The sequence below is a fragment of the Sinomonas mesophila genome, from assembly GCF_001999765.1.
Classification (GTDB): domain Bacteria; phylum Actinomycetota; class Actinomycetes; order Actinomycetales; family Micrococcaceae; genus Sinomonas; species Sinomonas mesophila.
On sequence record NZ_KV908327.1, the window covers coordinates 111777 to 167739 of the forward strand.

The window sequence follows — 55963 nt, forward strand, 5'->3', positions numbered from 1 at the left end:
GATGTCGCGCCCGCGGTGCCCGCGGTCGCGTTCGCTGTCATGCTCGCCGCCGTGGCTGTGACGGTCGCGACGGGCGTGGATTACGTGGTCAAGGCGCTGCGGCTGCGCGCCGCGTCGCGGCAGGCTGGCTGAGATGGCCGACGGCGCGGGCGTGGGCCCGGCGGAGGTCGTCGCGGAGTTCGTGGCGCGCGGGCTGACGGCGGGGACGGCCGAGTCGCTGACCGCGGGCCAGGTGGCGGCCGCCCTCGCGGACGTGCCCGGGGCCTCGGCGATGCTGCGCGGCGGGATCGTCAGCTACGCGAGCGAAGTCAAGGCCAGCCTGCTCGGGGTGCCCGAGAGCCTCCTCGCGGAGGCGGGCTCGGTGGAGCCGGAGGTCGCGCGCGCGATGGCCGTCGGGGCCCGGGACGCGCTCGGGGCCGACTACGCGGTGGCGACGACGGGGGCCGCGGGCCCCGAGCCGCACGACGGCAAGCCCGTCGGGACCGTGTTCGTGGCCGTCGCGGGGCCGGCCGGATCGGTGGTTGCCGCACACCTCTTCGCGGGCGGGCGGGCGGAGATCAGGGCCGCCGCGACCCGCGCGGCGCTCGCCGCGCTCCTCAGTGCCGTCCGCGCCGACGCGGGCTGACGGCGTCGGACGGAACGTTCGACGGGGCACCGACAGGCGGCGAAACGACGGGCCCGAAGCTGGGAGAGTCCTGTGAATCGGTTGCCGTCGGAACAGACCGGGGAACAAAGATTTCATCACATCAGTTGTGGTTAGTGTCGTCATCCGGAGGCGGCGTCACTAAGATGAATCAGACCGGAGGCCCGCATGCGGGGCACCCACGATGAGGAGCGCGTCGATACACATGGTTAAGCAGCCCGTGTCCGTCAATGGAGTAGTCCGCTGGCGCGATGCGGGCGTGGCTGGCAGCACGAAGCTGGAACAGAAGGAGCGCACGATGGTTGTTCTGCGTCATGAGATTGGAGACGTCCTGCGGGACGTCCGCCAGCGCCAGGGCCGCACGCTCCGTGAAGTCTCGCACAACGCCCGTGTGTCCCTGGGCTACCTGAGCGAAGTGGAGCGGGGCCAGAAGGAAGCATCATCCGAGCTTCTGTCCTCGATCTGCGCCGCGCTGGACGTGCCCCTGTCGGTCATGCTGCGCGAGGTCAGCGATCGCGTCGCAGTGGCCGAAGGAATCACGATCCCCGACACCGTCCCGCAGGAGTTCGCCCAGCGGTACGGCCGGGGCCTTCCCAACGACTTGGACGCCCAGCTGAGCACCCTCAGCTGAGCACCCCGAACGACGGCGGGGCCGGGCACGCGCAGTGCCCGGCCCCGCCGTCGTCTATGCGTCCGGCGGCCCGCCGGGGCCGTGCCGGTCCGCCGGACGTTCGGCGAGGGCATCGTTGAGCCGGAACAGGTAGCGGGCGAGGGCGTCGACGTCGTCCGGCTCCCAGGTCCCGAGGGCCTCGCGGAAGAAGGCGTGCCGGCGTTGGCGGAACGTATCCACGTGCTCCCTGCCGGCCTCGGTCAGCGAGACGATGGAGGCGCGCCCGTCGTGCGGGTCGGGCTCCTTGCCCACGAGTCCCAGCTCCTCGAGGAGGGCCACCTGCCGGCTCACTGTGGGCTTGCCGACGCCGACGGCCGCCGCCAGGTCGGTCACGCGCAGGGGTCCCTCGCGGTGCAGGATCGCGAGCAGCCCATACCCCGCGGGGTCGAGTTCGGGGTGCAGCGTGCGCGCGAGGGAGAGCGATGCGGCCCTGCCGCGACGCCAGAGGAGGCCGAGCTGCTGCTCGATCTCCTGGAGGGCGGCGTCGAGCTGGTCGGGGGAGGGCATGGCTCCCATCATAGGCGCGGCGGCGGGGCCACAGCGGCGGCCGCGAGGCCCGGGTCCGTCGCCGGCGCCGGTCGTCGGTACGGGGCAACCGGCGGGGACTCCGCCGCCGCGGGGGATCTGCCCTGCGTGGAAGAATGGGACGGTGCGGAACAGCGACTTCTGGCGGCTCATGGAGGACGAGTTCGGGCCCGGCTATGCCCACGTCCTGGCGTCCTCTGCCGTCCTCTCCGCAGTCGGCGGACGGACCGCACAGGAGGCGCTGCGCGCCGGGGTGCACCCCCGCGAAGTATGGCTCGCGGTGTGCGACCTCCAGGATGTCCCCGCCGAGCGGCGCCTCGGGCGTGACCGCCCGATCCGCGACTGAGGCTGCAGCGGCGGCAGGCGGCGGGGGACGATCCGGGGCGATTCCGCGACACGCCGAGGCGGGATTCGAAGATGTGTTCGGGGGCGCGGTATTGTCCTCCACAGAGCTTCTTTTCCGCGCAATCCGCCGTGGGCACGGGAGGGTTGTCCACAGGCGGGAGTCCAACGCGACGGCTGTCGGTGGGCGCCGGTAGCGTAGCGGCGTGGAGGACATGGCGGGCCGGACAGGTGCCCCGCCGACGACAATCGGATCCCGGAGGTGGACCATGGCAGTTTCGCCGGAGCGCGAGAAGGCCCTCGAGGCGGCGCTCGCCCAGATCGACAAGCAGTTCGGCAAGGGCTCGATCATGCGCCTTGGCGACGACACCCGCGCGCCCGTGGAGATCATCCCCACCGGCTCCATCGCGCTGGACGTCGCCCTCGGCATCGGCGGCCTTCCGCGCGGCCGCATCATCGAGATCTATGGTCCCGAGTCCTCCGGTAAGACGACCGTTGCCCTCCACGCGGTGGCCAACGCCCAGCGCAACGGCGGCATCGCGGCGTTCATCGACGCCGAGCACGCACTCGATCCGGACTACGCCGCCAAGCTCGGCGTCGACACCGACGCGCTCCTCGTCTCCCAGCCGGACACGGGCGAGCAGGCCCTCGAGATCATGGACATGCTCGTGGGCTCCGGGTCCCTCGACATCATCGTCATCGACTCCGTGGCGGCGCTCGTGCCCCGCGCCGAGATCGAGGGCGAGATGGGCGACAGCCACGTCGGCCTGCAGGCCCGCCTCATGAGCCAGGCGCTGCGCAAGGTCGCGGGCCGGCTCAACCAGACCAAGACCACCGCGATCTTCATCAACCAGCTGCGCGAGAAGATCGGCGTGTTCTTCGGCTCGCCCGAGACGACGACGGGTGGCAAGGCGCTCAAGTTCTATGCCTCCGTGCGCATCGACATCCGCCGGATCCAGACCCTCAAGGAGGGCGCGGACTCGGTCGGCAACCGGACCAAGGCCAAGATCGTCAAGAACAAGATGGCCCCGCCCTTCAAGCAGGCCGAGTTCGACATCATCTACGGTCACGGCATCTCGCGCGAGGGCGGGATCATCGACATGGGCGTCGAGCACGGCATCATCAAGAAGTCCGGATCCTGGTTCACGTACGACGGCGACCAGCTCGGCCAGGGCATGGAGAACTCGCGCCGCTTCCTGCGCGACAACCCTGAGCTGGCGGACGAGCTCGAGCGCCTCATCAAGGAGAAGCTCGGCGTGGGGGTCAAGGCCGCGGCCGAGGAGCAGCCGCGCCTGAAGGCCGTTGACGGCGACTGACCGGCAGCCCCCGCCGCCCGAGCAGGATCCGGAGGCCGACCCCGAATCGGTGGCGCGGGCGATCCTCCTGCGCCAGCTCACCCTCGGCCCGAGGACTCGCCTGCAGCTCGAGCGGAAGCTCCGCGACCGCAACGTCCCGCAGGGGCTCGCCGTCGCTCTCCTGGACCGCTTCGAGGAGGCCGGGCTCGTCGACGACGCCGAGTTCGCGCGCCATTGGGTGCTGAGCCGGGGACCGGGGAAGTCCCTGGCCAGGTCCGCCCTGCGGCGCGAGCTCGGCGAGAAGGGAATCCGCGGGGAGACGGCGGAGGCCGCCCTCGCGGAGCTGGGCCAGGACGCCGAGGAGGAGGCCGCGCGCCGTCTGCTCGAGCGGCGGGTTCGGCACGTCGATCCCGACGACCCGGCCGCGCGGGACAGGGAGCTGCGCCGCCTCGTCGGGGTGCTCGCCCGCAAGGGGCACTCCCCGGGCAGCGCCTTCCGCCTCGCGGCGGAAGTCCTCGAGGCGGCGACCGGCCAGAGCACCGAGCATGTCGCGGACTTCTCCGACGAGGACTGACGGCCCTGGCTGGGGATTGGCGAGCGGGGCTGATGTGGCCTGTGGGGTAGACGGGGCAGGAGTGCTGCATCGATACTCCTGATCATGTGCGCCCACCGAGCCTCCTGCCCGCCTCGGGCGCGGGGGATGGCCCCCTTGCTCGGCGCAGTTCTGGGCTGGTCGCTTGCCCTGGGCATGCTTGTGCCGGCCGCCTCCGCCGAGGATGCGCCGCCTTCGGGCTTCCCCACGTGGGCCGAGGTCGAGGCGGCGAAGGGCAGCGCCGACGCGACGCGCGCCCAGGTCGAGCGGATCACGGGCCTCCTCCGCTCTGTCGAGACGGCCGCGGCGGAGGCCTCGCAGGCTGCCGTGGGCGCGGCTGCCGCCCACGCGAAGGCCGAGCAGGCCGTGCGCGAGCAGCAGGCCATCGTCGAACCGCTAGCCCGGGAGCGCGAGCAGCGCGTCGGCGAGCGGGAGGCGGGCCGCCGGGCCGCCGGCCGTATCGCGTCGACGGCCTACAAGGGGGGCTCGACGGCGGGCGCCCTCGATGCCCTCGCCGTCCTCGGAGACCCTGACGGGCTCAGCCGGCTCGGCACCCTCGAGATCCTGGGCAACAGGGCGGCTCACACCCTGGCCGCCTACCACGCGGCGGCCAACACTGCCTCGGCGGCCGAGGGCCAGTCCCGCGCGGCCGAGGAGGAGCTCTCACGCCTCTCCGCGGAGGCCAGCGAACGGCTCGCGGCGGCCCAGTCCGCCCAGCGGAACGCCCAGGACGCCGTGGCCAGGACCGAGGGCCAGGCGGCCACGCTCCGAGCGCAGCTCGCCGAGCTCGACGCGACGGCGGCTGCCGTCGAGGCCGGACACCGGGAGGGGCAGGACGCGCTGGCTGCCTATGCCGCCGTGCAGGAGGCGAAGCGCCGCGCCGCCGAGGAGGCAGCCGCCAGGGCGGCCGCCGAGGCCCAGACCGGGTCCGCCGCGCCGCCCGCACACGGAACCCCGGGCGCTGCTGGCGCTGGGCCCGCTCCCGGCGCGCCGGCCCAGGCACCGCCGGTTCAGGCCCCAGAACCCAACGTTCCGGCACCGCAGGAGCCGGCACCTGCGCCAACACCGCCGCCAGTCCCGGCCCCGCCGCCCCTGCCGCCGCCGGCGGCGAGCCCCGGCGTCGGCGGCGTCGTGAACGACCCCGCCGGGGCGAAGGCGTACGCCGCCGCCCAGCTTCCCGCCTATGGCTGGGGCGGGGGAGAGTACGCATGCCTCGTCTCCCTCTGGACCCGTGAGTCGAAGTGGCTCACGGACGCGACCAACCCGTACAGCGGCGCCTACGGCATCCCGCAGGCCCTCCCGCCCTCGAAGTACGCGACGGCCGGTCCCGACTGGCTCACGAACTACCGGACACAGATCACCTGGGGCCTCGGCTACATCAGGAGCCGCTACGGCAGCCCGTGCGCGGCGTGGGCCCATTCCGAGAGCCGCGGCTGGTATTGACTCCCGGGTACCCTTGATGGGTGAGTTCCACGATCGACGAGAGCACCGCCCGCGCCCTGGGCGGCACCCCGGCCCAGCCGCGCAGCTACGAGGTACGCACGTTCGGCTGCCAGATGAATGTCCACGACTCCGAGCGCATGTCCGGCCTGCTCGAGGAGGCCGGCTACGTGCGCGCCGAGGGCGGGGCTGAGCCGGACGTCGTCGTCTTCAACACGTGTGCCGTCCGCGAGAACGCGGACAACCGCCTGTACGGCCACCTCGGCCAGCTGCGCCCGGTCAAGGAGCGCCACCCGGGGATGCAGATCGCCGTCGGAGGCTGCCTCGCCCAGAAGGACCGCGACACGATCCTCGCCAAGGCCCCGTGGGTCGACGCGGTGTTCGGCACGCACAACGTCGGCGCCCTCCCGGCGCTCCTCGAGCGGGCCCGGCACAACGAGGCCGCCCAGCTCGAGATCCTCGAGTCCCTCGAGGTCTTCCCGTCGACCCTCCCGACCAAGCGGGACTCCGCCTACAGCGGCTGGGTGTCCATCTCGGTCGGCTGCAACAACACGTGCACGTTCTGCATCGTCCCGAGCCTGCGCGGCAAGGAGCGGGACCGCCGGCCCGGGGACATCCTCGCCGAAGTGCAGGCCCTCGTGGACGACGGCGCGATCGAGGTCACGCTCCTCGGCCAGAACGTCAACTCCTACGGCGTCGAATTCGGCGATCGCCTCGCCTTCGGCAAGCTCCTGCGCGCGTGCGGCGCGATCGAAGGCCTCGAGCGCGTGCGCTTCACGAGCCCCCACCCGGCGGCCTTCACCGACGACGTCATCGAGGCCATGGCCGAGACGCCCAACGTCATGCCCCAGCTGCACATGCCGCTCCAGTCGGGCTCGGACCGGATCCTGCGCGAGATGCGCCGCTCCTACCGGTCCACCAAGTTCCTCGGGATCCTCGACCGCGTTCGGGCTGCGATCCCGCACGCCGCGATCACGACCGACATCATCGTGGGCTTCCCCGGCGAGACCGAGGAGGACTTCCAGGCGACCCTCGACGTCGTCGAGCGCTCCCGCTTCGCGAGCGCCTTCACCTTCCAGTACTCCAAGCGCCCCGGGACGCCCGCGGCGGACCTGCCGGACCAGCTGCCCAAGGCCGTGGTCCAGGAGCGCTACGAGCGCCTCATCGCGCTCCAGGACCGGATCGCGGCAGAGGAGAACGCCCGTCAGGTCGGCCGCACGATCGAGGTCATGGCCACTGCACAGGCCGGCCGCAAGGCGGGGGAGACCCACCGCCTCTCGGGCCGCGCCCGCGACAACCGCCTCGTCCACTTCAGCGTGCCGGAGGGAGCCGAGGCGCCCCGCCCCGGCGACCTCGTGACCGTGGCCGTGACGGCAGCGGCACCGTTCCACCTCATCGCGGACCCCGCTGGCCGGGACGAGTACGCCCTGCGCCGCTCGCGCGCCGGCGACGCGTGGGACCGCGCTCAGGCCGAGTCGTGCGGCGTGCCCGCGGCGCCGGCTGGCTCCGCCGGGGCCAGCGTCCAGGGCGGCCGCGGCGTGAGCCTCGGCATGCCCACGCTCCCCGTCCGCGCGCGCTAGCCCGTGCCGCACCAGCACACCACGTCCGACGGCGGCGACGGCGACGGCGGCGACGGCGCCCTGGCCACCCCGGCCGCCGGGACCGCGCCCAGGACCGTCCCCGGCGACCCGCGCCCGCCGGTGATCGCCGTCGTCGGGCCCACGGGCTCGGGCAAGTCGGATCTCGCGGTCGGGCTCGCGCTGGCCCTCGGCGGCGAGGTGGTCAACGCCGACGCGCTCCAGTTCTACCGGGGCATGGACATCGGCACGGCCAAGATCACGCCCGAGGAGCGGCACGGCGTGCCGCACCACCTCCTCGACGTCCTCGACGTGCGCGAGGAGGCCAGCGTCTCGGCGTTCCAGGGCTGGGCCCGCGAGGCCATCGCCGACATCCATGCCCGCGGGCGGCGGGCCATCCTCGCTGGCGGCTCGGGCCTCTACGTGCGCGCGGCCCTCGACGTCCTCGAGTTCCCGGGCACCGACCGGGCCGTCCGGGCCCGGCTCGAGGACGAGGCCGAACGGCTCGGGCCCGGGCCGCTGCGAGCACGCCTGCGCGAGGTCGACCCGGTCTCGGCGGAGCGCCTTGGCGATCTGCGACGGGTCATCCGCGCCCTCGAGGTCCACGAGCTCACGGGGCGGCCGTTCAGCTCCTTCATGCCCGAGCGGCAGTACGCCGCCCCGGCGGTCCAGATCGGCCTCGACCTCGACCGGTCCGCCCTGCACGCCCGGCTCGCCGCCCGCGTGCACCGCATGGTCGACGCCGGCCTGGCCGCCGAGGTCGAGCGGCTCGCCGCGGCGGGGCTCCGGGAGGGCAGGACGGCGTCGCGGGCGCTCGGCTACGGCCAGTTCCTGCGCGTCCTCGACGGGGAGTCCACCGCCGAGCAGGCTGCGGAGGAGACGATCGTGGCGACCAGGCAGTTCGCCCGCCGTCAGCTCACGTGGTTCCGCGCCGACCCCCGCGTGCACTGGCTCGACGCCCTGGCGCCGGACACGCTCGGGCGGGCGCTCGCCGTCGTGCGCGCCGCCGACGACGCCCAGCGCGAGGCCGCCCAGCTCCCGTCCGCCCAGCTCCCGTCCGGCCAGCGCGAGGCTCCCGGTAGGCTGGGCGCATGAGCTCTCCCGCCGCGACCTCCTCGCCGTCCACCGCACCCGCACGCCGCGCCGCCGTCCTCGCGCAGCTCGCCGGCCTGCCGTTCGCGAAGGGCCACGGCACCGGGAACGACTTCGTCCTCGTCGCGGACCCCGCGGGCGAGCGCGTCCTCGGCGAGGCCGAGGCGGCCGCCCTGTGCGACCGCCACCTCGGCATCGGGGCCGATGGTCTCATCCGCGCGATCCGCTCCGCGGAGCTCCCCGAGGGCCGCGCGGTCCTCGCCGAGGATCCCGCGGCGGAATGGTTCATGGACTACCGCAACGCGGACGGCTCGTTGTCCGAGATGTGCGGCAACGGTGTGCGGGCGTTCGTCGCGTTCCTGATCGACCGGGGCCTCGTCGAGCTCGCCCCGGGCGAGGTCCTCGCGATCGGCACGCGGGCGGGCGTCAAGCGCATCGAGCGGCGCGACGGCGGCTTCGCGGTGGACATGGGCCCGTGGGAGTTCATCTTCCCCGCCCAGGCAGTGGCCGACGCCGGCGACTCGCTCGTCACGGCCGTGGGCCTCGACGTCCCGCGCCCGGCCCTCAGCGTGAGCATGGGCAACCCGCACACGGTCGTCGCCCTCGCCGCGGACGCGGAGCTGGCCGGGCTCGGCCTGCACACGGCGCCCGCCGTCGACCCCGTGCCCCCGCACGGGACCAACGTCGAGTTCGTCGTCCCCGCCGAGCCGCTCGTCTCCGGCGGCGTCGGGACCATCACGATGCGCGTTCACGAGCGCGGCGTCGGGGAGACCCAGTCGTGCGGGACGGGCGCGTGCGCCGCCGCCGTCGCCATCCGGCACTGGGCGGGCGCGGGCGCGCCCGACCGCTGGGACGTGCACGTTCCGGGCGGGACGGTCGGCGTCGCGTTCGTGCCCGGGCCCGAGGGCCGGGAGCACGTCGAGCTCTCCGGCCCTGCCGTCATCGTCGCCCACGGCACGCTCGGCTGAGTCTCGGCCCAGGGGCCGGGCCCTCAGCCCTCGACGAGCCCGAAGGGGTTCCCGTCCGAGTCCTTCACGCTCGCGACGAGCCGCCCGCCGCCCACGTCGCGCGGCTCGGCCAGGACCTCGGCGCCCGCCGCCACGAGCCCCTCGAGCGCGCTCCGCAGGTCCTCGACCGCCCAGTACGCCACGGGACCCGTGTGACCCGCCCGGTGGCCGCTCGGGTCGAGGCCCACCTCGACGGAGTCCGTCTTGAATCCGACGTAGTACGGCTCGTCCACATACGGCTCGGCGCCCAGCAGGGTCGAGTACAGGGCCTTCGCGGACGCGAGGTCGGAGACGGGGATGGCGATGTTGTTCAGACGCATGGACTGCTCCTTCTCACCTTGGCAATGCTCGGCACGGTTCCCGTCTTAGTACGGATCCCCGTCGAGGGGAAGGAGCGGGCACGGACTCGGGCGCGTCAGCCCCTGCGGGTGACCCGGAGCACGCGGAAGCCCTTCGACGTTGCCGGCCGGTCGACGTCGTACGCGTCGCCGAGCTCCCCGGCGAGCCACCGGGACAGGGAGTCCGCGCCGAGGTTCTTCTGCACGACGAGCCACGCCTCGCCGCCGATCTCGAGCCGCGGCAGCCACAGCAGGAGCAGCTCGTGGAGGGCCTGCTTGCCGATCCGGATGGGCGGGTTCGACCAGATCGTCGCGAACCGCAGGGAGGGGTCGAGGTCCTCGGGCAGGGATGCGCGGACGTTGCCGAGCCCCGCGAGCCGCGCATTCTCCTGGGTCAGTGCGAGGCTGCGCGTGTTGACATCCACGGCGTACACGTGCGCGCCCGGGGAGCGCAGCGCGAGGGTCAGGGCGATCGGGCCCCAGCCGCAGCCGATGTCCAGCAGGTTGCCCTCCGGCGCCGGGTCCGGGGCCTCCGCGAGCAGCACGGCCGTGCCCTTGTCGACGCCGTCGGGGCTGAAGATGCCGGCTGACGTGCGCAGTGTCAGCTCGCGCCCGTCAAGCACGACGGCGAGCGGCCGCCTGACGTCGGGAACGCCCGGCTCGGCGTTGAAGTAGTGCGCTGGCTCCATAGGCATCCAGCGTAGTGCCCACCTCTGGCGCGCCCCGACCGCGGGTCACGCCGGGCGGCCTCCGGGCGTCGGGTATACTCGAACGCATGTTCCTGTTCACCTGACGCCGCTGCGTCCCTCTGCGACGCCGCCGCGTGGCCCGCCGCGCCGCCCTTGAGGCCGCGCCGCCGCCCCAGGTCCCCGCGCTCCGATGCCCCTTCCGGCAGCGCACCAGAACACTCTCCCAGGAGCATTCGCGTGACACCGCATCCCACTGACGGGGTCTCTCCACAGACCCCTTCGTCTGACCATGCCGGCGCCGGGCGCCCGCACTATTCTGGAACTGTATCCGCCGCTAAGGAGACCATGACCGACAACCAGCACGACCCGCGCGTCCCGTCCGACGGCAGCGCCGCCCAGGACCTCAGCCCGGCCGACATCCAGGCCGTCATCGACCGCATCCTCGCCAAGGAGGAGGCCGCGGCGGCGAAGGGGGCCGGGCGGCCCGACCGCAATGTGTCCCCGGACGACGGCTCGTCCTCGGACGACGGCACAGCCGCCGGGAGCGCCCGCCGGGGAGGCGTCGGCGGCCGCGCCCTCGCGATCTCCGACCTCGAGACCGAGCACGGCGAGTACGACGGCGAGCAGCGGGACCTCGACGAGCGGCGCGCCCTGCGCCGTGTCGCCGGCCTCTCGACCGAGCTCGAGGACGTCACCGAGGTCGAGTACCGGCAGCTGCGCCTCGAGCGCGTCGTGCTCGCGGGACTGTGGACCGAGGGCACCCTCGAGGACTCCGAGAACTCGCTGCGGGAGCTCGCCGCGCTCGCCGAGACCGCGGGCTCGGAGGTGCTCGACGGCGTCGTGCAGCGGCGCCTCAAGCCGGACCCGGGCACGTTCGTCGGCTCGGGCAAGGCGCTTGAGCTGCGGGACATCGTCGCCGCCACCGGCGCCGACACCGTGATCGTGGACTCCGAGCTCGCCCCGTCGCAGCGCCGCGGCCTCGAGGACATCGTCAAGGTCAAGGTCATCGACCGGACCGCGCTCATCCTCGACATCTTCGCCCAGCACGCCAAGAGCCGCGAGGGCAAAGCACAGGTCGAGCTCGCCCAGCTCGAGTACCTGCTCCCGCGCCTGCGCGGCTGGGGCGAGTCGATGTCCCGCCAGGCCGGCGGCCGGGTCGGCGCCGCAGGCGGCGGCATCGGCTCCCGCGGCCCCGGCGAGACCAAGATCGAGCTCGACCGGCGCCGGATCCGCACGCGCATGGCCAAGCTGCGGCGCGAGATCGCGGGGATGAAGCCCGCACGCGAGACGAAGCGGGCGAACCGCAAGCGCAACGAGGTGCCCTCGGTAGCGATCGCCGGGTACACGAACGCCGGCAAGTCCTCGCTCCTGAACCGGCTCACGGATGCGGGCGTGCTCGTCGAGAACGCCCTCTTCGCGACCCTCGACCCGACCGTGCGCCGGGCCGAGACGCCGGATGGGCTCCCGTACACGCTCGCCGACACGGTCGGGTTCGTCCGCTCGCTGCCCACGCAGCTCGTCGAGGCGTTCCGGTCCACGCTCGAGGAGGTCGCCGACGCGGACCTCATCCTGCACGTCGTCGACGTCTCTCACCCGGACCCCGAGGGGCAGATCGCGGCCGTGCGCAAGGTGTTCGCCGAGGTCGACGCGCGCAAGGTGCCCGAGATCATCGTGCTGAACAAGGCCGACGCCGCCGACCCGTTCGTGCTCGAGCGGCTGCGGCAGCGCGAGCGGAACCATGTCGTGGTCTCGGCCCGCACCGGCGCCGGGATCGCGCAGCTGCGGCAGGCGATCAGCGCGGCGATCCCGCGCCCCGACGTCGTCCTGACCCTCCTCGTGCCCTACAGCCGCGGCGACGTGCTCAACCGGCTGCACGAGTCGAGCGCCGAGATCCGCTCGATCGAGCACGCCGAGGACGGAACGCGCGTCGAGGCCGTGGTCCGCGAGGAGATGGCCGCCGAGCTCGCGCCGTTCACCGTCGATGGCTGAGGCCGCCGCGGGGTCGGACGACGCGTCGGCCGACGCCGTGACGCCGGCCGACGCCGAAGATCTCGCCGTGCGCCTCCTGGACGCCGCCGTCGCGGCCATGGGAGGCGCGCAGCGCGAGGGCCAGCACGAGATGGCGCGGCAGGTCGCGCACGCGATCGAGGAGGGCGAGCACCTGCTCGTCCAGGCGGGAACGGGCACCGGCAAGTCGCTCGCCTACCTCGTCCCGCTCATCGCGCATGCCCAGCACAGCGACCGCCCCGCCGTCGTCGCGACGGCGACGCTCGCGCTCCAGGCCCAGATCGTCGGCCGGGACCTCCCGCGGCTCCTCGAGGCGATCACGCCGCAGCTCGACCGGCCGCTCGACGTCGCCCTCGTCAAGGGCCGCTCCAACTATCTGTGCCAGCACAAGCTCGAGGGCGGCTTCCCCACTGACGACCCGGCGGACGGCGCCCTGTTCAGCCTCGGAGAGGAGGCCGGCGTCGTGCACCCCGCGGCCGCGCCGACCTCGCAGCTGGGCCGCGAGGTCAAGCGGCTGCGGGAGTGGGCCGAGGAGACCGAGACGGGGGACCGGGACGAGCTCGTCCCCGGCGTGTCGGACCGGGCCTGGCGGCAGGTATCCGTCTCGGCGCTCGAGTGCCTCGGCGCGCAGCGCTGTCCCTTCGCCGCCGAGTGCTTCAGCGAGCTCGCGCGCCAGCGCGGGTCCGAGGCGGACATCGTCGTGACCAACCACGCCCTGCTCGCGATCAACGCGTTCGAGGGACTGAACGTCCTGCCCGAGCATGACGTCGTCATCGTCGACGAGGCGCACGAGCTCGCCGACCGCGTCACGGGCGCCGTGAGCGCCCAGCTCTCGGCCGCCATGGTCTCCGCGGCGGCCTCGAGCGCGCGGAAGCACTGCGGGATCGGCGTCGAGGCCCTCCACTCCGCGGCCGCGGGGCTCGAGCTCTCGCTCGCCTCCGCGCCGACAGGCCTGCTCGCGCGCGGCCTCACCGAGGAGCAGGCGCAGGACGTCGCGCTCGTGCGGGACGCATGCCGCGTCGCCCTGTCCGAATCCAAGCCGGGGGAAGGGCAGAACGCAGCCGACGGCGGGCGGCAGGTCGCGCGCTCCCGGCTCGCCGCGCTCGTGGACGTGTGTGAGCGGATCCTCGATGCCGAGGCAAACAGAGAGGTCGTCTGGGTCACGCGCGCCGGCACGTTCGACCCGGTCGCCGGCTACGCGCCGCCCGACGACGACGCCCCGGCCATGCTGAACATCGCCCCGCTGAGCGTCGGCGGGCGGCTGCGCGATGGCCTCTTCGCCGACCGCACGGTCGTGCTCACGAGCGCGACCCTCGCGATCGGCTCGGCGTTCGAGCCCACTGCCGGGGGGCTGGGCCTGCTCGGCCCGGGAGCCCCGAGCTGGACGGGGGTCGACGTCGGCTCACCGTTCGACTACCCCAAGCAGGGCATGCTCTACGTCGCGCGGCACCTGCCCAGGCCGGGCCGCGGCGTCTCCCCCGAGGCCCTCGACGAGCTCGAGGCGCTCCTGCGCGCCTCCTCCGGCGGGGCGCTGTGCCTGTTCTCCTCGCGCCGGGCGTCCGAGGAGGCCGCGGACGAGCTCCGGGGGCGGCTCGAGACGGAGATCCTGTGCCAGGGCGAGTCCTCGATGAGCGCGCTCGTCAAACAGTTCGCGGCCGAGCCCGACACGTGCCTCTTCGGGACGATGTCGCTGTGGCAGGGCGTCGACGTGCCCGGGCACTCGTGCCGGCTCGTGGTGATCGACAGGATCCCCTTCCCGCGCCCGGACGACCCGCTCATGACCGCGCGCTCCCGCGCCGTCGCGCAGGCCGGCGGGAACGGCTTCATGTCGGTCTCCGCGACGCACGCGGCCGTGCGGCTCGCGCAGGGCGCGGGCCGTCTCATCCGCTCGACGGCCGACCGCGGTGTCGTCGCCGTGCTCGACTCCCGGCTCGCGACCGAGCGCTACGGGGCCTTCCTGCGCGGTGCCCTGCCGCCGCTGTGGGGGACGACCGACCGGAGCGTCGTGCTCAAGGCGCTCGAGCGCCTCGCCGCGGCGGGCTGAGCGGGCCTTCGGGGAGCGGGCTCAGACGGAGCGCAGCACCGAGACGACCTTGCCCATGATCGTGGCGTGGTCGCCGAGGATCGGCTCGTAGCGCGTGTTCTGCGGCAGGAGCCACGTGTGCCCGTCGCGCTGGCGGAAGGTCTTGACCGTGGCCTCATCGTCGAGGAGGGCGGCCACGATGTCGCCGTTCTCGGCGGTCCCCTGGCGGCGCACGACGACCCAGTCCCCGTCGCAGATCGCGGCGTCGATCATCGAGTCGCCCTTGACGCGCAGCATGAAGAGCTCGCCGTAGCCCACGAGCTGGCGGGGGAGGGGCATGACGTCCTCGACGACCTGGTCGGCGAGGATGGGGCCGCCGGCGGCGATCCGGCCGACGAGCGGGACCATGGCGGTATCTGCAGCGCCGGCCATCTCCTCGATCGGGACGCCGTCCACGCCCCGCAGGCCCGCGGGCACCTCCTCAGCCATGCTGAGCTCGCCCTCGTCCAGCGTGAGCGGCATGAGGACCTCCATGGCGCGCGGCCGCTTCGGGTCGCGGCGGAGGTAGCCGAGTTTCTCGAGCTGGGTGAGCTGGTGGGTCACGCTGGACAGGCTCGCGAGTCCCACGGTGTCGCCGATCTCGCGCATGGACGGCGGGTACCCGACGTGCTGGACCGAACGCTGGATCGTCTCGAGGATCCTCTTCTGGCGCGCCGTGAGTCCCTTGGCCGCCTTCGCCCGTGGTGCCATCCCGTCCTGCCTCCCTGTCGCCCCGTGCGCTCCCGCGCCCGGCTTCTTCCGCCCGTCCCTGACCGGGCCCACGAGAACTGTCGGAGCCCTTCGGGACGATGAGGAGATGTCCCCCAGGGAGGCGGCAGATGGGTTGAAGCCCGGTGCTCCTCCCACCGTAGGCCACGAGGCCGAAGCTTTCAAACATGTGTTCGACCGAGTCTGGACAAGATTCGAGGGCACCTGCTAAGAAAGTTCCATAATGTTCGAAGATCCGTTCGAAAGACTGCGCTCGGCGATCGGGGTCCTGTTCTCCTTGGGGGCGGGGCGCCAGGCCGGCGCAGGGGAAGGCAGACCATGGCACACGCGATTCCGCCCGTCGCCCCTGTGGCCCGTCATGAGACGGCTCGTCCGCCGCGGCTGCGGCTCACACGCCGGGGCCGCATCGTCCTCATCGTGATCCCGGTGAGCCTGCTCGCCCTCGCCGTGCTCGCGCTGTGGGCGGCCCTCATGGCCCCCGCGCACGCTGGCGCCGAGGCGCTGGCTGGCCCCGGCGACGCCGTGACCGTCACCGTCCGTCCGGGCGAATCCCTGTGGACGATCGCGGCCAGGACCGCCCCCGGCCGGGACCCCCGCGTCACCATCGGCCAGATCCGCGAACTCAACGACCTCGATGGCTCCCGGGTCGTGCCCGGCGAGCAGCTCCTCGTCCCGGTCGCGGGCTGAGCCGTCCGCTCGGTCACGAATGCTGCCGCCTGCGCGCGCTGGCGTAGGCTGGACCGGTGGACGACCAGCTCGAACGTTTGAACCGCCTGCCCCTGCGCGATGACCTGCGCGGCCAGCACCCGTACGGGGCACCGCAGATCGACGTTCCGATCCAGCTCAACGTCAACGAGAACACCTACGGGGTCCCGGCGGACGTCCAGGAGGCGATCGTCGAGGCCGTCCGGGAGGCCGCCGGCGGGCTCAACCGCTATCCGGACCGGGAGTTCACCCAGCTCCGCGAGGCCCTCGCCGAATACCTCGGCCATGGGCTCGGCGCCGACCAGATCTGGGCCGCGAACGGCTCCAACGAGGTCCTCCAGCAGCTCCTCCAGGCCTTCGGCGGCCCCGGCCGCTCGGTGCTGAGCTTCCCCCCGACCTATTCGATGTATCCACTCCTGGCCAGCGGGACCGGCACCGCGTACGTCAAGGGCGAGCGAGAGGCCGACTTCGGCCTCAGCGCCGCCTCGGCCGCCCGCCATGTCCGCGAGCACGCCCCGAGCATCGTCATCCTCTGCTCGCCGAACAACCCCACCGGGACCGCGCTCGGGCTCGACGTCGTCGAGGCCGTCTACGCCGCCGGCGAGCAGAGCCAGACCGTCGTGATCGTGGACGAGGCCTACGCCGAATTCGCCCACGCCGGCACGGCATCCGCCCTGACGCTGCTTCAGGGCCGCCCGCGCCTGATCGTCACGCGCACCATGAGCAAGGCCTTCGCCCTCGCGGGCGCACGCCTCGGCTACCTCGCCGCGGCCCCCGAGGTCATCGACGCCCTGCGCCTCGTCCGCCTCCCGTACCACCTCTCGGCGGTCACGCAGGCCACGGCCCTCGCTGCGCTGCGCCACCGCGGGGCGCTCATGGCCGAGGTCGAGGCGATCAAGCGCCAGCGCGACAGGATCGTCACCGAGCTCACGCGGCTGGGCCTGCGCCCGGCCGCGTCGGACTCGAACTTCGTCTTCGTCGCGGGCTTCGCCGACCCCCGGCGGATCTGGGAGGGCCTCCTCGAGGCGGGCATCATCGTGCGCGACGTCGGCATTCCCGGCAGCCTGCGCATCACCGCCGGCACCGAGGCGGAGACGAGCGCGTTCCTGACCCGGCTCGAGGAGCTCCTCGCCGAGTAGCCGCGCCCGGGCCGGGCCGCGTCGTCGGCGGCCGCAGCGCGCCCGCCGCGCCGGCGGCCCGGAGCAGATGCCTAGAATGGGGAAGACCCCCTCATCCAGTGAAGGACGTAATACCCATGAGCATCGAGCTGCAGACCGCCCTGCCCGCGCAGCGGACGGCGCGGATGGAGCGCACGACGAGCGAGTCGTCGGTCCTCGTCGAGCTGGACCTCGACGGCACCGGCCGCTCCGACATCTCCAGCAGCGTCCCGTTCTACGACCACATGCTCACGGCCCTGTCCAAGCACTCGCTCATCGACCTCACCGTCAAGGCGACGGGCGACACCCACATCGACGTGCACCACACCGTCGAGGACATCGCGATCACGTTCGGCGAGGTCCTCAAGCAGGCCCTCGGCTCCAAGGCCGGCATCCGCCGCTTCGGCGAGGCCACGGTTCCGCTCGATGAGGCGCTCGCGCACGCCGTCGTCGACGTCTCCGGCCGCCCCTACCTCGTGCACGGCGGGGAGCCCGCCGGCCAGGAGTACCACCTCATCGGCGGCCACTTCACGGGCTCGCTCACCCGCCACGTGTTCGAGGCGATCACGCTGCACGCGGGCATCTGCCTGCACATGAACGTCCTCGCCGGGCGGGACCCGCACCACATCGTCGAGGCCCAGTTCAAGGCCTTCGCGCGCGCCCTCCGCGCCGCCGTCGAGCCAGACCCGCGCATCGGCGACGCGATCCCGTCCACGAAGGGCGCCCTGTGAGCGCCGGCCCCGCCGAGGACGCTTTGCCCGAGGCGCCCGCCGACGCGCCGGCCGGCATCGTCGTCGACCCGCACACGCTCGGCGGACCGGCGCCTGACCCCGAGGGCCGGCCGACCGTCGTCGTGCTCGACTACGGCTCCGGCAACGTCCGCTCCGCCGTGCGTGCCCTCGAGCGCGCCGGCGCGGCGGTCACTCTGAGCTCGAGGGCCGAGGACGCGCTCAACGCCGACGGCCTCGTCGTGCCCGGAGTCGGCGCCTTCGCGACCGTCATGGAGGAGCTCAAGGCTGTCGACGGGCCGCGGATCATCGGCCGCCGGGTCGCCGGCGGGCGCCCCGTCCTCGCGATCTGCGTCGGCCTGCAGATCATGTTCGAGCGGGGCATCGAGCACGGCGTCGAGGCCGATGGCCTCGGCGAGTGGCCCGGCACGGTCGAGCTCCTGCCCGCGCCCGTCGTCCCGCACATGGGCTGGAACACCGTCTCGGCCCCGGAGGGGTCCAGGCTCTTCGAGGGCGTCGAGGACGAACGCTTCTACTTCGTCCACTCCTACGGCGTGCAGTCCTGGGAGTTCGAGGTCGCCCAGCCGAAGATGGCCCCGCCGCTCGTGACCTGGAGCGAGCACGGCGCGCGGTTCATCGCCGCCGTCGAGAACGGGCCGCTGTGCGCGACCCAGTTCCACCCCGAGAAGTCCGGCGACGCCGGCGCCCGCCTCCTGCGCAACTGGGTCCGCTCCTTGCGCCCCCACCCCGCGCCGCGGCCGGCCGCAGAGGCGGCCTCCTGACATGTGGTCCGTGCTGCTGTTCGGCCTCGCCGGGCTGCTCGTGGGCGGCGTGGTGTCCTTCCGCCGCCAGGGCCTGCCGCCGTGGACCTGGATCAGCTTCGGCGTGCTCGCCGCCGCGGCGCTGGTCGCCGCCTACCTGCTGACGCTGCCCGCGTGAGGCAGCCCCGACCCGAGAGAGAGAACACCATGAGTGCTGGGGAGTCCGTCCTCGAGCTGCTGCCCGCCGTCGACGTCGTGGACGGCCAGGCCGTCCGCCTCGTCCAGGGCGAGGCCGGGAGCGAGACCAACTACGGCTCGCCGCTCGACGCCGCGCTGGCGTGGCAGGAGGCCGGCGCCGAGTGGGTCCACCTCGTGGACCTCGACGCCGCCTTCGGCCGCGGCGACAACCGCGCCCTGCTCGCCGAGGTCGTCGACAGCCTCTCCCTCAAGGTCGAGCTCTCCGGCGGGCTGCGCGACGACGCCTCGCTCGAGGCGGCCCTCGACCTTGGCGTGGCCCGCGTCAACCTTGGCACCGCGGCGCTCGAGAACCCCGAGTGGACGGCCCGGGCGATCGCCCGCCACGGCGACCGGATCGCCGTCGGCCTCGACGTGCGCGGCACGACCCTCGCCTCGCGCGGCTGGACGCAGGAGGCCGGCAACCTCTGGGACGCGCTCGCCCGGCTCGACGACGCCGGCTGCGCGCGCTACGTCGTGACCGACGTGACCAAGGACGGCACGCTGCGCGGGCCCAACCTCGGGCTCCTGACGCAGATCTGCGAGCGCACCGACCGCCCCGTCGTCGCCTCGGGCGGCATCTCGAGCCTGACGGACCTGCGCGCCCTGCGCGAGCTCGTCCCGCTCGGCGTCGAGGGCGCGATCGTGGGCAAGGCCCTCTACGCCGGCCAGTTCACGCTGCCCGAGGCGCTGGACGTCGCCGGGCGCCGCTGAACATGGCGCACGACGGCGGATCCCCGGGCGGGGAGAAGCAGCGGCGCCTGCCGGGACACATCGCCGCCGCTCTGGCCAGGGCTGGCTCCGGCACGGACTCCGCGGGACAGCCCTGGGCCGGCCGCGACCTCGCGGGGGAGGGCAACCCGCTGCACCAGTTCGACGACGACGACGGCTTGGCCGACGCGGGTGTGACGGCCGCGCTGGGCGCGCTCGCGGCGGGCGAGGGCGACGAGGCCGGCGTCCACCGCGCGCTCGCCTCCGCCCGCGTCTTCGTGGCCGTTGTGGCCTCCCTGGCCGAGGGCGGCCTCGGCGAGCACGGCTTCGCCGAGGACAAAGAGGCGGACATGGCGCTCGTGACGCTCACCGCCCCCGACGGGCGGAAGGCCCTCCCGGCCTTCACGAGCGTCGAGCGGCTCGCCGCGTGGCACGCCGAGGTCCGGCCCGTGGCTGTCCACGCCCCGCGGGCCGCGCTCTCGGCCGTCTCGGAGGGCGCCGAGCTGCTCGTGCTCGACCCGGGGGCAGAGCTCACCTTCGTGCTGCGCCGGCCCGCCGTGTGGGCCCTCGCCCAGCAGCGCCCCTGGACGCCCTCGTACGCCGACCCCGAGCTCGTCGCCGAGGTCGGGCGCGCCGTCGAGGGCCTCGCCCCCGTGCGCGGGGTCGAGATCTCCGTGGGTGCGGGAGTGGCCTCGCGGGATGCCGCGGGCAGGGTCATCGCGGGCGGGGGTCCCGGCCCCGAGCTGAGGCTCACGCTCGCGCTCACACCCGGTTTGCCATCCGAGGCGGTGCGTGAGACCGTGGCAGAGCTCCATGGCCGACTCGCCGGTAGCAAGCGCTTCGCGGAGGCCGTCGACTCGCTCGAGGTCAAGGTCCGCCCGGCGCAGGACTGACCCGCCCCGGCCCCTCCGCCGCAGGGCACGGAGAAGCACGCGCGGCGCATCGCCTCGTAGACGATCCCGCCGACGAGCGAGGCGTGCTCTGCTCGTCATGAGCCTGCTGACGATCCCGATGGGCTTCGCCCACGACACCGTCACGCTCTCCCTCCTCGCCGTCCTGCCCGGGCTCGTGTGCGCCCCGACGCTCTCCGCGGCCTCGGCGCGGTCACGTGCATCGCGGGCCTGGCGGTGCAGGCGGCCCGCCGCGGCCGGGGCGCCGCCGGATCCTGACGGCGCACGACGCCGGGTGGGCACCTGGCGTCGTGCGCCGTCGGGGGTGAAGTGAGGCGGAAGCTGAAGGAAGGGACGCGTCAGTTGACGGGGCCCGTGTACTTCTCTCCCGGGCCCTTGCCAGGCTCGTCGGGGATCAGGGAGGCTTCGCGGAAGGCGAGCTGGAGCGAGCGGAGCCCGTCGCGCAGCGGACCGGCGTGCTGGGAGCCGATCTCCGGCGCGGCGGCGGTGACGAGGCCCGCGAGGGCCGTGATGAGCTTGCGTGCCTCGTCGAGGTCTTTGAGGCCGTCGGCCTCCGGACCCTCCGCGAGGCCGACCTTCACGGCAGCGGCGCTCATGAGGTGCACCGCGGTGGTCGTGATGACCTCGACGGCGGCGACCTCGGCGATGTCGCGCACCTGGGCGCTCACGTCCGGGCCGCCCTCCTGCCCACCCGCGGGGGCGAAGTCGAAGCTGTGGCGGTGCTCGCCGCCGGCGGCCGTGCCGGACGGGGGGTTCGGGCTGGTGCTGCTCATGCTGCTAAGCTTGGCACAGACCGACTGGATGTCGTTATTCCAGCGGTGGACGCCCCCCGACAGCGCACCAGGCCACGTGCCGTGTGCCGTTGCGGGTTTTTGTGCGTTCACCCTGTACACTTGACAGACAGTTTGCAAGCGGAGATCCCTCCCACCTGTCGGCGTCCGGGCCCTGCCCGGGTGAGCTGCCGGGTACTTAGGTTGGCCAGAGGCACATATGCGGCTCTGGGCATCGCGTCCCTGCGGGGCCGCGCTCCTTCCGAGGCCTCCGATTGCACCGGCAATCGGGGGCCTTCCTTGTTGCCGGGGCACGTCCTTGACATACAGGAGCTTGAACATTAGCGATCCACGCATCAATGAGCGAATCCGCGTCCCCGAAGTGCGCCTGGTCGGCCCGGCAGGGGAGCAGGTGGGCATCGTGCGCATCGAGGATGCGCTGCGTCTGGCCGCGGAGTCAGACCTTGATCTCGTTGAGGTAGCACCCCAGGCGAAGCCCCCGGTGTGCAAGCTGATGGACTTCGGCAAGTACAAGTACGAGGCTGCGGTCAAGGCCCGCGAAGCGCGAAAGAACCAGACCAACACGGTCCTGAAGGAGATCCGCTTCCGCCTCAAGATCGACACGCACGACTACGAGACGAAGAAGGGCCACGCGCTCCGCTTCCTCGGTGCGGGCGACAAGGTCAAGGCGATGATCCAGTTCCGCGGCCGTGAGCAGCAGCGCCCAGAGATGGGCATTCGCCTGCTCCAGCGCTTCGCGGAGGACGTCGCCGAGGTTGGCGCCATCGAGTCCGCCCCGCGGATCGACGGCCGCAACATGGTCATGGTGATCGGGCCGCTCAAGAACAAGGCGGAGGCCAAGGCCGAGGCCCGGCGCGCCGCCCAGCGCGCCGCGGACAAGGCGAAGGCCGAGGCCGCGAAGGCGGGCGGCGTGACGGCGGAGAAGGCGCCGATGACGCAGTCGCTCGGCGATGCCATCCCGGCCGAGTTCCTCGCGGCCGCCGCGGCCCGCGAGGAGGCCGTGGCACGGGCTGAGGCCCAGGCCTCCGACGAGGCTACGGCTGAGTCCCAGGCGCCCGCCGAGGCTCCCGCCCCTGCGGCGGACGAGGCCCCTGAGGCTGAGACCCCCGCCCCGGCTGCCGAGGAGGAGGCGCCCGCCGAGGCGGCTCAGCCCAAGCCGGCGCAGGCCGCCAAGCCTGCCGAGGCGCCCAAGCCGGTCCCGGCCCCCGCGCCGTCGGCCGCGCGTCCCGCGGCGCCCAAGCCGGGCACTCCGAAGCCTGCGGCACCCAAGCCCGGTGCGCCCCGCCCGTCCGCGGTCGCGCCGAAGCCTTCTGCTCCGAAGCCGGCGGCCCCGCGGCCGTCCGGACGCAGGGGCAACTAGTCCGACACGGCCCCCGCCGCGGGAACCATGGTTCCCGCGGCGGGCAGGCCAGTCCACCGCCTCCGGCGCAGGCCGGCGGCGGGCAGCAACCAGTCGGCCCGCGCGAGCGGGCCGCCAGAGAGAGCCGCGGCCCCCGGGCCGCGGGTACGTTAGGAGATCGGTTCCCATGCCGAAGATGAAGACCCACAGTGGCGCCAAGAAGCGCTTCAAGCTGACCGGCTCTGGCAAGCTCAAGCGCCAGCAGGCCAACCGCCGCCACTACCTCGAGCACAAGCCCACGACCCTGACCCGCCGTCTGGCCGCGGACAAGATCGTCTTCCCGGGCGACGCCAAGGTCATCAAGCGGATGCTGGGCATCTGATTTCTTCCCACTCACCGGCCCTCTGACGGGCCACCACAGCCATCCCGGTCGGGCGAGCAACGCCCGGGTCACTGGGAGAGATCTTTCGAAGGAGTACGCACGTGGCACGTGTGAAGCGGGCAGTCAACGCCCACAAGAAGCGCCGGACCATCCTGGACCGCGCGTCCGGCTACCGGGGTCAGCGCTCGCGCCTGTACCGCAAGGCCAAGGAGCAGCTGCTGCACTCGTTTGTGTACAGCTACCAGGACCGCCACAAGAAGAAGGGCGACTTCCGCCGCCTCTGGATCCAGCGCATCAACGCTGCGTCCCGCGCCAACGGCCTGACCTACAACCGCCTCATCCAGGGCCTCAAGGCCGCCGAGGTCGAGGTTGACCGCCGCATGCTCGCCGAGCTCGCCGTCTCGGACGCCACGGCGTTCTCGGCCCTGGTCGAGGTCGCCAAGAACGCCCTCCCGGCCGACGTCAACGCCCCCGCCAAGGCCGCGAAGTAGCAGACCGCGCGGTCGCCGCGCCGTCACTCCCGGGACGCCCGTGCAGCAGCGCTGCGCGGGCGTCCTGCTGTCTGCGCCCGTCCCGCCCTCCCCACTAGAGTTGGTCCGTGACACCGAGCGAGACCATGACCAATCCCCGCGCCGACAGGGTGCGCGACGTCGCCAAGCTCGCGGGCCGCTCGGCGCGCGCCCGCCGCCGCCAGTTCCTCGCCGAGGGGCCCCAGGCCGTGCGCGAGGCCCTGCGCCTCGACGCCACCCGGCGGGGCTCGGGCAGTGAGCCGGTCGTGGACGAGCTCTACGCGAGCGAGGCCTGCCTCGAGCGCTACCCCGAGATCGCGGACCTCGCCGAGGCCACGGGCCGCCTGAGGCGCGCGGACGACGCCGTGCTGGCCGCCATGGCCGACACGGTGAACCCGCAGGGGATCGTGGCCGTGTGCCGGATGCTCGACGTCCCCCTCGGGGACGTCCTCGGCCGGCGCCCCCGGCTCCTCGCGGCGATGTGCCGCGTCCAAGACCCCGGCAACGCCGGCACGATCCTGCGCGCGGCGGACTCCGCCGGCGCGGATGCCGTCGTCCTGACCGCCTCGAGCGTCGACATCTACAACCCCAAGGCCGTGCGCAGCACCGCCGGCTCCCTCTTCCACGTCCCCGTCGTCCTCGGCGTCACCGCCGAGGAGCTCGCCGGGGCCGCCCGGTCCGCGGGCCTCGGGATCCTCGCGGCCGACGGCGAGGGCACACTCGACCTCGACGCCCTCCAAGACGAGTCGGCCGCCCGCAGGGCCGGTGCGGCCGCTCCAACGGGCGCGGGCGCGGGCGCGTACCGGCTCGAGGACCCGACGGCGTGGCTCTTCGGCAACGAGGCGCAGGGCCTCGACGACGCAGAGAAGGCCCTCGCCGACCACCGCGTCGCCGTCCCGCTCTACGGGGCGGCCGAGAGCCTCAACGTCGGCACCGCCGCGACCGTCTGCCTGTACGCGAGCGCGAGGAGCCAGCGCCGCTCGTGAGCTGCCCGCGACAGGCCGCTCCGGGCCGCGTCCAGCCGGAGAACGGGTAGGTTGGTACCGATCACAGACCACGGCGCCTCCAGCGGGCGCCCTGCGGGGAAGGCACTGACCATGGCTGCTGGCGGAGGGACCAAGGCCGTCGTCGCGGCGCTTGCCGCGAACCTGTCCATCGCCGTGATGAAGTTCATCGCGTTCATCCTCACGGCGTCCTCCTCGATGCTCGCCGAGGCCATCCACTCGGTGGCCGACTCCGGCAACCAGATCCTCCTGCTCGTCGGCGGGCAACGGGCCAGGAAGCAGGCCAGCCCCCAGCACCCCTTCGGGTATGGGCGGCAGCGCTACATCTACGCCTTCATCGTCTCGATCGTCCTGTTCAGCGTCGGCGGCCTCTTCGCCCTGTATGAGGCGTGGGAGAAGTTCCAGCACCCGCACGCGATCGAGGGCGTGTGGTGGTGGGTGCCGCTGGCGGTTCTCGTCGGAGCGATCATCGCCGAGATCTTCTCCTTCCGCACGGCGATCATCGAGTCGAACCACGTGCGCGGCTCGCAGTCGTGGGTCGCGTTCGTGCGCAATGCCAAACAGCCCGAGCTCCCGGTGATCCTGCTCGAGGACCTCGGGGCGCTCCTTGGCCTGGTCTTCGCCCTCTTCGGCGTCACGATGACGCTCGTGACCGGCGACGGCGTGTGGGATGCCGCGGGCACGGCCATGATCGGCCTCCTGCTCGTGGTGATTGCCGCGATCCTTGCGGTCGAGACGAGCTCGCTCCTGCTCGGCGAGTCCGCGACGGCGGGGGACATCGCCCGCATCGAGGCGGCGATCCAGTCAGACGGCACGCGCATCATCCACCTGCGCACGATGCACCTCGGCCCCGAGGAGCTCCTCGTCGGCGCCAAGATCAGCGTCGCGCCGGGCGCGAGCGGGGCGGACATCGCGCACTCGATCGACGAGACCGAGGCCCGGATCAGGGCAGAGGTCCCCAGCGCCCGGGTCATCTACCTCGAGCCGGACATCCACCGCGAGGCGGACGTGTAGCGTGCTGTGCCTACGTCGCCGACCGGACCAGGCGCACGACGGCGGCCGCCCACCCGGGCGGCCGCCGTCGTCTTCGTCGGGTGTCAGCCCACCGGGAAGCGCCGCTCGAGCCGGCCGCTCACGACCGTGATCCCGAGGCCCAGGATGGCGAGGACCGCGCCGACATAGGCGGGCGCCGTGAACCCCCAGCCGGCGGCGATGACGACGCCGCCGAGGAACGCCCCGAGCGCGTTGGCCACGTTGAGCGCCGAGTGGCTCAGCGAGGTCGCGAGGGTCGCGGCGCCCGGTGCGGAGTCGAGCAGGCGGGACTGGAGGGCAGGGATGAGGATCGAGCCCGAGCAGCCGACGACGAATGCCATGGCGAGGGCAGCAGGCCACCACGCGGCGGCCAGGCCGTAGACGACCATGACGAGTGCCACCGCGGCGAGGGCGCGATAGATCGTGCCCAGGACCGAGCGGTCCGCGAGGCGCCCGCCGACCATGTTGCCCACGACCATGCCGAGCCCGTAGAGGGCCACGACGAGCGGGATGAGCGACTCGGGGAGCCCGGCGACGAAGGTCATCGTGTGGGCGATGTAGGTGTAGGTCGCGAAGAAGCCGCCGAACCCGACGACCCCGACGGCGAGGGCGAACCAGAGCTGGACGCGGCGCAGGGCCGAGAGCTCGCGCCGGATGCTCGCCTCGGGGTGGGCGGGCTCGAAGGGGACGAACGCGGCGATCATTGCGACGGTCGCGGCGGCGATGACCGCGGTGGCCACGAAGAGGAGTCGCCAGCCGAACGCCTGCCCGATCCAGGTCGCGGCCGGCACGCCGAGGACGTTCGCGATGGTCAGTCCGGACATGACGGTCGCGATGGCCCAGCCGCGCTTGGTCGGGGCCACGAGCGAGGCCGCGATGACGGCCGCCGTGCCGAAGTACGCCCCGTGGGGGAGGCCCGCGGCGAAGCGCGAGGCCATCATCGCGCCGTAGTCGGCGGCGACGAACGAGACGAGGTTGGCCACGGCGTAGAAGCTCATGAGGCCGACTGCGAGCGACTTGCGCGGCAGCCTCGCCCCGACCGCGGCGAGCACGGGGGCACCCACGACGACGCCGAGGGCGTAGGCGGAGATGAGCTGGCCCGCCTCGGGGGTGCTGATCGCGAGGCCGCGCTCGATCTCCTTGAGCAGCCCCATGGTGGCGAACTCGACGGTGCCGATCGCGAAGCCGCCGAGGCCGAGGGCGATCATGGCCCAGAAGAGCGGCTTGGGCGCCAGGCGGGTCGGCTGCGGGGCATTGAGGCGGCTGGGGCCGGGATGGGCGGGCAGCGTCCGGGCAGGCGTGGTCGCGGTGGGCTTGGGTGTGGGCACGGTGGCGTTCCTCGTACGTCGGGTGCTGGAGGGATCTGGGCGCCGCACCGGTGGCGGGCGCGCTGGGGCGAGGATCGCCGTCGGCCCTCGTGCAGTGACAACCCTACGGGACGCCACGGCATTCCCGGGGCAGGTTCAGCGGGGCGGGCGCCCCGGCCTGCCTAGACTGGTCCGGTGGACAACGGGACACCGACAGACAACGGGGCCGCGCCGGTGCAGGTCGTGGGCGGGGCGCTCGTCGACTCGCTCGCGCGCCCCACGCGGCTGCTCGCCGCGCGCAGGACGGCGCCGCCGGCGTTCGCGGGGATGTGGGAGTTCCCGGGCGGCAAGGTCGAGCACGGGGAGGAGCCGACGTCGGCCCTGCACCGCGAGCTGCGCGAGGAGCTCGGCGTGGCCGTCGAGCTGGGCGACGAAGTCCCGGGCCCGACGGCCCACGGGTGGCCGCTCAACGGGCGCGCGGCGATGCGCGTGTGGCTCGCCGAGGTCGTGGACGGCACGCCCGAGGCGCTCGAGGACCACGACGAGCTGCGCTGGGTCGCGCTCGGCCCCGACGCGCTCGCCTCCCTGCCCTGGATCCCGGCCGACTTCCCGATCGTGGACGCGCTCCTGCGCCAGGTCTCCCGGGACGCCTAGGCGCAGCACCGCCTGAACGGGCCCGGCCGCTCAGAACAGCGTCTCCTGGTCGGAGTCCGCGCGCGCCGGGGAGACGGCGGCCGGCCCGGGGGAGGCCGGGCCCGCCGAGCGCACCTCAGGCTGGCGGTGCCCGAAGCCCTGGTTCCGCCCGAACCCGTGCCTGGCCTTTGCCGCCGCGACCCGCTTGCCCAGCCACGTCCTGTACTCCGCGGACGCATACGTCCCGGAGCCGTAGAGCCGGCGGTAGCGGCCCACGAGCCGCGGGTGCGTGCGGGCGAGCCAGCCGAGGAACCATTCCTTGGTGCCCGGGCGCAGGTGGAGCGCTCCCGCTGTCACGCCCGTCGCCCCGGCCGCGGCGAGGGCCGCCATGAGCGCGTCGAGCTGCTCCTCGGAGTCCGTGATCCACGGCAGGATCGGCATCGCCATGACGCCGCACGGCAGTCCCGCGTCGCGCAGTCGCGAGACGAGCCGCAGCCGCGCGGCGGGCGCGGGCGTGCCGGGCTCGAGGGAGGCCTGGAGCTCGGGGTCGAGCAGGGCGAGCGAGATGCCCGTGCCGATGGGGACCTGGGTCCCGGCGGATGTGAGCTGCGGGATGTCGCGGGCGAGCAGCGTGCCCTTCGTGAGGATCGAGAACGGCGTGCCGGAGTCGGCGAGGGCGCGGATGATTCCGGGCATGAGGGCGTAGCGGCCCTCGGCGCGCTGGTATGGGTCGGTGTTGGTGCCGAGCGCGACGTGCTCGCGCCCCCACGAGGGGCGGGAGACCTCGGCCGCGAGGACTTCGGCGACGTTGACCTTGACCACGAGCTGGCTGTCGAAGTCCAGCCCCGCGTCGAGGTCGAGGTACGTGTGCGTCCTGCGCGCGAAGCAGTAGACGCACGCGTGGCTGCAGCCGCGGTACGGGTTGACGGTCCAGCGGAACGGCATGGAGGACGCCGGCGGGACCTTGTTGAGCGCCGATTTGGCGGCGACCTCGTGGAAGGTGATGCCGTGGAACTCCGGCGTCCTGACCGTGCGCAGCGCGCCCGCAAGGGGAAGCAGGGGCGGCTGCGCCGGTGCGGCGCCAGCCTCTCCGGGGAGGGGCTCGGCGACCGTTTGCGTGTTCCATCGCATGCCCAGTATTCGAATCTATCTTCGAATCAGAGTCAAGCCCCCACGCGGCTGGAGCCGGGGGCCATGGGGGTGATCGCCCGCGCGGATGGCGTCACTCCACGAGCTCCCAGGTCACCGACACGGTCGCCGAGACCTCCGCGAGCCCCGCCTCGACGGGCATGGCCTCGGCCGAGGCCGCGAGGGTGACGCGGCGCAGCGGGATCGGCCCGCCGGGCGGCTGCTGCGGGGCCGTGTCGATGCGCACGACGGCGCCGAGCCGGCGCCCTGCGAGCCCCGCGAGCCGCTCGGCGGTCGCGAGCGCGTCCCGCCACGCGGCGTCGTGTGCCGAGGCGAGGGCCGCGGCCGGGTCGGACGCCTCGAGCGAGAGGCTGTGGACCGTCAGGGCGTTGCCGCCGGCGGCGACGAGGGCGTCGAGCAGCGCGCCGACGGCGTCCAGGTCCCGGGCCGTGACCGTCATCGCCGTGGTCGCGGCGTAGCCCACGACGCGCGGGCCCTGTCCCTCCTTCCACACGGTCTCGCTGCGGACGCCGAGCCCGCTCGTCGCGAGGTCCTCGCGCGCGACCCCCGCGCCGAGGGCCGCCTCGACGAGGGCCCGCGCCGTGGCCGAGGCCCGCGTGTACGCCTCGCCGAGCAGCGCCGCGCGCGCCTCCGTGCCGACGTGCACGACGGCGACGTCCGGCGGGGTCTGGGACGTGCCGGTGCCGACGGCGGTCACCGACGGCGCTGTCACGGTGGCTGTCGCGGCAGCCGGGGACACGGCGTCGTTCGACTCGCTCATGCTGTTCATCCTCTTCCTCGTGCTCCTTGTGCTCGGCGGCGGGTCCGCGGCCGGGAGGGCCCGCCGGCCACGGGGGCATACCCGCCGGCCTCGAGGCCGGCGAGGCGTTCGAAGGGGTTGAGCAAGCCGGGGTTGCCCGAGCGGGCCAGCGAGTACGCGGCGCCGGCGGCGTAGAGGGGCAGGAACGGCAGCCCCAGGCAGGCCGCGTACTGGGTCGCGTGCCGTCCCTCGTGGCCGAAGAGCCCGGGGCGGGCGAGGAGCGCGCGTGCGCTCCCGCGCGTGAAGACGACGTTGCCGACGACGAACGCCGCGGCCGGCGGGAGCCGCGACCTCCAGCGCTCGGCGATGAAGAGCCCCTCGGGTCCGCGGCGCAGGCGCGTGCGGCCGGCCGCCGCGAGCGCGAGGCCGAGCGGCGTCGAGAGGTTCAGGGTGTTGAGCACGGCCCGTGCCCGGCTCCCGAGGCGCACAGGGGCATCGTAGCCGTGAACTAGACTTGACGGGTGCCCGAGACAACACCGCCTTCCACCGAGTCTGAGGTTCCCGTGACCGCCCAGAGTGTCCCCGACCCCGTCGACGAGGCAGCCGTCGCCGCCGCCGTCGAGCGCGCCGTCGCGGCGATCGCCGCCGCCGGGGACCTCGAGGGGCTCAAGGCCGCGCGCATCGCGCACACGGGGGAGAAGTCGCCCCTCGCCCTCGCCAACCGCGCCATCGGTTCGCTGCCGAAGGAGTCCAAGGCCGCGGCCGGCAAGATCGTCGGCGGCGCCCGTGGGCGGGTCAACAAGGCCATCGCCGAGCGCCAGGCAGTCCTCGAGGCCGAGAACGACGCGCGCATCCTCGTCGAGGAGACCGTCGACGTCACGGCCGCCCCGCGCCGCCGTCGTGCTGGCGCCCGGCACCCGCTCTCGACCCTCCAGGACCGCGTGAGCGACATCTTCGTCGGCATGGGCTGGGAGATCGCCGAGGGACCCGAGGTCGAGTCCGAGTGGTTCAACTTCGACGCGCTCAACTTCAAGCCCGACCACCCGGCCCGCGAGATGCAGGACACGTTCTTCGTCGAGCCGCCCGAGGCGCACCTGCTCCTGCGCACGCACACGTCCCCCGTGCAGGTGCGCTCGATGCTCGAACGCGAGGTGCCGATCTACGTCCTGTGCCCCGGCAAGGTGTTCCGCACCGACGAGCTCGACGCGACGCACACGCCCGTGTTCCACCAGTTCGAGGGCCTCGCGATCGACAAAGGCCTGTCCATGGCGGACCTGCGCGGGACGCTCGAGCACTTCGCGCGGCAGATGTTCGGCGAGGAGGCCCAGATCCGCCTGCGCCCCAACTTCTTCCCGTTCACGGAGCCGAGCGCCGAGCTCGACATCTGGCACCCGGGCGCCAAGGGCGGCCCGCGCTGGATCGAGTGGGGCGGCTGCGGCATGGTCAACCCGAACGTCCTGCGCGCCGCGGGCATCGACCCCGAGGAGTACTCGGGCTTCGCGTTCGGCATGGGCATCGAGCGCACGCTCATGTTCCGCAACGAGGTCGCCGACATGCACGACATGATCGAGGGCGACGTCCGCTTCAGCGAGCACTTCGGGATGGAGATCTAGTTCAATGCGAATCCCCCTTTCGTGGCTGCGCGAGTACACGCAGCTCCCTGCCGGCGCGAGGGCCGAGGACCTCATGGCCGACCTCGTCAAGGTGGGCCTCGAGGAGGAGGCGGTCCACCGCCCGGCCGACTCGATCAGCGGCCCCGTCGTCGTCGGCCAGGTCCTGAGCCTCGTCAAGGAACCGCAGAGCAACGGCAAGACCATCAACTGGTGCCAGGTCCGGGTCGTTCCCGAGGGCCAGGAGCAGACCCTCACTGGCAAGGGCATCGACCCCTCGGGCGTCCAGGGCATCGTGTGCGGCGCACACAACTTCGCCGAGGGGGACAAGGTCGTCGTGACCCTTCCCGGCGCGACCCTCCCGGGCGGCTTCCACATCTCAGCCCGCAAGACCTATGGGCACGTCTCGGCCGGCATGATCGCCTCCGCGCGCGAGCTCGGCATCGGCGAGGACCACGACGGCATCATCGTCCTGTCCCGCCTCGGCCTCGACCCCGAGCTCGGCACGGACGCCCTCGCGCTCTTCGGCCTGGACGACGAGGCGGCCGAGATCAACGTGACCCCGGACCGCAGCTACTGCTTCTCGATCCGCGGGATCGCCCGCGAGTACTCGCACTCGACCGGCACGCCGTTCACCGACCCGGCCACCCTCGTGACGGCGCCGTCCGCGCCCGAGGGGGGCTACGGCGTCGTGCTGGATGACGCCGCGCCGATCTACAACGTGCCCGGCTGCACGCGCTTCGTGGCGCGCATTGTGCGCGGCGTCGACCCCACGCGCCCCACGCCGCAGTGGATGGTCTCGCGCCTGCGCCTGGCCGGCGTGCGCTCGATCTCGCTGCCGGTGGACGTCTCGAACTACGTCATGTTCGAGCTCGGGCAGCCGACTCACTGCTACGACCTCGCCAAGCTCGACGGCGACATCGTCGTCCGCCGCGCGGCCCCCGGCGAGACGCTCGAGACCCTCGACGGCAAGGTGCGCACCCTCGACGCCGAGGACCTCCTCATCACGGACGCTTCCGGCCCGATCGGCATCGCCGGCGTCATGGGCGGGGCCTCGACCGAGTGCTCTGACACGACGACGGACATCCTCATCGAAGCCGCGAACTTCGACCCGGTCGGGATCGCCCGCTCGCGCCGCCGCCACAAGCTGCCGTCTGAGGCCTCGAAGCGGTTCGAGCGCGGCGTCGACTGGCACGTTGCGTCCGTCGCGGCGCAGCGCGTCGTCGACCTCCTCGTCGACCTCGGCGGCGGGACGGCCGACGACGCCGGCACCGACGTGGGCACGGCCCCGGAGCCCGCGCGCATCCACCTGCCGTCCGGCTTCGTCGCGGAGCGGATCGGCATGGACTTCAGCGACGAGCTCATCGTGCGCTCGCTCGGCGAGCTTGGTGCGGACGTCGAGCCCGAGGGCGAGGGCCTCCGGGTCACCCCGCCGAGCTGGCGCAACGACCTCGAGACCAAGGAGGACCTCTCCGAGGAGGTCGCCCGGCTCGTCGGCTACGACAAGATCCCCGCGACCCTGCCCGTCGCGCCCCCCGGCCGCGGCTACACGCGCGCCCAGCAGCAGCGCCGCCGGCTCGTCCAGGCGCTCGCCGACGCGGGCCTGACCGAGGTGCTCGCGTACCCGTTCGTCTCCCAGACCGCGAACGAGACGTTCGGCACCGCCGAGGCCGGTGCGCCGCGCCCCGCCGTCAGGCTCGCCAACCCGCTGAGCGAGGAGCATGGCTGGCTGCGCACCTCGATCCTTCCGGGCCTCATCGACACCGCCAAGCGCAACCATGGCCGCGGCTTCCGCGACCTGGCGCTCTTCGAGGCCGGCCTCGTCTTCCTCCCGCAGGACGGCGCGCTCGGGACCTCCTCGATCCCGCCGCTCGGCGCCCGTCCCGAGGAGGACGTCCTCGACGCGCTCTACGACGGGCTCCCGCACCAGCCGCTGCACATCGGCGCCGTCCTCACGGGCAAGGACTCGCCCGAGGCCCCGAATCACGCCCCGCGGGCGTGGGACTGGGCCGACGCGATCGACATCGCCCGGCTCGCCGGCGAGGTCCTCGGCGTCGAGATCGTGGTCTCGCAGGGCGCGCACCAGGCGTTCCACCCGGGCCGCGCCGCGCAGCTGTCGCTGCGTTCGGGCGAGACGGTCGGCTACGCGGGGGAGCTGCACCCGAAGCTCCTCGCCGAGCTGGACATGCCCGCCCGGTCCGTGGCGGTGGAGCTCGACGCCGACGCGCTGTTCGCCGCGGCGGCCGACGTCGTTGTCGCGAAGCACATCTCGACGTTCCCGCTCGCGACCCAGGACGTCGCGCTCGTGGTCGACGCCGGGGTCCCGGCGGACGCCGTCAAGGACGCCCTGCGCGAGGGCGCGGGCGAGCTCCTCGAGGACGTGAGCCTCTTCGACGTCTACACGGGCGCGGGCATCGACGAGGGCAAGAAGTCCCTCGCCTTCGGGCTGCGCTTCCGCGCCGGCGACCGCACCCTCACCGCCGACGAGGCCTCCGAGGCCCGCGCCGGGGCGGTCGCGCTCGCGGCCGAGCGGTTCGGCGCCGTCCAGCGCTAGCAGCCATGATCCTGCGGGCAGTGCCGCTCGGTGGCCCCAAGTCCGCGCTGCCCGCAGGCGTCTGCACGCCCGGCGAGCTCGAGCGCGCCCGGGCGATGCTCGATCCCAGGCGACGGCACGCGTTCCTCGCCGGGCGCCTGGCCCTGCGGGCGGTCGTCGCCGAGGCGCTGGGCGCCGACCCGGCGGACCTTCGCCCGGCCTACGCGTGCCCCGAGTGCGGGGTGGGGGAGCACGGCGCGCCGGGCTTCACTCTCGGCGGCGGGAGGCACGACGCCGGGGCGCGTCCACGCGTCAACGTCGCCGCGAGCATGTCCCGGGCGGGCGGCTGGGCCCTCCTAGCCGCCGAGGTGGGGGGGTGTGACCGCGAGGTGGGGGGGTGTGATCGCGAGGTGCGGGGGTGTGATCGCGAGGTGGGGGTCCCCACTGTCGGCGTGGACCTCGCGATGGCCACCGACTTCCGCCACGCCCTGCCGCACGCTGCCTTCTCGGCGGCCGAACTGCGCCTCCTGTCAGGGGCCCGGGACCGGGCGGACGGGGCCGCCCGCCTGTGGGCGCGCAAGGAGGCGCTGCTCAAGGCGCTCGGCACGGGGCTTCGCGGTGACCCGCAGGCCGCCGACACGCTCGACGACGCGCGGATCACCGACCTCGACACAGAGGCCCTCGGCCTCCCTGCCGGGTTCGCCGCCGCCGTCGCACGCGTGCCGGCAGGGTACAGCTAGCAGGCGCCGGGTACAGCTAGCAGGCGTTCGGGTCTCCTATGCTGGGGCGCATGCAAGCCTCCCAGCCAGCGAGTGCGAAGCCGATCCTGACCCTCACGGTGAACCCGGCTCTGGACGTCAGCACTTCGACCGAGCGGGTCAAGAGCCTCCACAAGCTGCGCTGCAGCACGAGCCGGCTCGATCCAGGCGGCGGAGGAGTGAACGTCTCGCGGGTCGTCCAGAGGCTCGGCGGGCAGACGCTGGCGGTGTACACCGCGGGTGGCCCCACGGGGGAGGCCTACCGCCGCCTCATCGAAGCCGAGCGCATCCCCAGCGTGGTCATACCGATCCAGGGGAGCACCCGACAGAACTTCACCGTCGACGAGACGATGACGGGGCAGCAGTTCCGTTTCGTCCTCGAAGGCCCCGAGCTCAGTGACGCGGAGTGGCGTGCCTGCCTGTCCGTCCTTGCCGCATCGATGCCCGTCGACGGATACGTGATCGCCAGCGGCAGCCTGCCCCCGGGGGTTCCCGAGGACTTCTACGCGAGGGTCGCCCGACTCGCGCGCGAAGGCGGCGCGCGCTGCGTCGTGGATGCATCCGGAGCCGCACTCGCGCAGGCGCTCGCCGAGGGCGTCTTCCTGGTCAAGCCGAGCCGGCGGGAGCTCGGGGCATACGTCCACCGGACGCTCGACACCGAGCAGAGCCAGGTGGAGGCTGCCTCGGCGCTGGTCGCCGAGGGGGGCGCCGAGTATGTCGCGCTGACCCTCGGCGAAACGGGGGCCGTGCTCGCGTCCAAGTCCGGCGTCGTCCGCCTGCCGGTGCCCTCGGTCCAGGTCGTCAGTGCCGTGGGAGCCGGCGACAGTTTCCTCGGCGGATTCATGCTCCGCCTCGCGCAGGGCCACCCTGTGGAGGCGGCCTTCCGAGGGGCAGTCGCCGCCGGAAGCGCGGCCGTGATGACTCCGGCCACCGAATTGTGCCACCGCAGCGACGTTGAGCGCCTGGAGGCCGAGCTCTCGGCAGCGGCGCTCTGAACTGCCGGGCTCCAGGAACCCCGCCGGGCTCCAGGAACCCCGCCGGGGTGCAGGACCCCGCCGAGGACGGGCTACCGAGGCCAGGGCTAGGGAGAGGGAAGGGGCGGGACCCTGCCGTGGTCCAGCCACGGGCGCAGCGTCTCTTCGGCGTCGAAGCCTCGCGCCCCCGCGCCCACGCGGCCCAGGAGCTCGACGACGTCCAACGTCGTGGCGTTGCCGTGCCGGTGCTCCTCGCCGAGGGCCCGCAGCGCCCGGAAGAAGCGGTCGTCGCCGATGGTGCGGCGCACGGCGTGCAGGGCGAGCGCCCCGCGCTTGTAGACGCGGTCATCGAACATGAGCGCGGGCCCGGGCGCGCCGATCGCGATGTCGGAGCGTTGCCCGGAGACGAGTTTCCACGCCGCGTCCGCCCGGGAGTCCGCCGAGCCGAGGCCCGCACGCTCGCTCCAGAGCCACTCGGCGTAGCACGCGAAGCCCTCGTGCAGCCAGATGTCCTCCCACCGGCGCACCGTGACGGAGTTCCCGAACCACTGGTGGGCGAGCTCGTGTGCCAGGAGCCGCTGGGACTCCCACGAGCGCGTGATGTGGTTGCGGCCCATGATCGAGAGCGTCTGCGCCTCGAGCGGGATCTCGAGCTCGTCCTCGGTCACGACGATGGTGTAGTCCCTGAAGGGGTAGGGTCCGAAGAGCCGGGCGAAGTGCTCGACCATGTCGGTCTGGTCCCGGAGCCCCGCAAGGGCAGCCTGCCTCAGGTCTGCGGGGACGGCTGCGAAGACGCCCACGGGCGGCCCCCCGCGGTGCCGGACCCGGCCCAGCTCGAGGATCTGGTACCGGCCGATGAGCAGGGTCGCGAGGTACGGGGCCATGGGCTCGTGCACCTCATACACCCACGTTTCGCGGCTCGCCTTGCGCCGGTGGCCCACGTGCAGGCCGTTCGAGACGACCCGGTACCCGGCGTCCGCCGTCGCGCTGATCCTGAAGGTGGCCTTCTGGCTCGGGTGGTCGTTGCACGGGAACCATGTGGGCGCGCCGACGGGCTGGCCGGCGACGAGCACGCCGTCGGCCAACTCCTCCCAGCCCACGGCGCCCCACCGCCCGTCGGCCGGAGCGGGGCTGCCCTCGTAGCGGACCTCGACGTGGAAGTCCTTCCCCGCCGGCACTGGGGCGGCGGGGGTGATGCGCAGTTCGTCCCCGCGCTGCGCGGCCTTGGCCGGGCGGGTGCCGTCGACCTGGATCTTGACCGCCCGCAGCCCCGTGAGGCTCAGCGTGATGGCTTCGAGCTGGTCTGCGGCCGTCGCGCGGATGCGCGCGCGGCCGGCGAGCCGGTTGCTCGCGAGGCGGATGTCCAGCTCGAGATCGTAGTGCCGGACCCAGTAGGCGGCGCTCCCGTGGCCGGGCGTGTACGGGTCGAGGAGGGCGCCGTTGCGGGAGTTCTTGGCGGTTGTCGGCTGCTTGGACGGGCTCACCGGCGGGGTGCCTCCGGCTCCTTCCACGGGGCCACGGGGTTGCCGCGCCAGTACGAGGCGGCGGGGACGTGCTCGCCGCGCATGACGAGCGAGGCGGGGCCGACGGTCGCGCCGGCGGCGATCTCCGCGCCGGGCAGGACGACGCCGTGCGGGCCGAGCGTCGCGCCCTCTCCGAGCACGACCGTGTCCATGCTCATGATCCGGTCGTGGAACAGGTGTGTCTGGACGACGCAGCCGCGGTTGACGGTCGAGCTGGGGCCGAGCGAGACGAGGTCAGCCTCGGGCAGCCAGTAGCTCTCGCACCACGCGCCCGGGCCGATCTTCGCCCCGAGGCCGCGGAGCCACCACACGAGCGCCGGGGTCCCCGAGGCGGCCCGCGCGAACCAGGGTGCGGCGACCATCTCGACGAACGCGTCGACGACCTCGTTGCGCCACACGAACGAGCTCCACAGGGGATGCTCGCCCGCGCGGACGCGGCCCACGAGGAGCCACTTCGCCAGGACCGCCGAGACCGCCGCGACGCCGCCTGCGGCGAGCATCACGGCCCCGCACAGCAGGGCGGCGGGCAGGTAGCCCCACGCGGTGGCGAGCCAGTCGAGCGCGACGAGGACGACGACGGCGATCGCCACCGTGAGCACGACCGGCACGGCGCGGCACAGCTCCCACGCCGCGCGCGCGACCTTGAGCCTCGTCGGCGGGCGGAACGTGCGTTCGGCGTCGGCCTCCATGGCCGTGCGGCGCAGGCGCACGGGTGGGCTTCCGAGCCACGAGGACCCCGACTTGGCCTTCTTCGGGGTGGCCGAGAGCACGGCGACGAGGCCGTCCTTCGGCACGGAGCGCCCGGCCGCTGTCATGCCCGAGTTCCCGAGGAACGCGCGCTTGCCGACCTTCGCCGGGGCGATCTTCATCCAGCCACCGCCGAGCTCGTAGCTGGCGATCATGGTGTCGTCGGCGAGGAACGCGCCGTCGCCCACCGTGGTCATTTTGGGCACGAGCAGCACGGTGGACGCCTCGACGTCCCTGCCGACCTTTGCGCCGAGGACCCGCAGCCACGTCGGCGTGAAGAGGCTCGCATAGACGGGGAAGAGAAGGTCCCGGGCCATGTCGAGCACGCGCTCGGTGGCCCAGACCTGCCAGCCCATGCGGCTGCGGATCCGGTAGTGCCCCGCGGCGAGGCCGACGCCCAGCAGGCGGGTGGCGCCTGCGACGAGGGCCAGATTGAGCGCGAACCACACGGCGGCGGCGGCGGGGGATGCGGCGAGCATGGGCCCGGCAGCCTCGTGCAGGGACTCGTGGCCGCCCGCCGCGGCCAGGACGACCGCCCCTGCCGCGGCCGCGGAGACGAACGGGATGAGCGCGAGGAGCGTCGATCCAGCGGCGAACGCGGCGATCCACGCGCCCTCCTCGAGCGGCGAACGGCGCGTGGCGGGCTCCGGCCAGTCCGGCTTGGCCTTGCCGACGCGGGCGGCCGGGGATCCGGCAACCCGGAGCCCGGCCTTGACCCGTCCCGAGACCGACGAGCCCGGGTCCACGATCGCCCCGGCACCGACGCGCGCACCGGGCAGGAGCGTGCTGCGCGAGCCGACGGTCGCCCCGGCGCCGACGCTGATCCCGCCGATGTGCACCCAGTCGCCGTCGATCCACCACCCGGAGAGGTCCACCTCGGGCTCGATCGATGCGCCGGCCCCGAGCGTGAGCATGCCGGTGACCGGCGGGACGGAATGCAGGACGGCGTCCCGGCCGATCGTCGCCCCGAGGGCGCGCGCGTACCAGGGGACCCATGGGGCGCTCGCGAGGCTCACGGCCTGCGCGAGGTCGGCGATCTGCTCGGCGAGCCACAGCCGCAGGTGCACGCGGCCCGAGCGTGGGTACCGGCCCGGCTGCACGCCGCGCAGGAGAACGCGCGCGGCGGCGACGGAGATGGCCATGCGACCCCACGGGCTCACGAAGAGGAGCCACGACGCCGCAATCCACCACCACGAGAGGGTGGGCGCGGCGGAGAAGCCAGCGAACGCCGAGAGCACATTGTTGGCCGCCGCGAGGTACGTGAGCCAGCGCATGCCCACGAGGATGAAGAGCGGCACGCCCATGAGCGTCTGGGCGAACTGGGTGCGCCGCGCCGTCGGGCGGACCGTGCGCTCGCGGGCCGCCGGGCCTCCCTCGGGCGCCGTCCCGAGTACCGCCTCGACGAGGGCGCCGACCCGCGGATGGGCGTAGACGTCGGCCACGGTGACGGTGGGGTAGCAGCGGCGCAGGGCGGAGACGAGCTGGGCGGCCGCGAGCGAGCCGCCGCCGTGGGCGAAGAAGTCAGCGTCGAGCCCGGGCGCGCTCGTGCCGAGCACGGCACCCCACTGCTCGACGACCCACGCGGCGTCGTCGGACAGCTCGAGGTTCGGCCCGGCGCCGTCGTCCGCGCCCGGGAGCGGCCACGGGAGGGCAGTGCGGTCCACCTTGCCGCTCGTCTTGGTCGGGAGGGTGCCGACGACGGCGAGCACGGGCACGAGCGCGGCCGGCAGCTCCCGCTCGAGACGCTTCCGGGCCACGGCGAGGTCCGGCTCGATGCCGTCCGACGGCGCGAGGTAGCCGACGAGGATCTGGTTCCCGGCCGCCGTCGTGCGCACGGCCGCCGCGGCGCCCGCGATCCCGGGCAGCGCCTGGAGCGCCGCGTCGACCTCGCCGAGCTCGATCCGACGGCCGCCGAGCTTCACCTGCTCATCGGCCCGGCCCTGGAAGAGAAGTCCCTCGGGCTCGTATCTCACGAGGTCGCCCGAGCGGTAGGCCCGCTCCCAGCCGAGGCTCGGCATCGGGGCGTACTTCTCGGCGTCCTTCGCGGGGTCGAGGTAGCGGGCCAGCCCGACGCCGCCGATGATCAGCTCGCCCACGCCGCCCTCGTCGACGGGGCTGCCCGAGGCGTCGACGACGGCGAGGTCCCAGCCGTCGAGGGGGAGGCCGATGCGCACGGGACCGGTCCCGTCCATCCGCGCGGCGCAGGCGACGACGGTGGCCTCGGTCGGCCCGTACGTGTTCCACACCTCGCGACCCTCGACCGCGAGGCGCGCCGCGAGTTCGGGCGGGCAGGCCTCGCCGCCGAAGATGAGCAGCCGGACGTTCTCGAGCGCCTCGGCCGGCCACAGCGCGGCGAGCGTCGGCACCGTCGAGACGACCGTGATGCGCCGCTGGACGAGCCACGGCCCGAGGTCCATGCCCGTGCGCACGAGCGCCCGGGGGGCCGGCACGAGGCACGCTCCGTGCCGCCACGCAAGCCACATCTCCTCGCACGAGGCGTCGAAGGCGACCGAGAGCCCGGCCAGGACGCGGTCCTCGGGGCCGAGCGGCTCGTCGGGGAGGAAGAGGCGGGCCTCGGCGTCGACGAACGCCGCCGCCGAGCGGTGCGACACGGCGACGCCCTTCGGAGTGCCGGTCGAGCCGGAGGTGAAGATGACCCAGCAGTCGTCGTCGGGGGCCGGCGGGCGCGGGTGGGGGAAGGGCTTGGGCCGGTGGCTGTCGACGGTCATCGACCCGCCGCCTCGGACGATCCCAGCGACGCGGGCCTCCCCGAAGACGAGCTTGGCCCGCTCGTCGGGGTCGTCCGCGTCGACGGGCACGTAGGCCGCGCCGATGAGCATGATCGCGAGGATCGCGACATACAGCTCGGCGGTCCCCGAGGGGATCCGCACGCCGATCCTGTCTCCGGCGCCGAGGCCCGCGGCGTGGAGCGTGCGGCCCATCGCACGGACCTCCGAGAGGAGCTCCGTATAGCTGAGGGTGCGCGTCCCGTCGTCGAGGGCCGGGGCTTCGGGGAAGGCTTCGGCGCTCGCGGTGAGGATGTCGAAGAGCGTCCGGGCGGGCGGCGTCCGGTCCGTGCCGGGCAGCTGCGGGGGGAAGGGCCGCGATGCGGCCTCGAGGGTGTCTGCTGGGATGTCGCTCACGCCCGTGCCTTCGGCTCGCTCAGGGGAAGTCATGTCGCGGCCATTCTTCCAGAGGGCCGCGCGGAACCCCGCGCGGCGGGGCCGCTGGCGGGCAGGGCTACGGGACCAGGAGGACCTTGCCCGTGGTCCCGCGTCCCTCGAGCGCCGCGTGCGCCGCGGCGGCCTCGCGCAGCGGGTACTGCGCCCCGATCCGCACCGAGAGGGTCCCCTCGAGCACAGCGGCGAAGAGCTCCGAGGAGCGCCAACGCCGCTCGGCCGCGTTGAGCAGGTGGTGCTTGAGCGTCGGGCGCGTGACGAACAGCGAGCCGCCGGTGTTGAGTCGCTGGAGGTCGAACGGCGGCACCTGCCCCGACGCCCCGCCGAAGAGGACGAGCATGCCGCGCACGCGCAGGCTCGCGAGCGAGCCGTCGAACGTGTCCCGCCCCACGCCGTCGTACACGACGTCGACGCCCGCGCCGCCGGTGAGCTCGCGGACCTGCTCGGGGAAGTCGTGGTAGCGGATCACGTGGTCCGCGCCGGCCAGGCCCGCGAGCTCGGCCTTCGCGTCGGTCGAGACGGTCGTGATGACGCGCGCGCCGCGGGCCTTGAGCAGCTGGATGAGCAGCAGGCCGACGCCGCCGGCCCCCGCGTGCACGAGCGCGGTCTGGCCCGGCTCGACGCGGAAGCTCGAGGTCACGAGGTAGTGGGCCGTCATGCCCTGCAGCGGGAGCGCCGCCGCGGTGAGCAGGTCCACGCCCTCGGGGATCGGGAGGGCCTTCTCGGCGTCGACGAGCATGTACTCGGCGTAGGTGCGCGTGCCCTCGGCCGTCGCGATGCGGTCCCCCTTGGCGAAGCCCGCGGCCTCGGCGCCGTCGCCCACCGCCGAGACCGTTCCCGCGGCCTCCTCGCCCGGGGTGAAGGGGAACGGGACCTGGTAGACGCCCTGCCGCTGGTACGTCTCGATGAAGTTCACGCCGGCGGCCGCCACGCGCACGAGCAGCTGGCCCGGCCCGGGATGCGGCATCTCAAGCTCGCCGGGGACGAGGACTTCGGGTCCTCCGGGCTGCGTGGCGACGATGGCGTTGATCATGGCTCTCCTGACGTCTCGTTCCGTTCGGCTCGCCTGACCATCCTAAGGAGTGGGGCCTGGCGACCCCAGGACGGGGCCCTGCGAGGAAGGCTGCATAAATATTGACCCCTATGCATAACTTTGCCTAGAGTGGGCGGGTGACCATTACAGCAGCAGTCTCCGGAGCCAGCGGCTACGCCGGAGGCGAGGTCCTCCGCCTCCTCGCCAACCACCCCGAGATCGAGATCGGCGCGATCACGGCGCACTCGAGCGCCGGCAGCCGCCTCGGCGAGCTCCAGCCGCATCTGCTGAGCCTCGCGGACCGCGTCATCGCCGAGACGACTCCCGAGAACCTCGCGGGGCACGACGTCGTCTTCCTCGCCCTCCCGCACGGCGCCTCCGCCGAGGTCGCCGCCGCGCTGCCCGAGGGCACCCTCGTCATCGACGCGGGCGCGGACCACAGGCTCGAGGACCCCGAGGCCTGGTTCCGCTTCTACCGCTCCGAGCACGCCGGGACGTGGCCCTACGGCCTGCCCGAGCTGCCCTTGGGCGGGGGGCACACCCAGCGCGAGCGGCTCGTCGGCGCGCGCCGCATCGCCGTCCCCGGCTGCTACCCGACGTCGGCCCTGCTCGCCCTCACGCCCGGCTTCGCCGCGGGCCTGCTCGAGCCCGACGACGTCGTCATCGTCTCCGCGTCCGGCACCTCCGGCGCGGGCAAGTCCGCCAAGCCGCACCTCCTCGGCTCCGAGGTCATGGGCTCGATGAGCCCCTACGGCGTGGGCGGCGGCCACCGGCACACGCCCGAGATCGAGCAGGGCCTCTCCAACGCCGCGGGCGCGCCCGTCACCGTGTCCTTCACCCCGACCCTCGCGCCCATGAGCCGCGGCATCCTCACGACGGCGACGGCGCGGGTCAAGGAGGGCGTGGATGGAGCCTCCCTGCGCGCCGCGTGGGAGGCCGCGTACGGCCCCGAGCGCTTCGTGCACCTCCTGCCCACGGGCCAGTGGCCCGCGACGCAGATGGTCCTCGGCTCGAACAACGTCGCGCTCCAGCTCGCCTTCGACGAGCACGCCGGGCGCGTGATCGTGAGCTCCGTGATCGACAACCTCACCAAGGGGACCGCCGGGGGCGCGGTCCAGTCCATGAACATCGCGCTGGGCCTCGATGAGGGCGCCGGCCTCGCACAGCTGGGAGTCGCACCGTGACCGTCACCGCACCCAAGGGCTTCCGGGCCGCCGGCGTCACCGCGGGCATCAAGGCCTCGGGCAAGCCCGACATGGCGCTCGTCGTCAACGATGGGCCCGAGAAGCACGCCGCCGCCGTCTTCACCTCGAACCGCGTCGCCGCGGCGCCCGTGCGCTGGTCGCGGCAGGCCATCAGCGACGGCCGGGCCGACGCCGTCGTGCTCAACTCCGGCGGCGCCAACGCGTGCACGGGGCCGGAGGGCTTCCAGAACACGCACACGACGGCGGAGAAGACCGCCGACGTGCTCGGCATCTCCGCGGCCGACGTCGTCGTGTGCTCGACCGGCCTCATCGGCGAGCAGCTGCCCATGGACAAGATCGTCCCGGGCGTCGACGCGCTCGGCGAGGCGCTCTCGGCCGACGGCGGGCACGACGCCGCCGTTGCGATCATGACGACGGACACCGTGCCGAAGGAGGCCGTGTTCACGGGCGCCGACGCGCAGGGCGTCGAGTTCACGATCGGCGGCATCGCGAAAGGCGCCGGCATGCTCGCCCCGGGGCTGGCCACGATGCTCGTCGTCCTCACGACCGACGCCGAGGCCCAGCCCGAGATGCTCGACGCCGCGCTGCGGGACGCCACCCGCGTGACGTTCGACCGCGCCGACTCGGACGGGTGCATGTCCACGAACGACACCGTCGTGCTCCTGGCCTCCGGCGCGTCCGGCGCCGTCCCGGACACCTCCGTGTTCACCGCGGGCCTGACCCAGGTCTGCGCCGAGCTGGCCCGCAAGCTCATCGGCGACGCCGAGGGCGCGGCGCACGACATCGCGATCCGCACCTTCAACGCCGCGAGCGAGCGCGATGCCGAGGTCGTCTCCCGGGCCGTGGCCCGCTCGAACCTCTTCAAGACGGCGATTTTCGGCAGGGACCCCAACTGGGGCCGCGTGCTCTCCGCCGTCGGCACGACCGACGCTGTCTTCGAGGCTGACTCCCTCAACGTCTCGATCAACGGCATCCAGATCTGCCAGAACGGCGGGATCGGGCAGGACCGCTCGCTCGTGGACCTCGAGCCGCGCGAGGTCCTCGTCGAGATCGACCTCGCCGCCGGCAACGCCGAGGCGACGATCTGGACCAACGACCTCACGCACGACTACGTGCACGAGAACAGCGCCTACTCGAGCTGAGGCCCGCCCATGACTGATGCAGGGACCGAGCCCGCCACGAACATCCGGCTCGCGATGGACAAGGCCGAGACGCTCGTCGAGGCCCTCCCGTGGATCCAGCGGTTCGCCGGGACCACGATGGTCGTCAAGTACGGCGGCAACGCGATGGTCAACGACGAGCTGCGCCGCGCGTTCGCCGAGGACATCGTCTTCCTCCACCACGTGGGCATCCACCCCGTCGTCGTGCACGGCGGCGGCCCGCAGATCAACGCGATGCTCAAGCGCGTCGGGATCGAGAGCGAGTTCAAGGGCGGCCTGCGGGTCACGACCCCAGAGGCGATGGACGTCGTCCGCATGGTCCTCACCGGGCAGGTCGGCCGCGAGCTTGTGGGACTCATCAACTCCCACGGCCCGTACGCCGTCGGGCTCTCGGGCGAGGACGCGGGGCTCCTGCGCGCCGTCCGCACGGGGGCCGTGGTCGACGGCGAGGAGGTCGACCTCGGGCTCGTCGGCGAGGTCGTCGGCGTCGAGCCTGCCGCGGTGCACGACATCCTCGAGGCCGGGCGCATCCCCGTCGTCTCGACGGTCGCCCCCGAGGTCACCGTCGAGCGGGGCCCCGACGGCGCCGAGCGGCACGTGCCGACCGGCCAGGTGCTCAACGTCAACGCGGACACCGCGGCCGCCGCCGTCGCCGTCGCGCTCAAGGCCTCGCGGCTCGTCGTCCTGACCGACGTCGAGGGCCTCTACCGCAACTGGCCGGACAGGGGCTCGCTCATCTCGCAGATCTCTGCGTCCGAGCTGCGCGGGATGCTGCCCACGCTCGAGTCCGGCATGATCCCCAAGATGGGCGCGTGCCTCAAGGCCGTGACCGAGGGCGTGGACCGGGCCGCGATCGTCGACGGCCGCAGCCCCCACACGATGCTCCTCGAAGTCTTCACGAACGCAGGCGTCGGCACGCAGGTCGTGCCCGACGAGGAAGGGACCAGCGCATGAGCCAGCCGAATCAGAGCGAGGCGCTCGAGACCGCCAAGGCCTCCGAGCTCGCCGGCGCATCGTCGGGCGCGGAGTGGCTCGCGCGCTACTCCGACTCCCTCATGGGTGTTTTCGGCACGCCCCAGCGCGTCCTCGTGCGCGGCCAGGGCTGCTACGTGTGGGACGCCGACGGCCGCCAGTACCTCGACCTGCTCGGCGGGATCGCGGTCAACGCCCTCGGCCACGCGCACCCGTTCGTCACCTCGGTCATCTCGAGCCAGCTCGCGACCCTCGGACACGTCTCGAACTTCTTCACGAGCCCCACGCAGGTCGCGCTCGCGGAGAAGCTCCTGGCCATCACGGGCGCGCCCGCCGGCTCGAAGGTCTTCTTCGCGAACTCGGGCACCGAGGCCAACGAGGCCGCGTTCAAGCTCGCCCGCCGGAACAGCAAGAACGCCGAGGGCGGCCGCCGGACCAAGGTCGTCGCGCTCGAGGGCGCATTCCACGGCCGCACGATGGGCGCCCTCGCGCTCACCGCCAAGAAGGCCTACCGCGAGCCGTTCGAGCCGCTGCCGGGCGGCGTCGTGCACGTGGCGTTCGGTGACATCGAGGCCCTGCGCGCCGAGGTCGACTCGACCACGCAGGCCGTCTTCCTCGAGCCCATCCAGGGCGAGGCCGGCGTCGTGCCGCTGCCCGAGGGCTACCTCGCCGAGGCGCGGCGGATCACGCGCGACGCCGGGGCCCTCCTCATCGTCGACGAGGTCCAGACCGGGATCGGCCGGACTGGGAGCTGGCTCGCGATCGAGGGCTCGGGGGTGATGCCCGACGCCGTGACCCTCGCCAAGGGCCTCGGCGGCGGCTTCCCGATCGGCGCCGTCGTCACCTTCGGCCCCGAGGCGAGCGCGTTCCTGTCCGCGGGCCAGCACGGCACGACCTTCGGCGGCAACCCCGTCGCGACGGCGGCCGCGCTCGCGACCATCCACGCGATCGAGAGCCAAGGCGTCTTGCCGAACGTCCTCGCCGTGGGGGACCGGCTGCGGGAGCGCCTCGTGGCGCTGCCCGAGGTCGCCGAGGTGCGGGGCCGGGGGCTGCTCGTGGGCCTCGACCTCGCGTTGCCCGCAGCGGTTCCCGACGACGCCAACCTCGCCGCCGCCGTCGTCAACGCCGCGCTCGACGCCGGCTTCATCGTCAACGCCCCCGGCCCGCGCACGCTCCGCCTCGCGCCGCCGCTCATCCTGACAGCCGAGCAGGCCGACACGTTCGCCGACGCCCTGCCCGGGCTCATCGCCGCGGCCGTCGCCACGCTCATCCCCAAGGAGACCCCATGACGACCACTACCGTCCGGCACTTCCTCAAGGACACCGACCTGAGCCCGGCCGAGCAGGCCGAGGTCCTGGACCTCGCCGTCCGCATGAAGGCCGAGCCCTACTCCGTCCAGCCGCTCGCGGCCGAGGGCTCCGCGCGCAAGACCGTCGCGGTGATCTTCGACAAGACCTCGACCCGCACGCGCGTCTCCTTCTCCGCCGGGGTGACGGACATGGGCGGCACGCCGCTCATCATCAACCCGGGCGAGGCGCAGATCGGGCACAAGGAATCCGTCGAGGACACCGCGAAGGTGCTCGAGCGCATGGTCGCCGCGATCGTGTGGCGCACGGGCGCGCACCAGGGCCTCGTGGACATGGCCGCGAACTCGCGCGTGCCCGTGGTCAACGCCCTCTGCGACGACTACCACCCCTGCCAGCTCCTCGCGGACCTGCTCACGGTCCGGGAGCACAAGGGCAGCCTCGCCGGACTGTCCATGGCCTACCTCGGCGATGCCGCGAACAACATGGCCAACTCGTACCTGCTCGCGGGCGTCACCGCAGGCATGCACGTGCGGATCGCCGGCCCCGAGGGCTACCTCCCGGCCGCTGACGTCGTCGCCGAGGCCGAGGCCGTGGCCGCGCAGACCGGCGGCTCGGTCCTCGTCACGACCGACGCCGCTGCGGCGCTCGCGGGCGCCGACGTCGTCGCGACGGACACATGGGTCTCGATGGGCCAGGAGGCCGAGAAGGAGTCGCGGATGCAGCTCTTCCGCGACTACTCCGTCGACGCCGCCGCGATGGGCCAGGCCGCGCCCGACGCCGTGTTCCTCCACTGCCTCCCGGCCTACCGCGGGTACGAAGTCGCCGCAGAGGTCATCGACGGCCCGCAGTCGGTGGTGTGGGACGAGGCCGAGAACCGCCTGCACGCCCAGAAGGCGCTGCTCGCGTGGCTCCTGCACCGCTCGGGCCAGGCCGTCGTGGACGGCCTGCCGGCCGCCTCATGAGGCCGCGAGCATGAGCAGCGAGAGGCCTTCGATGCCGGCGCCCGCCCCGCAGACCAAGGCGGCCCGCCAGGCGCGCATCCGCGCGATCCTCGCGGGCCAGTCGGTGCGCTCGCAGGCGGAGCTCGCGACGCTGCTCGCGGACGACGGCGTGCTGGTCACCCAGGCGACGCTCTCGCGGGACCTCGTCGAGATCGGCGCCGTCCGGGTGCGCGGCGCCGACGGCGGCCTCGTCTACGCCGTGCGCGGCGAGGGCGGCGATCGGAGCCCACGGACCGGGCAGGACCAGGAGGTGCTCGACGCGCGGCTCGCGAAGCTGTGCGCCGAGCTCCTTGTCACGGCGGAGTCCAGCGCGAACATCGTCGTGCTCCGCACCCCGCCCGGCGCCGCGAACTTCCTCGCCCTCGCGATCGACCATTCGGTCATCCCGTCGATCCTCGGCACCATCGCCGGCGACGACACCGTCATGATCATCACCCGTGATCCGGCCGGCGGGGAGGCGGTCGCGGCCCGCTTCCTCGAGTTGGCATCGCAGGGGGCGTAGCGAGAAGCCGGATCTTCCTTACGACGGCCCCTCCCCGCGTCCAGTGACGTGGTGAGGGGCCCTGCCGTGTCGTGGAGTCCGGGCAGGGCCGTTCCCCCATGGTCAGAAGGGTGGGGGTGGGTCGCTGTGGGGATAGGTCCTGTGCTTCCGGCCGGAGGGGCCGGTCCATTCGAGGGTCCCGGGTGGTGGCGGTGGTGGGCTCTTCTGGTCGGTCTCCTGCTCGGCCGCTTGCCTGCCGCCGATCTGGCGGACTTTCCAGTAGCCGAGGGTCTTCTGGCGGTGGTGTTCGCGGCAGAGGAGGGCGAGGTTGTTGGTGTCGGTTTCGCCGCCCTGGGACCATGCGTGGGTGTGGTCGGCCTCGCAGGCGGGGCCGGGCTTCTCGCAGGCGGGGAAGGTGCAGGTCGCGTCGCGGATGGTGAGGAAGCGGCGCATGGCGGCGGTGGGGGCGTAGCGGGTGCGCTCGATGGCCAGCGGGGCCCCGGTGAGGGGGTGGACGACGAGCCGGGTCCAGAACTTCGTCTGCGCGGCGAGCCGCCGGGCGGCCTCGGAGTCGATGAGCCCGTAGCCGAGGATCTCTCCGGGAGTGTCGCTGGTGCCGGCGAGGGTGGCGGCGGGGACGGTGACCACGAGTTCGGTCCGCACGCCCGCGATCGGGCCCCCGGCCGAGCTGGTCCCGGTGGCGAGGAGGAGGTCGGTGAGGGCGTCGGCGCGCAGCTGGTTGACCGTGCGGGCCTCGTCGGGGGCTTGGAGGGAGCGGGCGACCGCGGTCAGGCGGGTGTCGATGAGGGCCCCGGTCTCGAGCGGGATGAGGGCGGTGAGGTGGGCCATGCCGTCCCCGCACGGGGTGATGTCCACGCGGCGGTCGGCGAGGGCCTTGGCCTTGCGCACGGCCAGGGGCGTGTCGGCGTAGTCCTCGGCGAGGCGGTGCAGCCGCCGGCCGAGGGCGCCGGGGGGGGGGGTCAGGTCGGGGTCATCGGGGGCGTCGATTCCCGCGGCGGCGGTGGCGAGCTCCTCGAGGCGGGCGGCCGGGATGGGGATGGCGGCGTCGAGGATGCCCGCGGCCCGGCGCCGGGTGAGCCGGCCGGCGCGCATGGCGGCCAGGACGGGGGCCATGGAGGGGGGGGTCAGGGCGAGGGCCTCCTCGACCATGGCCCGGGTGGTGCGCTGGGCGAGCTTGAGGACCGCGGCGGCCTCGGCGGCGGCCACGGCGGGGGCGTCGAGCCGGTCCACGGGTACCTCGCTGGAGGAGCCCTCGGCGCGGGTGAGCGCGGCGAGGAGGAAGATCCTGTTGGCGTCGAGGCGGGCCTGGTCGGCCTCGTTGGCCTCGAGGGCGTCCAGGACCTCCGCGGCGCGCTCGAGCCGGATCTGCGCCATCGCCGCCTCCGGCGGGGGCGGCTCCGTGGACGGGTCATGACCTGTTTCAGGCGCGGGAGCAGGTGCCTCAGGTGCCTGCCCGCAAGTGCAAGCGCAGCGGCAGCCGCCGTCCGCCGTCGTCCTGGGCATGCCCGGGAGCGGGTCGAACAGTGCCGGGTCGAACCGCGGAGCCTCGATCCACCGCACCTTCCCGGAGCAGATCGCGGCGAACTCCTCCGGGCTCATCGGGTCCACGACCCCGAGCTCCTCCGGGCTCAGGTCATCCCAGTCCTCGGGATCGTCCACGTCCAGGTCCGGGTCCCAATCGGGCACAGGCGACGGCCCAGGGAGGGGCGCGCCAATGGCGGCCCCCTCATCGAATCCCTGTTCCCCTGCCATGGACCTACCCTCGCACAGGGCTCCGACAATTCTCGGCGAGGACAGGGAGACCCTCAAGCGCCGTGACGCGAAGCTGGCGCGGATCGGCGCGCCTTCTGAAGAATCCGGCCCCTGGGGTCGGGATCCGTCCTCATCCGGTGGGACAGTGGTGGCACACGACGCCGAAAGGGGCCCACCATGACCACCCTGCCCACGCCGGTCGACCCGCCCGAGCTGCACACGAGCCCGGCCTTCGCCCAGGGGATGATCCTGCCCGCGGGGCCGACGCTGTACGTCGGCGGGCAGAACGGCACCGACTCTGAGGGGAACCTGCTCGAGGGTCTCGGGCCGCAGGCCGAGCAGGCCATGCGCAACGTGTTCGCGGTGCTGGCCGCGGCGGGGACCGACCCTGAGCACGTCGCGAAGCTCACCATCTACCTCGCGCCGGACGTCGATCCCGGCGAGGCCTACGCGGCCTCCTTCGGCGTGTGGGGCAATCGGCGCACCGCGGTCACCGTCCTGGCCATCGCACCTGCGCGGCCGGGTGCGCTCGTCGAGATCGACGCGGTCGCATCGATCCCCGCCCCATCAGACACGGCCCAGGGGGAACCCGCCTCCACCGCATGAGACCATGCGTCCATGGATGGTGATGAAGCCCCCGAAGTCAGCGCCCTCGCGATCAACGTCACGATCCCCGAGGCGCTCCGCTGGACCGACACGCGCCGCGGCGAGGAGTTCATCCTCACGACCCTGAACATCCGCCTCCTGCCGGACGGCCATCTCGCCGCGAAGGCCTACGGGCGCCCGACGGCGGGCGGCCGGGGTGCGTACGTCTCCTTCCGCGTCCCAGACCGGCCCGAACTCGCGCGGATCATCGCGGAGGCAGCGAGCCGCGCGAGCGAGCTGTGGGCAGGCCACCGCGGCCTCGGCTGATGCTGAATCGGGCGATGTTGGCTGACGGTACGCACGACGGCGTGGCGTCACCTGCGGCGGGAGGGACTGCCCCTGCCGGGCAGGGAAGCCTAGACTCCGTGGGGTGGAACCGCTGAGCCTCCAGACGGACGAGGCACGCTCCCTCTTCGCAGGACTGCCCTTCGCCCGGCAGACCCTCGAGGCCCTCGCCGGCGCCCGCCTCCCGCCAGAGCTGACGGACCGCGAGGCCGTCCTGGCCGGCCTCGGCCGCACCCCCTCGGACGTCCCGCTTCCGGCGGGCTTTCCCATCTCACTCTAGGGCGCAGATTGCGCCCGATGTATATCTATGTAGACTGATGCATAACAATTCGTTGCAGCCCCCTGCATAAGGAGAACACTGTGAAGGAACGCATCGTCCTCGCCTATTCGGGCGGTCTGGACACTTCCGTCGCCATCGGCTGGATCGCGGACGCGACCGGCGCCGAGGTCGTAGCCGTCGCCGTCGACGTCGGGCAGGGCGGCGAGGACATGGAGACGATCCGCCAGCGCGCCCTCGGCTGCGGCGCCGTCGAGGCCTACGTGGCCGACGCGCGCGACGAGTTCGCGGACGAGTATTGCATGCCCACCCTCAAGGCGAACGGCCTCTACCAGGGTCACTACCCGCTGGTCTCGGCGATCTCCCGCCCGGTCATCGTCAAGCACCTCGTCAAGGCCGCCCGCGAGTTCGGCGCCACGACCGTCGCCCACGGCTGCACGGGCAAGGGCAACGACCAGGTCCGCTTCGAGGTCGGCATCCAGACCCTCGGCCCGGACCTCAAGTGCATCGCCCCGGTCCGCGACCTCGCCCTGACCCGCGACAAGGCCATCGCCTACGCGGAGGAGAAGCGCCTCCCGATCGTCACGACGAAGAAGAACCCGTACTCGATCGACCAGAACGTCTGGGGCCGCGCCGTCGAGACCGGCTACCTCGAGGACATCTGGAACGCCCCGACCAAGGACATCTACGACTACACGCAGACGCCGGAGTTCCCGCCGGCGCCGGACGAGGTCACCATCTCCTTCAAGGAGGGTGTGCCGACGGCGGTCGACGGCGCCGAGATGTCGCCGCTGCAGGTCATCCAGGAGCTCAACCGCCGCGCCGGCGCGCAGGGCGTGGGCCGCATCGACGTCGTCGAGGACCGCCTCGTCGGCATCAAGAGCCGCGAGATCTACGAGGCCCCCGGCGCGATGGCGCTCATCACCGCGCACAAGCACCTCGAGGACGTCACCATCGAGCGCGAGCACGCCCGCTTCAAGGCCACCGTCAGTCAGCGCTGGAGCGAGCTCGTCTACGACGGCCAGTGGTTCTCCCCGCTCAAGCGCGCCCTCGACGTCTTCATCGACGACTCGCAGAAGCACGTCTCGGGCGACATCCGCATGGTCCTGCACGGCGGCCAGGCCGTCGTCAACGGGCGCCGTTCGGACTCCTCGCTCTACGACTTCAACCTCGCGACCTACGACACGGGCGACACGTTCGACCAGTCCAGCGCGAAGGGCTTCATCGACCTCTGGGGCATGTCCTCGAAGGTCGCCTCGAGCCGCGACCAGCGCGTCGCGGGGGAGTGAGCCTGGGTGGCTGAGCAGAACGCGGCGCCGCAGGGCGAGGGCGGAGCGAGCTCCGCGACCAACGTGGGCGCTCTCTGGGGCGGGCGCTTCGCCGGCGGCCCGGCGGACGCGCTCGCCGCGCTGAGCAAGTCCACGCACTTCGACTGGCGGCTGGCCCGGTATGACATCGCCGGCTCGCGCGCCCACGCCCGGGTCCTGCACCGCGCGGGCCTGCTCGACGACGGCGAGCTCGCCGGGATGCTTGACGCGCTCGACCGCCTCGACGCGGACGTCGCCTCCGGCGCGTACACCGCGGCGGAGTCGGACGAGGACGTGCACGGCTCGCTCGAGCGCGGCCTCATCGAGCGCGCCGGCGCCCACCTCGGCGGCAAGCTCCGCGCCGGCCGCTCGCGCAACGACCAGGTCGCGACCCTCGGGCGGATGTTCCTCCGCGACCACGCGCGGCTCATCGCCCGCGGCGTCCTGGACACGGTCGACGCGCTCGTGGCCCAGGCCGAGGCCCACCCGGGCGCGGCGATGCCCGGCCGGACGCACCTCCAGCACGCCCAGCCTGTCCTGCTCAGCCACCACCTCCTGGCCCATGCGTGGGCCCTGCTCCGCGACGTCCAGCGCCTCGCGGACTGGGACAGGCGAGCGGCCGTGTCCCCGTACGGTTCGGGCGCGCTCGCGGGCTCGTCCCTCGGGCTCGACCCCGAGGCCGTCGCCGCGGACCTCGGCTTCGACTCGGCCGTGCACAACTCGATTGACGGCACCGCCTCGCGCGACGTCTTCGCCGAGTTCGCGTGGGTCGCCGCGATGATCGGCGTCGACCTCTCCCGCATCTCGGAGGAGGTCATCCTCTGGGCCACGAAGGAGTTCTCCTTCGTCACGCTCGACGACGCCTACTCGACGGGGTCCTCGATCATGCCGCAGAAGAAGAACCCGGACGTCGCCGAGCTCGCGCGCGGCAAGGCCGGACGGCTCATCGGCGACCTGGCCGGCCTCCTGGCCACGCTCAAGGGCCTGCCGCTCGCCTACAACCGCGACCTGCAGGAGGACAAGGAGCCCGTGTTCGACGCCGCGGACACCCTCGAGCTCCTGCTGCCCGCGGTCTCGGGCATGGTCGCGACGCTCACGTTCAACACCGAGCGGATGGCCGCCCTCGCGCCGCAGGGCTTCGCGCTCGCGACCGACATCGCCGAATGGCTCGTCCGCCAGGGCGTGCCGTTCCGCGAGGCCCACGAGCTCTCCGGCGCCGCCGTGAAGCAGGCCGAGTCGCGCGGCGTCGAGCTGTGGGACCTCACGGACGAGGAGTACGGGGCGATCAGCCCGGCCCTGACCCCGGAGGTCCGCTCGGTGCTGAGCACCGAGGGCTCGCTCGCGAGCCGCAGCGCGCAGGGCGGCACCGCCCCCGAGGCCGTGGCCCGCCAGCTCGCGGCACTCAAGGAGCAGCTCGCCGACGCGCGGTCTTTCGCGGGGTAGCACGCCCGTCGCATCATCGAGGGGTGGGGTCGCGCAGACTCATGCTCGTCGTGGCCCATCCCGACGACGACGCCCTCGGCATCGCCGGCTCGATCGCCCTCCACGGCGACGAGCCGGCGTTCCGCTTCGTGCTCATCCACGCGACCGACGGCGCCGCGGGCCAGATCGCCCCTGAGGTGGATGCGACCCCCGCGACCCTCGGCGAGGTGCGCCGCGGCGAGGACGAGCGCGCGTGGCGCGCCCACGGGCGGATCCCGGACCGGCACGAGTGGCTCGGGTACGAGGACGGGTTCCTCGCCGAGGCGGACTTCGAGGCCCTCACCGCGCGAATCCGGGACCTCATGGTCCAGGAGCGGCCCGACGTCGTGTGCACGTTCGGTCCGGACGGCGTCACGGGGCACCCGGACCACATCACGGTCGGCCGGGCCACGGACGAGGCCTTCCTGTCCCTCGCGGGCGACGGCGGGCCTGGCCTGCGCCGGCTCCTGCACGCCGTCATGAAGCAGTCCACGTGGGGCGTCATCAACCGGGCCAGGGTCCGGGATGGCCTGCCGCCCTGGGACCCGACGCAGATCTACCACTGGCGCGGTGTCCCCGATGAGCTCGTGGACATCCGCGTCGACACGCACCTGGTCGCCGACCGCGTCGTCGACGGCATCGCCGAGCACCGCAGCCAGCGGCTCTCGCTCTTCGAGCACCCGGCGACCCGGCTCACGTGGCGCTCGGCGGCCTCCCGGGAGCACTTCGTCCAGGTCTGGCCCGCTCGCGTGCCCGGCCAGCGACGGCTCGCCGACATCTTCGAGGGCCTCTAGCCCTGACCGGAACCCTCATCGCCGGCGACGATCCGCACCGTCCCGGCGGCGCCGTCGACCTCCACGCGGTCGCCGGTGCGGATCCTTTCGGTCGCTCCGGGCACGCCGACGACGGCGGGGATGCCGTACTCGCGCGCGACGACGGCGCCGTGCGAGTTGGCCCCGCCCATCTCCATGACGAGCGCGCCCGCCGTGACGAACAGCGGCGTCCAGCCCGGGTCGGTCGACGGCGCGACGAGTACCTCGCCGGGCGCGAGCGAGGCCGCCGTCGGGTCCAGCACCACGCGCGCCGGGGCCGTCACGGTCCCCGCCGACGCCGGCACGCCGGTCAGGGTGCCAGCGTCTGTGTCGTGCCCTGGCGCGCCTGCGGCGGCCTCGGGCGCGGAAGCCGCCTCGGGCTCGGTCCCGTCGGAGAGCAGGACGCGCGGGATGTGCCGGCGGCGCAACTCGCGCGCGTAGTCCGCCCGCCGGTCGGCGACGAGCCCGCGCAGCCGAGCGCCGTCGTCGCTCTCGCTCCCGCCGGTGCCGGGCCGGGAACCGCGGCCCGCCGCAGCGACCTCGAGGGCCGAGCTGGCCTCGGCGAAGTCGAGGAAGAACACGTCGCCGGGGTCGTCGAGGACTCCCGCGTCGGCGAGGTGGCGTCCGACCGAGACCAGCTCCGTGCGTGCGGCGTCGAAGACCCGCACGAGGAAGAACTTGGGCTGCTCCCTGAGCCCGGCCAGGGCCCGCGCCCGGGCGAGGAGGCGGGCGACGGCGGCCCCGCGGAACCGGCCCCGATCCCTCGCCCGGGCGGCGAGCGAGCGGGCGGCGTCCTCGCCCGCGCGCGCGGCAGCTGAGAACGACCCCGCGTCGGGGTCGCCGAGCATCATCGCCGAGACCATCGACAGGACCGGCGCGGGGTCCTCCCGCCAGCGCGGCATCCCGACGTCGATCTCCGCCACCGCCCGGTGACCGTACCGCTGCAGGAACTCCCTGAGCCCCTCGGCGAGGACCGCCGGGAGCGTCCCGTCCCCGAGCCGTGCCGCCAGCTCCGTCCCCTCCCGGCCCGCGAGCCCGGCCGCGGCCTCGGGAGCCTCGTGGCGGATGCGCCCGGCGAGGGCGCGCAGCTCCTCGTCCATCTGCGTCGTGGGGTTGTTCGGCAGGCCGCGCAGCACGCCCTGCAGCTCGCCCGGACGCGCGATCCCGCGCAGCAGGACGGAGGCGATCCGTGCGCACATGAACCCGGCCGCCGCGACGGGCAGGGTCGCGGGGACGATCGGGAACGCCTCCCGCGCGAGCAGGTCCCGCGCGCGGTCCAGGCGCGCCGCCGGCCCGCCCGTGCCCGGGGCGAGTTTCCGCTCGAGCGCAGTGCCGAAGCGGCGCACGCCGGCCAGGCCCGCGCGGGGCCGGGCGAGGGCGCGCACGAGCGTCTCGGGGACGCGGTTGCGGGCAGCGATGGGCGCGACCCGCCGCAGGAGGGGGAGCGCAGTGCGGATGTCGAGCGGGAAGCGGGGGTCATCGGCGAGTCGGCGCAGGATGCCGGCGGACCGGGCCTCCATGACGCCGAGGAAGCGCGGGGCGAGCCAGCGGCCCACGCGGCTGCGCAGCACCGTGGTCACGTCGATGAACAGCCTGCCCCCGGCGGCTTGGACGACCGGCGGCCCGGACGCGGCGTCCGACGGCGGGAAGCCGGCCTGGGCGGCGATGCTGCCCGCCACCGTCCTGAGCGCCGCGACCCCCATCGGCGTGAGCGGACGCGTGAGCCCCTGGGCGAGGGAGAAGCAGAACCACGCACGCACGCCGCCCGCCTCCGGCGCGGCGGGGCGCTCGGGGACGGGGTGAAGCGTCGTGATGGGCCT

General features: G+C 73.4%; 56 protein-coding genes (2 of these 56 only partly in view). 42 read left to right on the forward strand and 14 right to left on the reverse strand.

Annotated features, from left to right (window positions below):
- The 3 genes from pgsA to BV907_RS08070 form a co-directional block, all read left to right on the forward strand.
- Nucleotides 1-132: the 3' end of a CDP-diacylglycerol--glycerol-3-phosphate 3-phosphatidyltransferase gene (gene pgsA, locus BV907_RS08060; RefSeq protein ID WP_077489207.1), read on the forward strand. The gene continues 462 nt to the left of window position 1, outside the view; only the last 132 of its 594 coding nucleotides appear in the window; its start codon lies beyond the left edge, outside the window; it ends in the stop codon at nt 130-132.
- A gap of 1 nt (nt 133) precedes the next feature.
- On the forward strand, nt 134-625 hold the full coding sequence (locus BV907_RS08065) for a CinA family protein (RefSeq protein WP_077489208.1): 492 nt from the start codon (nt 134-136) through the stop codon (nt 623-625).
- Nucleotides 626-848: 223 nt separating this feature from the next.
- A complete protein-coding gene (locus BV907_RS08070) occupies nt 849-1274 on the forward strand; it encodes a helix-turn-helix domain-containing protein (RefSeq protein ID WP_077489209.1) in 426 nt (141 codons plus the stop codon).
- A gap of 54 nt (nt 1275-1328) precedes the next feature.
- Here BV907_RS08070 and BV907_RS08075 read toward each other — a convergent pair whose 3' ends face one another.
- Nucleotides 1329-1820 (reverse strand): MarR family winged helix-turn-helix transcriptional regulator, encoded by a 492-nt coding sequence (locus tag BV907_RS08075; protein WP_245827852.1) that lies wholly within the window; start codon nt 1818-1820, stop codon nt 1329-1331.
- Nucleotides 1821-1962: 142 nt separating this feature from the next.
- On the opposite strand from BV907_RS08075, the gene BV907_RS08080 reads away from it, so the two are divergent.
- The 7 genes from BV907_RS08080 (at nt 1963) to dapF (ending at nt 9144) form a co-directional block, all read left to right on the forward strand.
- On the forward strand, nt 1963-2184 hold the full coding sequence (locus tag BV907_RS08080; protein WP_077489211.1) for a DUF3046 domain-containing protein: 222 nt from the start codon (nt 1963-1965) through the stop codon (nt 2182-2184).
- A gap of 265 nt (nt 2185-2449) precedes the next feature.
- Entirely contained in the window at nt 2450-3496 is a 1047-nt protein-coding gene (recA, locus tag BV907_RS08085; protein WP_077489212.1) for a recombinase RecA, read from the forward strand.
- Nucleotides 3483-4049, forward strand: a complete 567-nt coding sequence (locus BV907_RS08090) for a regulatory protein RecX (RefSeq protein ID WP_245827853.1) — start codon at nt 3483-3485, stop codon at nt 4047-4049. Before recA ends, BV907_RS08090 begins: the two co-directional genes overlap by 14 nt.
- 126 nt (nt 4050-4175) lie before the next feature.
- Nucleotides 4176-5510, forward strand: coding sequence for a coiled-coil domain-containing protein (locus tag BV907_RS18815; RefSeq protein WP_077489213.1), 1335 nt, complete (start codon nt 4176-4178; stop codon nt 5508-5510).
- Nucleotides 5511-5530: 20 nt separating this feature from the next.
- Entirely contained in the window at nt 5531-7087 is a 1557-nt protein-coding gene (gene miaB, locus BV907_RS08100) for a tRNA (N6-isopentenyl adenosine(37)-C2)-methylthiotransferase MiaB (RefSeq protein WP_077489214.1), read from the forward strand.
- 60 nt (nt 7088-7147) lie between these two features.
- Entirely contained in the window at nt 7148-8179 is a 1032-nt protein-coding gene (gene miaA / locus BV907_RS08105) for a tRNA (adenosine(37)-N6)-dimethylallyltransferase MiaA (protein WP_077489271.1), read from the forward strand.
- On the forward strand, nt 8176-9144 hold the full coding sequence (gene dapF, locus BV907_RS08110) for a diaminopimelate epimerase (RefSeq protein WP_077489215.1): 969 nt from the start codon (nt 8176-8178) through the stop codon (nt 9142-9144). Before miaA ends, dapF begins: the two co-directional genes overlap by 4 nt.
- Nucleotides 9145-9167: 23 nt before the next feature.
- Here dapF and BV907_RS08115 read toward each other — a convergent pair whose 3' ends face one another.
- Together BV907_RS08115 and BV907_RS08120 are read right to left on the reverse strand one after the other, a co-directional pair.
- The gene (locus BV907_RS08115) at nt 9168-9503 is read right to left on the reverse strand and encodes a VOC family protein (RefSeq protein ID WP_077489216.1); all 336 of its coding nucleotides are present in this window, start codon (nt 9501-9503) and stop codon (nt 9168-9170) included.
- Between the two features lie 95 nt (nt 9504-9598).
- A complete protein-coding gene (locus BV907_RS08120) occupies nt 9599-10210 on the reverse strand; it encodes a class I SAM-dependent methyltransferase (protein WP_077489217.1) in 612 nt (203 codons plus the stop codon).
- A gap of 345 nt (nt 10211-10555) precedes the next feature.
- On the opposite strand from BV907_RS08120, the gene hflX reads away from it, so the two are divergent.
- Both hflX and BV907_RS08130 read left to right on the forward strand, forming a co-directional pair.
- Nucleotides 10556-12199 carry a GTPase HflX gene (hflX, locus tag BV907_RS08125; RefSeq protein WP_077489218.1) on the forward strand — a complete coding sequence of 548 codons (1644 nt, stop codon included), beginning with the start codon at nt 10556-10558 and terminating at the stop codon, nt 12197-12199.
- Nucleotides 12192-14261, forward strand: coding sequence for an ATP-dependent DNA helicase (locus BV907_RS08130; protein WP_077489219.1), 2070 nt, complete (start codon nt 12192-12194; stop codon nt 14259-14261). The genes hflX and BV907_RS08130 overlap by 8 nt, the downstream gene beginning before the upstream one ends.
- 21 nt (nt 14262-14282) lie before the next feature.
- Here BV907_RS08130 and lexA read toward each other — a convergent pair whose 3' ends face one another.
- Nucleotides 14283-14990, reverse strand: coding sequence for a transcriptional repressor LexA (lexA, locus tag BV907_RS08135; RefSeq protein ID WP_077489220.1), 708 nt, complete (start codon nt 14988-14990; stop codon nt 14283-14285).
- A 336-nt stretch (nt 14991-15326) separates the two neighbouring features.
- Between lexA and BV907_RS08140 the strand changes: the two genes are divergently transcribed.
- The 8 genes from BV907_RS08140 (at nt 15327) to BV907_RS18825 (ending at nt 20528) form a co-directional block, all read left to right on the forward strand.
- Entirely contained in the window at nt 15327-15695 is a 369-nt protein-coding gene (locus BV907_RS08140) for a LysM peptidoglycan-binding domain-containing protein (RefSeq protein ID WP_077489221.1), read from the forward strand.
- 56 nt (nt 15696-15751) lie between these two features.
- Nucleotides 15752-16852, forward strand: coding sequence for a histidinol-phosphate transaminase (locus BV907_RS08145; RefSeq protein ID WP_077489222.1), 1101 nt, complete (start codon nt 15752-15754; stop codon nt 16850-16852).
- Nucleotides 16853-16968: 116 nt separating this feature from the next.
- On the forward strand, nt 16969-17601 hold the full coding sequence (gene hisB / locus BV907_RS08150) for an imidazoleglycerol-phosphate dehydratase HisB (RefSeq protein ID WP_077489223.1): 633 nt from the start codon (nt 16969-16971) through the stop codon (nt 17599-17601).
- Nucleotides 17602-17657: 56 nt separating this feature from the next.
- The gene (gene hisH / locus BV907_RS08155; RefSeq protein ID WP_077489272.1) at nt 17658-18380 is read left to right on the forward strand and encodes an imidazole glycerol phosphate synthase subunit HisH; all 723 of its coding nucleotides are present in this window, start codon (nt 17658-17660) and stop codon (nt 18378-18380) included.
- Nucleotide 18381: 1 nt separating this feature from the next.
- A complete protein-coding gene (locus tag BV907_RS18820) occupies nt 18382-18537 on the forward strand; it encodes a hypothetical protein (RefSeq protein WP_175637412.1) in 156 nt (51 codons plus the stop codon).
- 29 nt (nt 18538-18566) lie between these two features.
- Nucleotides 18567-19307, forward strand: a complete 741-nt coding sequence (gene priA / locus BV907_RS08160; protein WP_077489224.1) for a bifunctional 1-(5-phosphoribosyl)-5-((5-phosphoribosylamino)methylideneamino)imidazole-4-carboxamide isomerase/phosphoribosylanthranilate isomerase PriA — start codon at nt 18567-18569, stop codon at nt 19305-19307.
- A gap of 2 nt (nt 19308-19309) precedes the next feature.
- Nucleotides 19310-20197 (forward strand): SseB family protein, encoded by an 888-nt coding sequence (locus BV907_RS08165; protein WP_077489225.1) that lies wholly within the window; start codon nt 19310-19312, stop codon nt 20195-20197.
- Nucleotides 20198-20294: 97 nt separating this feature from the next.
- On the forward strand, nt 20295-20528 hold the full coding sequence (locus BV907_RS18825; protein WP_175637408.1) for a hypothetical protein: 234 nt from the start codon (nt 20295-20297) through the stop codon (nt 20526-20528).
- A 25-nt stretch (nt 20529-20553) separates the two neighbouring features.
- On the opposite strand, the gene BV907_RS08175 is transcribed toward BV907_RS18825, so the two are convergent.
- Complete coding sequence (locus BV907_RS08175) at nt 20554-20988, reverse strand: DUF1844 domain-containing protein (RefSeq protein WP_077489227.1); 435 nt, start codon at nt 20986-20988, stop codon at nt 20554-20556.
- 331 nt (nt 20989-21319) lie between these two features.
- Here BV907_RS08175 and infC point away from each other — a divergent pair, with 331 nt between their 5' ends.
- From infC to BV907_RS08200, 5 genes are all read left to right on the forward strand, one after another.
- On the forward strand, nt 21320-22366 hold the full coding sequence (gene infC / locus BV907_RS19580) for a translation initiation factor IF-3 (protein ID WP_281250854.1): 1047 nt from the start codon (nt 21320-21322) through the stop codon (nt 22364-22366).
- A 166-nt stretch (nt 22367-22532) separates the two neighbouring features.
- Entirely contained in the window at nt 22533-22727 is a 195-nt protein-coding gene (gene rpmI / locus BV907_RS08185) for a 50S ribosomal protein L35 (protein WP_077489229.1), read from the forward strand.
- 101 nt (nt 22728-22828) lie between these two features.
- Complete coding sequence (gene rplT, locus BV907_RS08190) at nt 22829-23218, forward strand: 50S ribosomal protein L20 (protein WP_077489230.1); 390 nt, start codon at nt 22829-22831, stop codon at nt 23216-23218.
- A gap of 125 nt (nt 23219-23343) precedes the next feature.
- Nucleotides 23344-24222: a TrmH family RNA methyltransferase gene (locus BV907_RS08195; RefSeq protein WP_077489273.1), complete on the forward strand. Its 879-nt coding sequence runs from the start codon at nt 23344-23346 to the stop codon at nt 24220-24222.
- A gap of 111 nt (nt 24223-24333) precedes the next feature.
- Nucleotides 24334-25254: a cation diffusion facilitator family transporter gene (locus BV907_RS08200; protein ID WP_077489231.1), complete on the forward strand. Its 921-nt coding sequence runs from the start codon at nt 24334-24336 to the stop codon at nt 25252-25254.
- Between the two features lie 83 nt (nt 25255-25337).
- Here the strand turns inward: BV907_RS08200 and BV907_RS08205 are convergent, their stop codons facing one another.
- A complete protein-coding gene (locus tag BV907_RS08205) occupies nt 25338-26480 on the reverse strand; it encodes an MFS transporter (RefSeq protein ID WP_077489274.1) in 1143 nt (380 codons plus the stop codon).
- A gap of 294 nt (nt 26481-26774) precedes the next feature.
- Here BV907_RS08205 and BV907_RS08210 point away from each other — a divergent pair, with 294 nt between their 5' ends.
- A complete protein-coding gene (locus BV907_RS08210; protein ID WP_245827854.1) occupies nt 26775-27233 on the forward strand; it encodes a (deoxy)nucleoside triphosphate pyrophosphohydrolase in 459 nt (152 codons plus the stop codon).
- A gap of 30 nt (nt 27234-27263) precedes the next feature.
- Here BV907_RS08210 and BV907_RS08215 read toward each other — a convergent pair whose 3' ends face one another.
- The 3 genes from BV907_RS08215 to BV907_RS08225 all read right to left on the reverse strand — a co-directional run bounded on the left by BV907_RS08215 (nt 27264) and on the right by BV907_RS08225 (nt 29588).
- Nucleotides 27264-28343: an Rv2578c family radical SAM protein gene (locus tag BV907_RS08215; RefSeq protein WP_077489232.1), complete on the reverse strand. Its 1080-nt coding sequence runs from the start codon at nt 28341-28343 to the stop codon at nt 27264-27266.
- A 91-nt stretch (nt 28344-28434) separates the two neighbouring features.
- Nucleotides 28435-29121, reverse strand: coding sequence for an SIMPL domain-containing protein (locus BV907_RS08220; RefSeq protein WP_175637413.1), 687 nt, complete (start codon nt 29119-29121; stop codon nt 28435-28437).
- A gap of 5 nt (nt 29122-29126) precedes the next feature.
- The gene (locus tag BV907_RS08225) at nt 29127-29588 is read right to left on the reverse strand and encodes a hypothetical protein (RefSeq protein WP_077489234.1); all 462 of its coding nucleotides are present in this window, start codon (nt 29586-29588) and stop codon (nt 29127-29129) included.
- A 75-nt stretch (nt 29589-29663) separates the two neighbouring features.
- Between BV907_RS08225 and pheS the strand changes: the two genes are divergently transcribed.
- From pheS to BV907_RS08245, 4 genes are read left to right on the forward strand one after another with little or no spacing between them, the layout of a single operon-like run.
- Complete coding sequence (pheS, locus tag BV907_RS08230; RefSeq protein WP_139346666.1) at nt 29664-30713, forward strand: phenylalanine--tRNA ligase subunit alpha; 1050 nt, start codon at nt 29664-29666, stop codon at nt 30711-30713.
- 4 nt (nt 30714-30717) lie between these two features.
- Complete coding sequence (pheT, locus tag BV907_RS08235) at nt 30718-33264, forward strand: phenylalanine--tRNA ligase subunit beta (protein WP_077489236.1); 2547 nt, start codon at nt 30718-30720, stop codon at nt 33262-33264.
- A 5-nt stretch (nt 33265-33269) separates the two neighbouring features.
- Nucleotides 33270-33983 carry a 4'-phosphopantetheinyl transferase family protein gene (locus BV907_RS08240; protein WP_139346667.1) on the forward strand — a complete coding sequence of 238 codons (714 nt, stop codon included), beginning with the start codon at nt 33270-33272 and terminating at the stop codon, nt 33981-33983.
- 50 nt (nt 33984-34033) lie between these two features.
- Nucleotides 34034-34996, forward strand: coding sequence for a 1-phosphofructokinase family hexose kinase (locus BV907_RS08245; RefSeq protein ID WP_077489277.1), 963 nt, complete (start codon nt 34034-34036; stop codon nt 34994-34996).
- An 86-nt stretch (nt 34997-35082) separates the two neighbouring features.
- On the opposite strand, the gene BV907_RS08250 is transcribed toward BV907_RS08245, so the two are convergent.
- From BV907_RS08250 to BV907_RS08260, 3 genes are all read right to left on the reverse strand, one after another.
- Complete coding sequence (locus BV907_RS08250; RefSeq protein WP_077489237.1) at nt 35083-36459, reverse strand: M1 family metallopeptidase; 1377 nt, start codon at nt 36457-36459, stop codon at nt 35083-35085.
- Nucleotides 36456-40421, reverse strand: a complete 3966-nt coding sequence (locus BV907_RS08255) for a Pls/PosA family non-ribosomal peptide synthetase (RefSeq protein ID WP_077489238.1) — start codon at nt 40419-40421, stop codon at nt 36456-36458. Before BV907_RS08255 ends, BV907_RS08250 begins: the two co-directional genes overlap by 4 nt.
- Nucleotides 40422-40485: 64 nt before the next feature.
- Nucleotides 40486-41457 carry a quinone oxidoreductase family protein gene (locus BV907_RS08260; protein ID WP_077489239.1) on the reverse strand — a complete coding sequence of 324 codons (972 nt, stop codon included), beginning with the start codon at nt 41455-41457 and terminating at the stop codon, nt 40486-40488.
- Between the two features lie 137 nt (nt 41458-41594).
- Between BV907_RS08260 and argC the strand changes: the two genes are divergently transcribed.
- Genes argC through BV907_RS08290 form a run of 6 tightly spaced genes read left to right on the forward strand, consistent with a single transcriptional unit; the run spans nt 41595 to nt 47604 of the window.
- Complete coding sequence (gene argC, locus BV907_RS08265; RefSeq protein WP_077489240.1) at nt 41595-42641, forward strand: N-acetyl-gamma-glutamyl-phosphate reductase; 1047 nt, start codon at nt 41595-41597, stop codon at nt 42639-42641.
- On the forward strand, nt 42638-43804 hold the full coding sequence (argJ, locus tag BV907_RS08270) for a bifunctional glutamate N-acetyltransferase/amino-acid acetyltransferase ArgJ (RefSeq protein WP_077489241.1): 1167 nt from the start codon (nt 42638-42640) through the stop codon (nt 43802-43804). The genes argC and argJ overlap by 4 nt, the downstream gene beginning before the upstream one ends.
- A 9-nt stretch (nt 43805-43813) precedes the next feature.
- The gene (argB, locus tag BV907_RS08275) at nt 43814-44776 is read left to right on the forward strand and encodes an acetylglutamate kinase (RefSeq protein WP_077489242.1); all 963 of its coding nucleotides are present in this window, start codon (nt 43814-43816) and stop codon (nt 44774-44776) included.
- Nucleotides 44773-46083, forward strand: a complete 1311-nt coding sequence (locus tag BV907_RS08280; protein ID WP_077489243.1) for an acetylornithine transaminase — start codon at nt 44773-44775, stop codon at nt 46081-46083. Before argB ends, BV907_RS08280 begins: the two co-directional genes overlap by 4 nt.
- The gene (gene argF / locus BV907_RS08285; protein WP_077489244.1) at nt 46080-47063 is read left to right on the forward strand and encodes an ornithine carbamoyltransferase; all 984 of its coding nucleotides are present in this window, start codon (nt 46080-46082) and stop codon (nt 47061-47063) included. The genes BV907_RS08280 and argF overlap by 4 nt, the downstream gene beginning before the upstream one ends.
- Nucleotides 47064-47073: 10 nt before the next feature.
- The gene (locus BV907_RS08290; protein WP_077489245.1) at nt 47074-47604 is read left to right on the forward strand and encodes an arginine repressor; all 531 of its coding nucleotides are present in this window, start codon (nt 47074-47076) and stop codon (nt 47602-47604) included.
- 102 nt (nt 47605-47706) lie between these two features.
- Here the strand turns inward: BV907_RS08290 and BV907_RS08295 are convergent, their stop codons facing one another.
- Nucleotides 47707-49356, reverse strand: coding sequence for an HNH endonuclease signature motif containing protein (locus tag BV907_RS08295; RefSeq protein WP_077489246.1), 1650 nt, complete (start codon nt 49354-49356; stop codon nt 47707-47709).
- A 177-nt stretch (nt 49357-49533) separates the two neighbouring features.
- Here BV907_RS08295 and BV907_RS08300 point away from each other — a divergent pair, with 177 nt between their 5' ends.
- The 6 genes from BV907_RS08300 to BV907_RS08325 all read left to right on the forward strand — a co-directional run bounded on the left by BV907_RS08300 (nt 49534) and on the right by BV907_RS08325 (nt 54125).
- Nucleotides 49534-49962 (forward strand): RidA family protein, encoded by a 429-nt coding sequence (locus BV907_RS08300; protein WP_077489247.1) that lies wholly within the window; start codon nt 49534-49536, stop codon nt 49960-49962.
- Between the two features lie 12 nt (nt 49963-49974).
- On the forward strand, nt 49975-50268 hold the full coding sequence (locus BV907_RS08305; protein ID WP_077489248.1) for a hypothetical protein: 294 nt from the start codon (nt 49975-49977) through the stop codon (nt 50266-50268).
- 103 nt (nt 50269-50371) lie between these two features.
- Entirely contained in the window at nt 50372-50566 is a 195-nt protein-coding gene (locus BV907_RS08310) for a hypothetical protein (RefSeq protein ID WP_077489249.1), read from the forward strand.
- Between the two features lie 80 nt (nt 50567-50646).
- Entirely contained in the window at nt 50647-51852 is a 1206-nt protein-coding gene (locus tag BV907_RS08315; RefSeq protein WP_077489250.1) for an argininosuccinate synthase, read from the forward strand.
- Nucleotides 51853-51858: 6 nt separating this feature from the next.
- The gene (gene argH, locus BV907_RS08320) at nt 51859-53313 is read left to right on the forward strand and encodes an argininosuccinate lyase (protein WP_077489251.1); all 1455 of its coding nucleotides are present in this window, start codon (nt 51859-51861) and stop codon (nt 53311-53313) included.
- Between the two features lie 23 nt (nt 53314-53336).
- Nucleotides 53337-54125, forward strand: a complete 789-nt coding sequence (locus BV907_RS08325; RefSeq protein ID WP_139346668.1) for a PIG-L deacetylase family protein — start codon at nt 53337-53339, stop codon at nt 54123-54125.
- On the opposite strand, the gene BV907_RS08330 is transcribed toward BV907_RS08325, so the two are convergent.
- A protein-coding gene (locus BV907_RS08330; protein WP_245827855.1) for a PEP/pyruvate-binding domain-containing protein crosses the window boundary here: on the reverse strand, nt 54122-55963 show its 3' portion. Its footprint extends 975 nt past the window's final position; only the last 1842 of its 2817 coding nucleotides appear in the window; its start codon lies off the right edge, out of view — the gene reads right to left on this strand; its stop codon occupies nt 54122-54124. The genes BV907_RS08325 and BV907_RS08330 overlap by 4 nt on opposite strands.

Bases quoted from the DNA above. Each gene is read 5' to 3' on its own strand.
- BV907_RS08065 (WP_077489208.1), top strand. From the start codon at position 134: ATGGCCGACGGCGCGGGCGTGGGCCCGGCGGAGGTCGTCGCGGAGTTC.
- BV907_RS08070 (WP_077489209.1), top strand. From the start codon at position 849: ATGGTTAAGCAGCCCGTGTCCGTCAATGGAGTAGTCCGCTGGCGCGAT.
- BV907_RS08075 (WP_245827852.1), bottom strand. From the start codon at position 1,820: ATGCCCTCCCCCGACCAGCTCGACGCCGCCCTCCAGGAGATCGAGCAG.
- recA (WP_077489212.1), top strand. From the start codon at position 2,450: ATGGCAGTTTCGCCGGAGCGCGAGAAGGCCCTCGAGGCGGCGCTCGCC.
- BV907_RS18815 (WP_077489213.1), top strand. From the start codon at position 4,176: ATGGCCCCCTTGCTCGGCGCAGTTCTGGGCTGGTCGCTTGCCCTGGGC.
- dapF (WP_077489215.1), top strand. From the start codon at position 8,176: ATGAGCTCTCCCGCCGCGACCTCCTCGCCGTCCACCGCACCCGCACGC.
- BV907_RS08115 (WP_077489216.1), bottom strand. From the start codon at position 9,503: ATGCGTCTGAACAACATCGCCATCCCCGTCTCCGACCTCGCGTCCGCG.
- BV907_RS08120 (WP_077489217.1), bottom strand. From the start codon at position 10,210: ATGGAGCCAGCGCACTACTTCAACGCCGAGCCGGGCGTTCCCGACGTC.
- hflX (WP_077489218.1), top strand. From the start codon at position 10,556: ATGACCGACAACCAGCACGACCCGCGCGTCCCGTCCGACGGCAGCGCC.
- BV907_RS08130 (WP_077489219.1), top strand. From the start codon at position 12,192: ATGGCTGAGGCCGCCGCGGGGTCGGACGACGCGTCGGCCGACGCCGTG.
- lexA (WP_077489220.1), bottom strand. From the start codon at position 14,990: ATGGCACCACGGGCGAAGGCGGCCAAGGGACTCACGGCGCGCCAGAAG.
- BV907_RS08140 (WP_077489221.1), top strand. From the start codon at position 15,327: ATGGCACACGCGATTCCGCCCGTCGCCCCTGTGGCCCGTCATGAGACG.
- hisB (WP_077489223.1), top strand. From the start codon at position 16,969: ATGAGCATCGAGCTGCAGACCGCCCTGCCCGCGCAGCGGACGGCGCGG.
- BV907_RS18820 (WP_175637412.1), top strand. From the start codon at position 18,382: ATGTGGTCCGTGCTGCTGTTCGGCCTCGCCGGGCTGCTCGTGGGCGGC.
- priA (WP_077489224.1), top strand. From the start codon at position 18,567: ATGAGTGCTGGGGAGTCCGTCCTCGAGCTGCTGCCCGCCGTCGACGTC.
- BV907_RS08165 (WP_077489225.1), top strand. From the start codon at position 19,310: ATGGCGCACGACGGCGGATCCCCGGGCGGGGAGAAGCAGCGGCGCCTG.
- BV907_RS18825 (WP_175637408.1), top strand. From the start codon at position 20,295: ATGAGCCTGCTGACGATCCCGATGGGCTTCGCCCACGACACCGTCACG.
- BV907_RS08175 (WP_077489227.1), bottom strand. From the start codon at position 20,988: ATGAGCAGCACCAGCCCGAACCCCCCGTCCGGCACGGCCGCCGGCGGC.
- rpmI (WP_077489229.1), top strand. From the start codon at position 22,533: ATGCCGAAGATGAAGACCCACAGTGGCGCCAAGAAGCGCTTCAAGCTG.
- BV907_RS08195 (WP_077489273.1), top strand. From the start codon at position 23,344: ATGACCAATCCCCGCGCCGACAGGGTGCGCGACGTCGCCAAGCTCGCG.
- BV907_RS08200 (WP_077489231.1), top strand. From the start codon at position 24,334: ATGGCTGCTGGCGGAGGGACCAAGGCCGTCGTCGCGGCGCTTGCCGCG.
- BV907_RS08205 (WP_077489274.1), bottom strand. From the start codon at position 26,480: ATGATCGCCCTCGGCCTCGGCGGCTTCGCGATCGGCACCGTCGAGTTC.
- BV907_RS08215 (WP_077489232.1), bottom strand. From the start codon at position 28,343: ATGCGATGGAACACGCAAACGGTCGCCGAGCCCCTCCCCGGAGAGGCT.
- BV907_RS08220 (WP_175637413.1), bottom strand. From the start codon at position 29,121: ATGAGCGAGTCGAACGACGCCGTGTCCCCGGCTGCCGCGACAGCCACC.
- pheT (WP_077489236.1), top strand. From the start codon at position 30,718: ATGCGAATCCCCCTTTCGTGGCTGCGCGAGTACACGCAGCTCCCTGCC.
- BV907_RS08240 (WP_139346667.1), top strand. From the start codon at position 33,270: ATGATCCTGCGGGCAGTGCCGCTCGGTGGCCCCAAGTCCGCGCTGCCC.
- BV907_RS08245 (WP_077489277.1), top strand. From the start codon at position 34,034: ATGCAAGCCTCCCAGCCAGCGAGTGCGAAGCCGATCCTGACCCTCACG.
- BV907_RS08255 (WP_077489238.1), bottom strand. From the start codon at position 40,421: ATGACTTCCCCTGAGCGAGCCGAAGGCACGGGCGTGAGCGACATCCCA.
- BV907_RS08260 (WP_077489239.1), bottom strand. From the start codon at position 41,457: ATGATCAACGCCATCGTCGCCACGCAGCCCGGAGGACCCGAAGTCCTC.
- argB (WP_077489242.1), top strand. From the start codon at position 43,814: ATGACTGATGCAGGGACCGAGCCCGCCACGAACATCCGGCTCGCGATG.
- BV907_RS08280 (WP_077489243.1), top strand. From the start codon at position 44,773: ATGAGCCAGCCGAATCAGAGCGAGGCGCTCGAGACCGCCAAGGCCTCC.
- argF (WP_077489244.1), top strand. From the start codon at position 46,080: ATGACGACCACTACCGTCCGGCACTTCCTCAAGGACACCGACCTGAGC.
- BV907_RS08290 (WP_077489245.1), top strand. From the start codon at position 47,074: ATGAGCAGCGAGAGGCCTTCGATGCCGGCGCCCGCCCCGCAGACCAAG.
- BV907_RS08295 (WP_077489246.1), bottom strand. From the start codon at position 49,356: ATGGCAGGGGAACAGGGATTCGATGAGGGGGCCGCCATTGGCGCGCCC.
- BV907_RS08300 (WP_077489247.1), top strand. From the start codon at position 49,534: ATGACCACCCTGCCCACGCCGGTCGACCCGCCCGAGCTGCACACGAGC.
- BV907_RS08305 (WP_077489248.1), top strand. From the start codon at position 49,975: ATGGATGGTGATGAAGCCCCCGAAGTCAGCGCCCTCGCGATCAACGTC.